The sequence below is a fragment of the Paenarthrobacter sp. RAF54_2 genome (genome assembly GCF_052113945.1).
Taxonomy (GTDB): domain Bacteria; phylum Actinomycetota; class Actinomycetes; order Actinomycetales; family Micrococcaceae; genus Arthrobacter.
Window position 1 is genome coordinate 57,672 of the sequence record NZ_JBFRDV010000018.1, and the last position, 57,671, is coordinate 115,342.

General features: G+C 61.9%; 51 protein-coding genes (2 of these 51 cut by a window edge). 9 read left to right on the forward strand and 42 right to left on the reverse strand.

The annotated features are described in order from the left end of the window. The 5 genes from AB4Y87_RS18100 to AB4Y87_RS18120 all read right to left on the reverse strand — a co-directional run. Positions 1-23, reverse strand: partial view of a DegV family protein gene (locus AB4Y87_RS18100; protein ID WP_442005682.1) — the 5' portion only. Its footprint begins 958 nt before the window's first position; only the first 23 of its 981 coding nucleotides appear in the window; its start codon is at positions 21-23; its stop codon lies off the left edge, out of view. Between the two features lie 72 nt (positions 24-95). Next, positions 96-2,624: a leucine--tRNA ligase gene (leuS, locus tag AB4Y87_RS18105; protein ID WP_442005683.1), complete on the reverse strand. Its 2,529-nt coding sequence runs from the start codon at positions 2,622-2,624 to the stop codon at positions 96-98. Between the two features lie 332 nt (positions 2,625-2,956). Then, on the reverse strand, positions 2,957-4,471 hold the full coding sequence (glpK, locus tag AB4Y87_RS18110) for a glycerol kinase GlpK (protein ID WP_442005684.1): 1,515 nt from the start codon (positions 4,469-4,471) through the stop codon (positions 2,957-2,959). 79 nt (positions 4,472-4,550) lie between these two features. After that, positions 4,551-5,303 carry an MIP/aquaporin family protein gene (locus AB4Y87_RS18115; RefSeq protein ID WP_442005685.1) on the reverse strand — a complete coding sequence of 251 codons (753 nt, stop codon included), beginning with the start codon at positions 5,301-5,303 and terminating at the stop codon, positions 4,551-4,553. A gap of 168 nt (positions 5,304-5,471) precedes the next feature. Then, positions 5,472-7,256 carry a glycerol-3-phosphate dehydrogenase/oxidase gene (locus AB4Y87_RS18120; RefSeq protein WP_442005686.1) on the reverse strand — a complete coding sequence of 595 codons (1,785 nt, stop codon included), beginning with the start codon at positions 7,254-7,256 and terminating at the stop codon, positions 5,472-5,474. A gap of 121 nt (positions 7,257-7,377) precedes the next feature. Between AB4Y87_RS18120 and AB4Y87_RS18125 the strand changes: the two genes are divergently transcribed. From AB4Y87_RS18125 to AB4Y87_RS18140, 4 genes are read left to right on the forward strand one after another with little or no spacing between them, the layout of a single operon-like run. Next, on the forward strand, positions 7,378-8,340 hold the full coding sequence (locus tag AB4Y87_RS18125) for a sugar-binding transcriptional regulator (protein WP_442005687.1): 963 nt from the start codon (positions 7,378-7,380) through the stop codon (positions 8,338-8,340). 34 nt (positions 8,341-8,374) lie between these two features. Further along, entirely contained in the window at positions 8,375-9,256 is an 882-nt protein-coding gene (locus AB4Y87_RS18130) for an aldo/keto reductase (protein WP_442005688.1), read from the forward strand. Between the two features lie 10 nt (positions 9,257-9,266). Next, entirely contained in the window at positions 9,267-10,211 is a 945-nt protein-coding gene (locus tag AB4Y87_RS18135; RefSeq protein WP_442005689.1) for an alpha/beta fold hydrolase, read from the forward strand. Continuing rightward, a complete protein-coding gene (locus AB4Y87_RS18140) occupies positions 10,208-11,314 on the forward strand; it encodes a glycosyltransferase family 4 protein (protein ID WP_442005690.1) in 1,107 nt (368 codons plus the stop codon). The genes AB4Y87_RS18135 and AB4Y87_RS18140 overlap by 4 nt, the downstream gene beginning before the upstream one ends. Here the strand turns inward: AB4Y87_RS18140 and AB4Y87_RS18145 are convergent. From AB4Y87_RS18145 to pyrR, 13 genes are all read right to left on the reverse strand, one after another. Next, positions 11,281-13,380: a primosomal protein N' gene (locus tag AB4Y87_RS18145; RefSeq protein ID WP_442005691.1), complete on the reverse strand. Its 2,100-nt coding sequence runs from the start codon at positions 13,378-13,380 to the stop codon at positions 11,281-11,283. The genes AB4Y87_RS18140 and AB4Y87_RS18145 overlap by 34 nt on opposite strands. A gap of 161 nt (positions 13,381-13,541) precedes the next feature. Next, positions 13,542-14,771 (reverse strand): methionine adenosyltransferase, encoded by a 1,230-nt coding sequence (gene metK, locus AB4Y87_RS18150; RefSeq protein WP_442005692.1) that lies wholly within the window; start codon positions 14,769-14,771, stop codon positions 13,542-13,544. An 88-nt stretch (positions 14,772-14,859) separates the two neighbouring features. Then, positions 14,860-16,119, reverse strand: a complete 1,260-nt coding sequence (gene coaBC, locus AB4Y87_RS18155; protein ID WP_442005693.1) for a bifunctional phosphopantothenoylcysteine decarboxylase/phosphopantothenate--cysteine ligase CoaBC — start codon at positions 16,117-16,119, stop codon at positions 14,860-14,862. Positions 16,120-16,146: 27 nt separating this feature from the next. After that, complete coding sequence (gene rpoZ / locus AB4Y87_RS18160) at positions 16,147-16,407, reverse strand: DNA-directed RNA polymerase subunit omega (RefSeq protein WP_442005694.1); 261 nt, start codon at positions 16,405-16,407, stop codon at positions 16,147-16,149. A 41-nt stretch (positions 16,408-16,448) separates the two neighbouring features. Beyond that, positions 16,449-17,021 carry a guanylate kinase gene (gene gmk / locus AB4Y87_RS18165; RefSeq protein ID WP_442005695.1) on the reverse strand — a complete coding sequence of 191 codons (573 nt, stop codon included), beginning with the start codon at positions 17,019-17,021 and terminating at the stop codon, positions 16,449-16,451. Between the two features lie 21 nt (positions 17,022-17,042). Continuing rightward, a complete protein-coding gene (gene mihF / locus AB4Y87_RS18170; RefSeq protein WP_216925571.1) occupies positions 17,043-17,369 on the reverse strand; it encodes an integration host factor, actinobacterial type in 327 nt (108 codons plus the stop codon). Between the two features lie 96 nt (positions 17,370-17,465). Beyond that, entirely contained in the window at positions 17,466-18,350 is an 885-nt protein-coding gene (gene pyrF, locus AB4Y87_RS18175; RefSeq protein ID WP_442005696.1) for an orotidine-5'-phosphate decarboxylase, read from the reverse strand. After that, positions 18,343-21,651: a carbamoyl-phosphate synthase large subunit gene (gene carB / locus AB4Y87_RS18180; RefSeq protein WP_442005697.1), complete on the reverse strand. Its 3,309-nt coding sequence runs from the start codon at positions 21,649-21,651 to the stop codon at positions 18,343-18,345. The genes pyrF and carB overlap by 8 nt, the downstream gene beginning before the upstream one ends. After that, positions 21,651-22,901 carry a glutamine-hydrolyzing carbamoyl-phosphate synthase small subunit gene (gene carA / locus AB4Y87_RS18185; RefSeq protein ID WP_442005698.1) on the reverse strand — a complete coding sequence of 417 codons (1,251 nt, stop codon included), beginning with the start codon at positions 22,899-22,901 and terminating at the stop codon, positions 21,651-21,653. The genes carB and carA overlap by 1 nt, the downstream gene beginning before the upstream one ends. Continuing rightward, complete coding sequence (locus AB4Y87_RS18190) at positions 22,882-23,403, reverse strand: PH-like domain-containing protein (protein ID WP_442005699.1); 522 nt, start codon at positions 23,401-23,403, stop codon at positions 22,882-22,884. Before AB4Y87_RS18190 ends, carA begins: the two co-directional genes overlap by 20 nt. Beyond that, positions 23,403-24,758, reverse strand: coding sequence for a dihydroorotase (locus AB4Y87_RS18195; RefSeq protein WP_442005700.1), 1,356 nt, complete (start codon positions 24,756-24,758; stop codon positions 23,403-23,405). The genes AB4Y87_RS18190 and AB4Y87_RS18195 overlap by 1 nt, the downstream gene beginning before the upstream one ends. Further along, positions 24,758-25,786 (reverse strand): aspartate carbamoyltransferase catalytic subunit, encoded by a 1,029-nt coding sequence (locus tag AB4Y87_RS18200; RefSeq protein WP_442005701.1) that lies wholly within the window; start codon positions 25,784-25,786, stop codon positions 24,758-24,760. Before AB4Y87_RS18200 ends, AB4Y87_RS18195 begins: the two co-directional genes overlap by 1 nt. Next, complete coding sequence (pyrR, locus tag AB4Y87_RS18205; protein WP_431115377.1) at positions 25,783-26,367, reverse strand: bifunctional pyr operon transcriptional regulator/uracil phosphoribosyltransferase PyrR; 585 nt, start codon at positions 26,365-26,367, stop codon at positions 25,783-25,785. Before pyrR ends, AB4Y87_RS18200 begins: the two co-directional genes overlap by 4 nt. A gap of 156 nt (positions 26,368-26,523) precedes the next feature. Between pyrR and AB4Y87_RS18210 the strand changes: the two genes are divergently transcribed. After that, entirely contained in the window at positions 26,524-27,777 is a 1,254-nt protein-coding gene (locus tag AB4Y87_RS18210) for a PrsW family glutamic-type intramembrane protease (RefSeq protein WP_442005702.1), read from the forward strand. A 63-nt stretch (positions 27,778-27,840) separates the two neighbouring features. On the opposite strand, the gene nusB is transcribed toward AB4Y87_RS18210, so the two are convergent. The 14 genes from nusB to AB4Y87_RS18280 form a co-directional block, all read right to left on the reverse strand. Beyond that, a complete protein-coding gene (nusB, locus tag AB4Y87_RS18215; protein ID WP_216925562.1) occupies positions 27,841-28,251 on the reverse strand; it encodes a transcription antitermination factor NusB in 411 nt (136 codons plus the stop codon). After that, positions 28,251-28,814, reverse strand: coding sequence for an elongation factor P (efp, locus tag AB4Y87_RS18220; RefSeq protein WP_011774957.1), 564 nt, complete (start codon positions 28,812-28,814; stop codon positions 28,251-28,253). Before efp ends, nusB begins: the two co-directional genes overlap by 1 nt. Before the next feature lie 167 nt (positions 28,815-28,981). Further along, positions 28,982-29,503, reverse strand: coding sequence for a tetratricopeptide repeat protein (locus tag AB4Y87_RS18225; protein ID WP_442005703.1), 522 nt, complete (start codon positions 29,501-29,503; stop codon positions 28,982-28,984). Then, on the reverse strand, positions 29,500-30,591 hold the full coding sequence (gene aroB, locus AB4Y87_RS18230; RefSeq protein WP_442005704.1) for a 3-dehydroquinate synthase: 1,092 nt from the start codon (positions 30,589-30,591) through the stop codon (positions 29,500-29,502). The genes AB4Y87_RS18225 and aroB overlap by 4 nt, the downstream gene beginning before the upstream one ends. Continuing rightward, entirely contained in the window at positions 30,588-31,142 is a 555-nt protein-coding gene (locus tag AB4Y87_RS18235; protein ID WP_442005731.1) for a shikimate kinase, read from the reverse strand. Before AB4Y87_RS18235 ends, aroB begins: the two co-directional genes overlap by 4 nt. A gap of 11 nt (positions 31,143-31,153) precedes the next feature. Further along, complete coding sequence (gene aroC, locus AB4Y87_RS18240) at positions 31,154-32,353, reverse strand: chorismate synthase (RefSeq protein WP_442005705.1); 1,200 nt, start codon at positions 32,351-32,353, stop codon at positions 31,154-31,156. A gap of 26 nt (positions 32,354-32,379) precedes the next feature. Further along, positions 32,380-33,234: a shikimate dehydrogenase gene (locus tag AB4Y87_RS18245; protein WP_442005732.1), complete on the reverse strand. Its 855-nt coding sequence runs from the start codon at positions 33,232-33,234 to the stop codon at positions 32,380-32,382. Further along, entirely contained in the window at positions 33,231-34,967 is a 1,737-nt protein-coding gene (gene mltG / locus AB4Y87_RS18250) for an endolytic transglycosylase MltG (RefSeq protein ID WP_442005706.1), read from the reverse strand. Before mltG ends, AB4Y87_RS18245 begins: the two co-directional genes overlap by 4 nt. Further along, positions 34,964-35,554 (reverse strand): Holliday junction resolvase RuvX, encoded by a 591-nt coding sequence (gene ruvX, locus AB4Y87_RS18255; protein ID WP_442005707.1) that lies wholly within the window; start codon positions 35,552-35,554, stop codon positions 34,964-34,966. The genes mltG and ruvX overlap by 4 nt, the downstream gene beginning before the upstream one ends. A gap of 2 nt (positions 35,555-35,556) precedes the next feature. Next, the gene (gene alaS / locus AB4Y87_RS18260; protein ID WP_442005708.1) at positions 35,557-38,235 is read right to left on the reverse strand and encodes an alanine--tRNA ligase; all 2,679 of its coding nucleotides are present in this window, start codon (positions 38,233-38,235) and stop codon (positions 35,557-35,559) included. 115 nt (positions 38,236-38,350) lie between these two features. Further along, positions 38,351-38,593, reverse strand: a complete 243-nt coding sequence (locus AB4Y87_RS18265; protein WP_442005709.1) for a DUF6167 family protein — start codon at positions 38,591-38,593, stop codon at positions 38,351-38,353. Positions 38,594-38,615: 22 nt separating this feature from the next. Beyond that, positions 38,616-38,990: a DUF948 domain-containing protein gene (locus AB4Y87_RS18270; protein ID WP_216925653.1), complete on the reverse strand. Its 375-nt coding sequence runs from the start codon at positions 38,988-38,990 to the stop codon at positions 38,616-38,618. A 135-nt stretch (positions 38,991-39,125) separates the two neighbouring features. Further along, positions 39,126-39,746, reverse strand: coding sequence for a 30S ribosomal protein S4 (gene rpsD, locus AB4Y87_RS18275; RefSeq protein WP_216925553.1), 621 nt, complete (start codon positions 39,744-39,746; stop codon positions 39,126-39,128). Between the two features lie 167 nt (positions 39,747-39,913). Next, the gene (locus AB4Y87_RS18280; RefSeq protein WP_442005710.1) at positions 39,914-41,410 is read right to left on the reverse strand and encodes a replication-associated recombination protein A; all 1,497 of its coding nucleotides are present in this window, start codon (positions 41,408-41,410) and stop codon (positions 39,914-39,916) included. Between the two features lie 41 nt (positions 41,411-41,451). On the opposite strand from AB4Y87_RS18280, the gene AB4Y87_RS18285 reads away from it, so the two are divergent. Further along, a complete protein-coding gene (locus AB4Y87_RS18285) occupies positions 41,452-42,132 on the forward strand; it encodes an acVLRF1 family peptidyl-tRNA hydrolase (protein ID WP_442005711.1) in 681 nt (226 codons plus the stop codon). 7 nt (positions 42,133-42,139) lie between these two features. On the opposite strand, the gene AB4Y87_RS18290 is transcribed toward AB4Y87_RS18285, so the two are convergent. The 3 genes from AB4Y87_RS18290 to hisS all read right to left on the reverse strand — a co-directional run bounded on the left by AB4Y87_RS18290 (position 42,140) and on the right by hisS (position 46,299). Further along, positions 42,140-42,976 carry a GNAT family N-acetyltransferase gene (locus AB4Y87_RS18290; RefSeq protein WP_442005712.1) on the reverse strand — a complete coding sequence of 279 codons (837 nt, stop codon included), beginning with the start codon at positions 42,974-42,976 and terminating at the stop codon, positions 42,140-42,142. Between the two features lie 68 nt (positions 42,977-43,044). Then, positions 43,045-44,838: an aspartate--tRNA ligase gene (gene aspS / locus AB4Y87_RS18295; RefSeq protein ID WP_442005713.1), complete on the reverse strand. Its 1,794-nt coding sequence runs from the start codon at positions 44,836-44,838 to the stop codon at positions 43,045-43,047. Positions 44,839-44,934: 96 nt separating this feature from the next. Then, positions 44,935-46,299: a histidine--tRNA ligase gene (hisS, locus tag AB4Y87_RS18300; RefSeq protein WP_442005714.1), complete on the reverse strand. Its 1,365-nt coding sequence runs from the start codon at positions 46,297-46,299 to the stop codon at positions 44,935-44,937. A gap of 207 nt (positions 46,300-46,506) precedes the next feature. Between hisS and AB4Y87_RS18305 the strand changes: the two genes are divergently transcribed. From AB4Y87_RS18305 to AB4Y87_RS18315, 3 genes are all read left to right on the forward strand, one after another. Further along, positions 46,507-47,301, forward strand: a complete 795-nt coding sequence (locus AB4Y87_RS18305) for a peptidylprolyl isomerase (protein WP_442005715.1) — start codon at positions 46,507-46,509, stop codon at positions 47,299-47,301. 66 nt (positions 47,302-47,367) lie between these two features. Further along, a complete protein-coding gene (locus tag AB4Y87_RS18310; protein WP_442005716.1) occupies positions 47,368-49,029 on the forward strand; it encodes a DUF349 domain-containing protein in 1,662 nt (553 codons plus the stop codon). 113 nt (positions 49,030-49,142) lie between these two features. After that, complete coding sequence (locus tag AB4Y87_RS18315) at positions 49,143-49,745, forward strand: hypothetical protein (protein ID WP_442005717.1); 603 nt, start codon at positions 49,143-49,145, stop codon at positions 49,743-49,745. On the opposite strand, the gene AB4Y87_RS18320 is transcribed toward AB4Y87_RS18315, so the two are convergent. From AB4Y87_RS18320 to ruvC, 7 genes are all read right to left on the reverse strand, one after another. Beyond that, on the reverse strand, positions 49,742-52,135 hold the full coding sequence (locus tag AB4Y87_RS18320; RefSeq protein WP_442005733.1) for a RelA/SpoT family protein: 2,394 nt from the start codon (positions 52,133-52,135) through the stop codon (positions 49,742-49,744). The genes AB4Y87_RS18315 and AB4Y87_RS18320 overlap by 4 nt on opposite strands. Positions 52,136-52,297: 162 nt before the next feature. After that, positions 52,298-53,287, reverse strand: coding sequence for a protein translocase subunit SecF (secF, locus tag AB4Y87_RS18325; protein ID WP_442005718.1), 990 nt, complete (start codon positions 53,285-53,287; stop codon positions 52,298-52,300). Further along, on the reverse strand, positions 53,287-55,038 hold the full coding sequence (gene secD / locus AB4Y87_RS18330) for a protein translocase subunit SecD (RefSeq protein WP_442005719.1): 1,752 nt from the start codon (positions 55,036-55,038) through the stop codon (positions 53,287-53,289). The genes secF and secD overlap by 1 nt, the downstream gene beginning before the upstream one ends. Before the next feature lie 113 nt (positions 55,039-55,151). Then, positions 55,152-55,532 carry a preprotein translocase subunit YajC gene (yajC, locus tag AB4Y87_RS18335; protein ID WP_442005734.1) on the reverse strand — a complete coding sequence of 127 codons (381 nt, stop codon included), beginning with the start codon at positions 55,530-55,532 and terminating at the stop codon, positions 55,152-55,154. A gap of 186 nt (positions 55,533-55,718) precedes the next feature. After that, the gene (gene ruvB, locus AB4Y87_RS18340) at positions 55,719-56,795 is read right to left on the reverse strand and encodes a Holliday junction branch migration DNA helicase RuvB (RefSeq protein WP_442005720.1); all 1,077 of its coding nucleotides are present in this window, start codon (positions 56,793-56,795) and stop codon (positions 55,719-55,721) included. Then, complete coding sequence (ruvA, locus tag AB4Y87_RS18345) at positions 56,788-57,432, reverse strand: Holliday junction branch migration protein RuvA (protein ID WP_442005721.1); 645 nt, start codon at positions 57,430-57,432, stop codon at positions 56,788-56,790. Before ruvA ends, ruvB begins: the two co-directional genes overlap by 8 nt. A 103-nt stretch (positions 57,433-57,535) precedes the next feature. Next, positions 57,536-57,671: the 3' portion of a crossover junction endodeoxyribonuclease RuvC gene (gene ruvC / locus AB4Y87_RS18350; RefSeq protein WP_442005722.1), read on the reverse strand. Its footprint extends 443 nt past the window's final position; 136 of the gene's 579 nt are visible here — the last part of the coding sequence; its start codon lies off the right edge, out of view — the gene reads right to left on this strand; its stop codon occupies positions 57,536-57,538.

Here is a 57,671-nt window from a genome sequence, read left to right on the forward strand (position 1 = left end):
GCAGGTGGTTCTCGCTCGGGCACGCAACCTCCAACAAAGGTGACCGGCCGCCGGCACAATGCCGGCGGCCGTAAAGTCCCTGTTAAGTGCCTCGTTTAGGCGGGGACGATGTTCACCAGTTTAGGCGCCCGGACGATCACGGTGCGGATGCCACGGCCATCCATGGCGCGCTGAACATTTTCGGACGAGAGTGCGAGTTCGCGGAGTTCGTCCTCGCTGATATCCGGCGATACTTCCAACCGGTCGCGGACCTTCCCCTGTACCTGAACAACGGCGGTGACGGTTTCCTGCACGAGCAGGGCGTCGTCGTGCTTCGGCCAGCCGGCATTGGCCACTGAGGCAGGATGTCCCAGCGTGTTCCAGAGATCCTCTGCCGTGTACGGAGCGAAAAGGCTCAGGATCACTGCAACGGCCTCGACGGCCTCACGCACGGCGGGGTCTGCTCCGCCTGCTCCGGAGTCGATGGTCTTTCGCGTCGCGTTGACCAACTCCATGAGGCGTGCCACCACGACATTGAACTTGTTGTTGTCCAGCARTTCAGCCGCATCCGCGATGGTCTTGTGGGTGACAGTTCGCAGGGCGCGGTCGCCGGTGGCAGGATCGACGCCGGGCTCGCTGCTGACGTCCTGGCCGAGGCGCCAGGCACGGGCCAGGAACTTCGCCGAGCCGGACGGCGAAACGTCAGCCCAGTCGACGTCGTCCTCCGGCGGGGAGGCGAAGACCATGGTCAGGCGTACGGCGTCCACGYCGAACTTGTCCAACTGCTCGCCAAGGTCCACGCCATTGCCGAGTGACTTGCTCATGGCCTTGCCACCGTTGAGGACCTGGCCCTGGTTGAGCAGCGCGCTAAAGGGCTCGCTTGCCTCAATCAGGCCGATGTCCTTGATGACCTTGGTGAAGAAGCGGGCATAGAGCAGGTGCAGGATCGCATGCTCGACGCCGCCCACGTATTGGCCGACGGGCATCCAATTGTTGATCTTTTCGGGATCAAAGGGACCTTCGGTGTAGTCCGGCGAAACGAAACGCAGGAAGTACCAGGACGAATCCACGAAAGTGTCCATGGTGTCGGTATCGCGCTGGGCTGCGCGGCCACAGTTGGGGCACTCCACATTGACCCATTCGACGGCGGCAGCCAGCGGGGAGGTCCCCTTCGGAGCCAGCGCCTCGCCACGGAGGTTCTCGGGCAGCTTCACGGGGAGTTGGTCGTCCGGGACGGGCACTTCACCACATTCGGCACAGTGGATGATCGGAATGGGCGTACCCCAGAAACGCTGGCGGCTCAACAGCCAGTCACGCAGGCGGAAGTTCACGAACTTTTCGCCGGTTCCCAGCTTCTCCAGAATGCCGATGGCAGCCGGGATGGCTTCGGACTTGGGCAGGCCATCCAGGTCGCCTGAGTTCTTGAGCGTTCCTTCGCCCGCGGTGGCAACCCCGGTCTCGGCGGGGTCTTCATCGCCGGTATCCAGTACGGCGCGAACGGGCAGGCCGAAAGCCTTGGCGAAATCGAGGTCGCGCTGGTCGTGCGCGGGAACGGCCATGATGGCTCCGGTGCCGTAGTCGGCCAGAACGTAATCGGCTGCCCACACAGGGAGCTTCTCACCGTTGAGCGGATTGATCGCGTAGCGTCCGGTAAACACACCGGTCTTCTCGCGTTCCGTGGACTGGCGCTCGATCTCGGAGAGGGCCTTGACCTTTTCCCGGTATGCCATGAGTTCGTCATGATGCTCGGGAGTGACGAGGTCAAGGGCCAAATGTGCATCGGCAGCAACAACGAAGAAGGTCGCGCCGTAGAGGGTGTCCGGACGCGTGGTGAAGACTGTGACTTCGCGCTCGGCCCTGTCCTGGGTAGCTTCAATGACAAAGCGGACATGGGCACCCTCGGAGCGGCCAATCCAGTTCCGCTGCATGGCCAGCACGCGCTCGGGCCAATGGCCCTGCAACTGGTCCATGTCCTCGAGCAGGCGGTCGGCATAGTCGGTGATCTTGAAGTACCACTGGTTCAGCGACTTCTTGGTGACGGGAGTGCCACAGCGTTCGCAGGCACCGTTAACGACTTGCTCGTTCGCGAGGACGGTGAGGTCCTTGGGACACCAGTTAACGGGCGAGTCCTTGCGGTACGCCAAGCCACGCTCGTAGAAGCGCTTGAACAGCCACTGGGTCCAACGGTAGTACTCGGGGTCGGACGTGTGCAGGCGCCGGGACCAGTCAGCCGAAATGGCGTAGCGCTTGAATGAAGCTGCCTGTGTGTCGATATTGGCGTAGGTCCACTCGCTGGGGTGGGCGTTGCGCTTGATCGCCGCGTTCTCAGCAGGTAGGCCAAAAGAGTCCCAGCCAATGGGGTGCAGGACGTCGAAGCCCTTCTGGCGCAGGTAACGTGCGACGACATCGCCCATGGCAAAGGCCTCGGCATGGCCCATGTGAAGGTCACCGGAGGGGTAGGGAAACATGTCCAGCACGTAGCGACGCTCCCGCGAACCGTCGTCAAGCGGGGTGAACACCTTGAGGTCTTCCCAGACCTGCGGCCACTTGGCTTCCATCGCGGCGAAGCTGTAGACGCCTTCTTCAGGCGCTCCAGCTGCGGCTGTCTGTGCTGTTCCGGTCTCTGTCTCCGGCTGAACGCTCACTGCTGCCCTCTTCTGTTCTTCGATGGCGGTTTTGCCTCCTGCTGCGCCCCAGGTAAGCCCCGGACACACAAAAGCCCCTCGACAATGGAGGGGCGGCCGCTCGGCAGTTGATGGCCGGGCGGCTAGCTAAGCAGAAGGATCGCACGCATAGATCTACAATAGCGCACGATCATCCTTCCACTCGCCGACAAATCATGGTTGGCGGCGCAGCGGCCGGCTTACAGAAGGCCGGCTTAATTGACGCCGTGCTGTTATGGGGGCCCGGGAGCGGCTTCGGGCGTCCGCGTAGCGGGCGGGGCCCCCATAACAGCTAAGGCGTCATGTCGCTGGCCTTACTTCACGTCTTCGTCGACCCAATCCATGGATTTGGTTACGGCCTTCTTCCAAAGCCGCAACTGGCGCTCCTGCTCCTCTGTGGGCAACTGCGGCTCCCAGCGCTTGTCCTCGCCCCAGTTGGCGCTGAGTTCGCCCAGGTCCTTCCAGAATCCAACAGCCAGGCCGGCGACGTATGCAGCGCCCAGGGCCGTGGTTTCAACCACTTTCGGGCGGACTACGGGTACGCCGAGGATGTCTGCCTGGAATTGCATGAGTGCCTCGTTGGCGACCATTCCGCCGTCGACCTTCAGTTCGGTGAGGGGAACGCCCGAGTCGGCGTTGACGGCGTCCAGTACCTCGCGGGTCTGGAACGCAGTGGCCTCGAGGGCAGCACGGGCAATGTGGCCCTTGTTGGCGAAGCGGGTGAGCCCCACAATGGCGCCACGCGCGTCAGCCCTCCAGTATGGAGCGAACAAGCCCGAGAAGGCGGGGACGATGTAGACGCCTCCGTTGTCCTGCACTGCGGCTGCCAGGTCTTCGACCTCCGGAGCGGAACTGATCATGCCGAGGTTGTCACGAAGCCACTGGATCAATGAGCCGGTGACGGCGATCGAGCCTTCAAGTGCGTAGTGCGGCTTGTTGTCGCCCAGCTTGTATCCCAGCGTGGTGAGCAGGCCGTTCTTCGAGTGGACGATCTCTTCGCCCGTGTTGAAGATCAGGAAGCAGCCGGTGCCGTAGGTGTTTTTCGCTTCGCCGGCCTGGAATGCTGCTTGGCCGAACGTTGCTGCCTGCTGATCGCCGAGAATGCCGGCCACCGGAGTTTCGCGCAGCAACTGGGAGGTGTGGACGTGTCCGTAGACCTCGGAGGAGGACTTGATGGCGGGCATCATGGAGGCCGGGACGCCGAAGACATCAAGGATTTCCTGGTCCCATTGCAGCGTCTCAAGGTCCATGAACAGAGTGCGGGACGCGTTGGTGACATCGGTGACGTGCACGCCGCCGTCGACTCCACCAGTCAGGTTCCAGAGAACCCAGGCGTCGGTGTTTCCAAACAACAGATCACCGGCTTCGGCGCGTTCGCGGGCGCCGTCGACGTTGTCCAGGATCCATTTGATCTTGGTCCCTGAGAAGTAGGTGGCCAGCGGGAGGCCAACCTTCTGCTTGAACCGTTCAGGTCCACCATCCTTGGCAAGCTCGTCCACAATCGGCTGGGTGCGCGTGTCCTGCCAGACGATGGCGTTGTAAACGGCCTCGCCCGTGTTCTTGTCCCAGACCACTGCGGTTTCGCGCTGGTTGGTAATACCGACGGCGGCGATGTCGTGCCGTGTCAGGTTCGCCTTGGACAGGGCGGAGGCAATGACCTCGCGGGTGTTGTTCCAGATCTCGGCGGGGTTGTGCTCAACCCAGCCTGCCTGCGGGAAGATCTGCTCGTGTTCCATCTGTCCCGTTGACACAATATTGCCCGTGTGGTCAAAGACGATGGCTCGGGAGCTGGTGGTGCCCTGGTCGATGGCGATGACGTATTGATTCATGGTGACGTCCTTGTCTCAGTGGTTTTATACGGTATGCGGATGAGTGTGAGTGATTTGTTCAGGACAGCGTGTCCATGAATCAGCCAGCGACTGAGGGCATGATGGCCGGCACCCAGAGGCCCACGAGGCCGGCAAGGGTACCGCCAACAAGGGGCCCGACGACCGGGATCCAGGAGTAGGCCCAGTCGCTGGAGCCCTTCCCCTTGATGGGGAGGATGGCGTGTGCGATGCGGGGACCCAGGTCACGTGCCGGGTTGATGGCGTAACCGGTCGGTCCACCGATGGAGACGCCGATACCGACCACCAGCAGCGCCACAGCCAACGGCCCAAGGCCCGAGGGGGTGCCGCCAAAAGTCAGGATGACGAAGACCAGGACGAACGTGCCAATGATTTCGGTGATGAGGTTCCACGGGGTTGACCGGATGGCAGGACCGGTGGAGAACGTTCCCAGTTTGTTGGCTGCCAGCGGCTCCTCATCAAAGTGCTGCTTGTAAGCGAGCCAGCAAACAACGGCGCCCAGGAATGCACCGAGCAGTTCGCCGCCGAAGTACGTCAATGTGGACGCGAAGTCGACGCTGACATCGGGCGCGTATTCCTTGCTTCCCTTCACAAGCAGGCCCAAGGTGACAGCGGGGTTCAGGTGCGCACCGGACTTTGCGGCCACGAAAACGCCCGCGAAGACCGCAATACCCCAGCCCCACGTCACCATCAAGAATCCACCGTTGTTGCCCTTGGTGCCTTTGAGCGCAACGTTGGCCACGACGCCACAACCCAACAGGGTCAGCATCATGGTTCCGAATACTTCGGAAAGGAAAACTATTCCAAGAGACATCTTTGACTCCTCATTTTTCTGTTGTCAGCCTCCTCGCGGGTTGAAAAGGCTGTTGGGACGGTTCCGTTTTCCGCAACCACCCCGGTGTAGTGGGCCCCAAGGGGCTCACCTACCCCGTTTTCCGTCCCCTCTGAGAAGGTGGACGGTCAGCATTTTGTGCAGTCGTCCTCAGGCTACGAGACTGTGGACGTCAACCTTGTGGAACCGCTGCAGGACTTCCTGGGCGTGGCGGATTTCAGCCTCACGGACAGCGGCATCCCAACCAAGTGGTTCAGCCAATGCCGCAGCAATTTCATTCAGCAACTCGCCGGTCACAAGCCCCCGGAACGCCAGGGACGTCCGTCGGATGAGTACATCCACGAGGTGCCCGATCTGCTCGTGCTCAGCCATGAAGGCCAACTCGCGAACACTGAGTTCCCGGGTGGAACGAAGGGGCGAGTCGTGTCCGGCGTTGAGGTAATCGATGACCGCCTCTGCCCGCGTTCCATACCGGGTCAGGAGCCCAGCCACGCGATCGGCGTCCAAGCCCGGCCCCATGTGCTTCTTGATCCACTCCTGCTCGCCTTGTTCCGTGGCAGGGAAGCCGGCGCCACCGCCGATGGCGAGTTTCGCCGTCGAAACTTTCCGTTCCTGACCCAGTTCGCGCAGGACGTCGTTGGTCATGTGTTCGGCAAGCGCCCGGAAGGTGGTCCATTTGCCACCTACCAAGCTGAGTACGACGGCGGCCTTACCGCCTGGCGTCGCCATGGCACCTTCGCCGGAGCGGACGCTGCGCTCGATCCTGTAGTCCCTTGAGACGAATCCCGGCTGGGTGGCGTCGTGACGCGGCAGGGGGCGGACCCCAGCGAAGCTGTACACGATCTGGCCACGATCCACTGTGATGCTCGGGAAGACGTGGCCGATCAGCTCGAAGAAGTAGTCGATTTCGGATTCTGTACAGACGGCGTCCTCTGACATGTCGGCGTCAACGTCCGTGGTGCCGACCAACACCCGGTCCCCCATGGGGTAAATAAGGACGATACGGCCGTCGGTGTGTTCGAAGAAGATCTCCCGGCCGTTGCAGGCGGCCAGCAGTTCAGGGTGGTCCAGCACGATGTGCGAACCTTTGGTGCCGCCCATGAACTGGCTGGCGGCTCCCATGGCCTGGTTGGTGAGGTCCACCCATGCGCCTGTGGTGTTGACGATGACGTCGGCCTGGAAGTCGAATTCCTTGCCGCTCAATTCATCGCGGAGCCGCACTCCATCGGTGCCCATGGAAATCAGTGAGACGTAGTTGCTGGCGCGGGCCGTCCCGCCAGGGAGGCCACCGCCGCTTCCGGCCTTCTCACCATCCTGAAGCACGTCCAGGGTGAGCCGTTCAGGGTTGTGGACCGACGCGTCAAAGTAGGTTGCCGCGTATTTGATTCCCGGGTGCAGCTTGGGTAGCTCCGCCAAAGCCTTGTCCTTGCCGCGGAACTGGTGCCGGGGGACGCTGCCGCCGTCACGGGAGAAGAAATCGTACATGCTCAAGCCGAGCTTGATGAGGAAGGCGCCGCGTTCGTTCGGTTTGCCCTGCTTGTGGGTGAGGAAGCGCATGGGCGCGGACAGGATTCCCGAGAAGGTGCTGAAGATAGGAATGGTGGTCTGCAGCGGCTTGACGTAGTGCGGGGCGATCCGAAGGAGACGGTTGCGCTCCACCACTGATTCCTGGACAAGGCGGAACTCACCGTTCTCCAGGTATCGAATGCCGCCATGGATCATGTGCGACGATGCACCGCTGGCTCCTTGGCAGTAGTCCCCACGCTCCACGAGCGCGACGTCAATGCCCTGCAGGGCGAGGTCCCGGAAGGTTCCTACGCCGTTGATACCGCCACCGATAATGAGTACTTTCGCCGAAGGCCGCTCCCGCAAGGCGGTTACAGATTCACGCCTGTGCGCATCAGAGGAGGTACCGGAAATCCTGTTGTGTCCCAAAACTGCTCCCTTGGGCTTGGTTTGTGCGCGGCGTTACGTTCGCTGCACCTTTCACCACTAATCTGGCGAAGGTGGAAAATGGAGTCAAGCTATTTGCACAAACGTGCAGTAAGGAAATGAGATGGGACGCTCACGTCACTCGGATGCCCTCCGGGCCGCACAAATGTATTACCTGCAGGACCTGACCATGGACGCGATCGCGCGGGAGCTCAGGACCTCTCGCTCCACCGTCTCCAGGCTGTTGTCTTCCGCCCGGGAAACAGGTCTGGTCCAGGTCCAGATCCGCAGCCCGTTTGACACCGCTCCCGAGTTGGAGAGCCAGATCCGCGACAAATTCAAAGTGGACGTCCACGTGGTGCCGGTGCTGGACACCTTGAACGAGGCGGAGACGCTGGACCGCGTTGCCATGCAGGCAGCGCGGACCATAGGACCCCTGGTGGATTCCAATGCCATCATTGGCATTGCCTGGGGTGCAACGCTAAGCGCTGTGAGCCGGCACCTGACCAGGAAGGTCACGCACGACACCATCGTTGTCCAACTCAACGGCGCCGGGAACATGCAAACAACCGGCATCACCTATGCGAGCGACATCATGCGGCGCTTTGGCAGCGCCTATGGAGCGCGGGTGGAACAATTTCCGGTGCCCGCGTTTTTTGATCACGCAGCGACCAAGACGGCCATGTGGAATGAGCGCAGCGTTCAACGCATCCTGGATCTGCAGGCGCGCATGAGCATCGCTATTTTCGGTGTTGGATCCGTAGATTCGGACTATCCAAGCCATGTGTACGCTGGCGGCTACCTCGACGAACGAGACCTCAACATGTTGGCTGCCGACGACGTAGTGGGCGACGTCGCCACGGTCTTCTTCCGCAGTGATGGATCATCTGACGGCATTACGCTGAACGAACGGTCCACGGGGCCAAGCCATGAACAGTTGCGGCAAGTACGGCGCCGGATTTGCGTCGTTTCCGGCGCCTCCAAAATCAACGGCCTGCAGGGCGCCTTGGCAGCCGGACTTGCCACGGACCTCATCCTTGATGAGGCCTCTGCGCGCCGCTTGGTGAGTTTCAATGGCCAGTCCTGAGGCATTCCGCCGCGGAATGGGTAGAGTCGTTGATATGAGATTCCCGGCCCGGTTGACCCTGAACAATGGCGTGATGATGGACCGCTTGGGATTCGGACTCTATAAGGTGCCCCCAAAAGAAGCTGAGGCTTTGGTGAGCACCGCCCTCGGCGAAGGCTATCGGCGGTTCGATACCGCGGCCATGTATCGCAATGAGGTAGGCGTAGGCCGTGCGATCGGTGGTGCAGTCGGCGACGCCAACGAGGCAAACCTCGCCACGGGTGGTTCGGGAGAATCAGTGCACGCCCTGACCCGTGAAGACGTCTTTGTCACCACCAAGGTCTGGAATGACGACCACGGCTACGACTCCACGCTTCGCGCTTTCGATTCATCCATGGCCAACCTCGGATTGGACTACGTGGACCTCTACCTCATCCACTGGCCATGTGCCGGCCGAGGCCTCTTCGTAGAGACCTATAAAGCCATGGAAACCCTTTACAGGGAAGGCAAAGTGCGGGCCATAGGAGTTTCGAATTTCCAGCCCGGGCACTTGGAAGAACTCATGCAGAAAGCCGAAGTGGTCCCAGCCGTTAATCAGATCGAGCTGCACCCTTGGCTTCAGCAGGCCAGGCTGCGGACACTGCACGAACAACTCGGGATCCGAACCGAAGCATGGAGTCCACTGGGTCGTGGACAGGTCCTGGCCGACCCCGCGATCGTGGACTTGGCTGAAAAGTACGGCAGGACCCCCGCCCAGATCATCATCCGGTGGCATCTCCAGCTTGGGAACCTCGTGATTCCGAAAGCCAGCTCCGCTGGTCGGATCAAAGAGAACTTTGCTGTTTTCGACTTCGAACTGGAGGCAGCAGACATGGACGGCATGGCCGCGCTTGAACGCCACCACCGCACGGGCTCGCACCCGGACAACGTGAATTAGGAACGGCCGAATGGAAAAAGTGGACACCGCGCACACCCCTGAAGGTGCAGATGCCCCGATTGAGTTCTTCAGCAAGTCCCTGCCGGGACGTACCGTTGCCTCCGACGTGGACGTCGATGGCAGCAAAGTAGCTTATTGGACATACGAACCCGTCAAACCCACGCAGGATACCCGCACGATTTTGGTCATTCACGGTTTTAGGGGTGACCACCATGGATTACTCCGTGTAGCGGACCTGCTTCCGGACATGCGGATTATCATGCCGGACCTCCCTGCGTTTGGCAGTTCAGATCCTTTCCGTGACGACGAACACACGGTTGAGCGTTACGGCCATTTCATCTCCGGTTTCATGGCCGCACTGGGCCTGGGCCCCAAGACCGTGCTGCTGGGCCACTCGTTTGGCTCCATCGTCGCGAGCCATTTTGCGGCCCGGAATCCCGGCGCCATTTATCCATTGATCCTGATCAACCCCATCGCCGCACCCGCTTTGGAGGGTCCCAAGGGGATCATGACCATGCTCGCGGTGTTTTACTACCAAGTGTCCGCCAAGCTTCCAAAGCGCCTCGGACTTGCCCTCCTGCGCAACCGCGCCATTGTCCGGGTCATGAGTATCACCATGGCCAAGACCAAGGACAAAGACCTGCGCCGCTTCATTCACGGCCAGCACGACGCCTACTTTAGCGCCTTCGCGGACCGAAGGAGCTTGCTCGAATCCTTCAAGGCATCCGTGTCGGGCACTGTGGCAGACGTCGCAGGGGAGTTACGCCTTCCCGTACTGCTTATAGCCGGCGAAAAAGACGAGATCGCCACCTTGCCCAACCAGCACAAACTGATGGAGCGCCTTCCCGAAGCCACGCTGGAAGTGATTCCCGACGTCGGGCATTTGATCCATTACGAGACGCCGGCCCCGGCTGCCGCAGCTATCCGCACCTTCCTGGAGGAACACCCCGCGTGAAAATTGTCATCGACGCCCGCTTCACCAGGACGGACCACCACGATGGCATCAGCCGGTACGGTTCAAGCCTCATTGCAGCAACATCCAAAATTGCGGATGTCACCATGCTCATCAATGACAAACGCCAACTCGCGTTGCTACCCGATGTGCCCTATGTGATGGTCAACAGCCCGCTGTCCCCACGTGAGCTGTTCGTTGCCGCCAAGGTCAATCCCTTGGGCGCGGATGTGGTGGTGTGCCCGATGCAGACCATGGGAACCCTGGGGCGGAAGTATGGCCTTATCCTGACGCTGCACGATCTCATCTATTACGAACACCCCGCTCCCCCGGGTTTCCTTCCGGCTCCGGTGCGCCTGCTCTGGAGGCTGTACCACAAGGCGTTCTGGCCGCAGCGCCTGCTGCTGAACCGGGCTGACGTGGTGGCTACCATCAGCAGGACCACAGAGGCTTTGATGGCGAAGTACACCTTGACCCGCCGCCCCGTCCGGATCGTTGGCAATGCCCCGCAGCCCGGCCAAACCCCCCGCGATCCTTCGGCCGGGTCGGACAAAACCCTGCTGTACATGGGTTCGTTCATGCCTTACAAGAACGTGGAAACCATGATTCGGGGAATGGCAGGCCTGCCCGATTACACACTGCACTTGCTCAGCCGGATTACGCCCCAGCGTCGGGCGGAACTGGAGGCCATGGTCCCCCACGGTGCAAGGGTCCAGTTCCACAACGGTGTAACAGACGCGGAATATGAAGAGCTTTTGACCAGGGCGACTGCACTCATCAGCTTGTCCCGGGCCGAGGGATATGGCTTGCCCCTGGTAGAGGCGATGTCACTGGGAACTCCTGTTATCGCCAGCGACATTCCAATTTTCCGGGAAGTGGGCGCCGATGCGGTCAGCTATGTTGACCCCGAATCGCCCTCGGAGTTCGCTGCGGCTGTCACTGCCTTGGGCGATGACAGATTGTGGCAAGAACGTTCCCGGAGGTCCGTGGAACGTGCTGGAGACTTCAACTGGGACGAATCCGCCCGGCAGTTGCTGGCTGCGGCAGAAGAGGTTGTGGCGCTTCGTAAGCGCTACAAGACGTCCACGCCGTCGAGCCGCAGCTGAACCGGGCCGGCTGTGCGCTTCGCCGCATTCGCTGCCTTGACGGCACGCATGGCACGGGTTGCGTCTGCGGCGTCTGCGTAAGGAATGAAGTAGAGGGTACGGACGTCTGCCTCAGCCTCGCTTCCAGGGGCTTGCGTACCACCGGAGAACAGCTGAAGTGGCGCCGGACCGGCGCTACGGAGCTTTGTACCTGATTTCAGCTTGACGCTTGCCTCGAAGGTACTGGAAAAAAGCGCGACGTCGGCCCTTGGCCCGGTCACTGAAGCTACCCGCACTGCCGGGGGAAGCTGGAGTTCCTTCCGGAGTGCCAGTTCACGCGACGCGTAGCCCGGTGCGTCCCAGCGCAGCAGGGCTCCGGTAGCGGTTGTGTCGTCTGCCGTGATGATGACCAAGCCACCTTGGTTGGAGGGTCTCACCAGGGACGCAGCGTTGAACCACCGCCGAACAGTGTCCTCACCGGCCCGCAGGTTTTCCCGGCGGAGCAATGAATTGCCATCCAGAAGCAACGCCGCTGCGTACCCTTGGGGAGCCACGGGTTCGGCGCCAACTGTAGCAACGACCAATGCCGGAGCATCAGGCACCGTTGCCTTGATGTTCTCCCCCGACGAGGTGATAACCGTTTTTCCAGGAAAAGCCCGCCCTAGTTCCTCCGCCGTTCGCACAGCTCCTGTCGCACTACGGCGCAGGTGGGTGCCGTTGCAATGGTTGCATCGCCACTGCGGCGCCGGCGTGGAACACCAGCGGCAAAGCGGCATGGCGGAACTGCTGGAGATGGCCAGCGGTCCTTGGCAGTTGTTGCAGCGGGCCAGTTCCCGGCACGTCTCGCAAGCCAAAGAGGGCGCGTAGCCAGCACGTGCAACCTGCACCAGCACAGGGCCATGTTCGAGGCCTTCCTTGGCCGCACGCCATGCTGCTCCGGGCAAACGTGCAATCCGGGCCAGGGGATCACGTTCCTGCTCAAAGCTGTCAGCTGTGTTCAGGACGCGCGGAACAGTGGAGCGAATGACCGTTCGCGGCGCCTCGATCGGCACAGCCCATTGCATTTCAACCAGGCGCTGGAGTTCAGTGCTGCGGCTGTGGGATGCCATCAGGCAGGCTGCGTTCTCCTGCTCGGCCCGCAGGAGCAGCACTTCGCGCGTGTGCGCATAGGGAGCCCGCTGATCGATGTGGAGGTCGTCACCGTCGTCCCAACAGACTACGAGGCCCAACTCCCGGACAGGCGCATAGGCGGCGGAACGTGTGCCGATAGCTACCTGCGCTTCGCCAGTCAGGATTCGGAGGAAACTTCTGTAGCGGGGAGTTTGACCGTCGTCAGCAGTCAGCCGTGCGACGTCACCCGCTGGCAGGACTTTGGCGAGGGCCGCCTCAAGCTGTTCGAGATCCCTGTAATCGGGGACGACCACCACGGCACCACGGCCGGAAGCCCGGACTGCCGCCACAGCCGAGGCAACCAGCGAAGGCCACCCGTCGGGGCCGAATCCCTGCAACGCCGTGAGGACAGCCTTGGGCGAGCCGCCAGCGGCCAGGTGATGGAGGTACGGGGCTCCGTTTGAGTAGGAACCCCAGGCATAGGCGTCCGGCGAATTTGGCGGAAGCTCCGATTCCCGTCCTGCATCTCCGGAGAGTAGCTCCTTCTCCACTTTGGCAACGCGCGGGGGAACAGCAGTACGCAGGACATCGCTCAAGGTTCCGGCGTAGCGAGCAGCTACCGTTCCAGCCAACTCAGCGATGTGGGGAGTCAGAACCGACAGCGTGGAGATTACTTTGTGAAGCGGGGTCAGCGGGTGGCCGGCGTCCGAAATATCGACGCGTTCCAGCACGAAGCCGTTAAGCTCCTGGCCGTTGAACTTCACTTTCACGCGGACTCCGGGAACAGCAGAATCAGCGAGGTCAGCGGGCACGCTGTAATCGAAGGGCCGATCCAGGTGTGGCAGGGAGGATTCCAGCACCACGCGGGCGACTGGATTCTCTGCCGCCAGCGGAGGTCCACTGACGGGAGCCTTGTCCGGGAATCCTTGAAGCAAAGAAGGTTGAAGCAGCGATGGCTGGGCTTCGTGTCCGGCCATACAACTTTCACCTCCAACTCAGTTGCGCGGACTTTCCACATGTGAACGCAGGATGCCCGCAGCGGGATCGACCCACTGCGGGCATCTCTCTGGCTCCAGCCAATCATGGGCCACCGACAAAGTTACAAACACGCCGCTGGCACAGGCGGATAAGCGGGAGATCAGGCGTTGAAGAATTCCTTCAGGTCCGCCACACGGTCCAGGCGCTCCCACGTGAAGTCGGGCTCGTCACGGCCGAAGTGGCCGTGAGCCGCCGTCTTGGTGTAAATGGGACGCTTGAGGTCCAAGGCGTCGATGATGGCCCGGGGACGGAGATCGAAGAGCTCGTTGATGGCCTCACCGATGCGGGCCGGGTCAACAGTTTCCGTGCCGAAGGTCTCTACGTACGTTCCCACCGGACGGGCCTGGCCAATGGCGTAGGCAATCTGGATCTCCGCGCGCTTGGCCAGACCTGCAGCTACCACGTTCTTGGCAACCCAGCGCATGGCGTAGGCAGCCGAACGATCTACCTTGGAAGGGTCCTTGCCGGAGAAGGCGCCTCCACCATGCCGGGAGAACCCGCCATAGGTATCGACAATAATCTTGCGACCAGTGAGACCAGCATCGCCAACCGGGCCGCCGATCACGAAGGCACCCGCCGGGTTCAGGATGTTGGCTACATGGGAGATGTCAAGGTTGGATGCGGCCAGAACAGGATCGATGACGTGGCTTGCGAGGTCGGCACGCAGTTGCTCCAGGCTCGCGTCTTCGGCGTGCTGGCTGGAAATCACTACCGTTTCAACCGAAACCGGGCGGTCGCCGTCGTACCCTACCGTGACCTGCGTCTTGCCATCCGGACGGAGGTACGCAAGTTCGCCGCTCTTGCGGACCTCGGTGAGGCGCTCCGACAAACGGTGGGCAAGCCAGATGGGCGTCGGCATGTAGGACGCAGTCTCATCGCTGGCGTAGCCGAACATGATGCCCTGATCGCCCGCACCTTGGAGATCGTAGTCGTCCTCTTGGCGGCCTTCACGTGCCTCAAGGGAGTTGAAGACGCCGCCGGCGATGTCGTTGGACTGCTGCCCGATGGACACCGAGACGCCACAGCGGGCACCGTCGAAACCGTTGGCGGAAGAATCGTAGCCAATGCCAAGAATGGTCTCGCGGACAATCTGCGGTATCTCGACGTAAGCGTCAGTGGTTACCTCACCGGCCACGTGGACCAGGCCGGTGGTGGCCATGGTCTCGACGGCAACGCGGGATTCAGGATCGGCAGCCAGGAGCCCATCCAGGATGGCATCGCTGATCTGATCGCAGATCTTGTCCGGGTGCCCTTCAGTGACCGACTCTGAAGTGAAGAGCCGGAGCTTGGATGGGGTGCCATGGTGTTCATGGTGCAGCGGTAAAGTCACTCGACCACCTTACTGTGTTGCGGGGCGGCGGCATCTGCCGTGTGTCCCTTTGCTAAGAATTGGGGGCGGAGGCTACCGCCGGTAGATGTTACGGAGCCGGAAAAACCCTGGCCAACTCGGCGCCTACCCGATCAATAACGGCCGCAGCGACGTCAGACTTGGATCCGGACGCCGACTGCGGTTCGGCACCATGGCCGGAAAGGATCACTACGGAGTTGTCGTCCTGGCCGAAGACGCGGCCAACCCCGACGTGGTTGACCACCAGGAGGTCGCAGCCCTTACGCTTGAGTTTCGCCGTGGCATGCTCCAGAACGTCGCCGTGGGCATCACCAGTCTCGGCGGCAAAACCTACGATCAGCTGCTGGCCACTCTCGGCGTTACGCCGTTCGACGAGCTCATGCAGGATGTCCGGGTTGCGAACCAGGCGCACCAAGGGCGCGTCCTCGCCGTCGACCTTTTTGATCTTGGTGTCCGAAACCTCTGCGGGACGGAAATCCGCTACAGCCGCAGCCATAATAACGACGTCGGAATCCACCGCCGCTTTCAGCGCTGCCTCACGCAGTTCCAAGGCTGATTCAACGCGGACGAGCTCGACGCCGGCAGGCGGCTCGACGTCCATGTGCGCGGCAAGGAAACGGACCGTGGCACCGGCGGCCAGCGCGGCCGCGGCCAGGGCCGCACCTTGTTTTCCTGACGAACGGTTACCCAGGAAACGCACCGGGTCCAACGCTTCCCTGGTACCACCAGCCGAAATCGTCACCGTTCGGCCCGCGAGGGAGGCATGTGTTGCCGGGACAGCCTTGGGTGAATCCGCCTCCGTGGTGGCCTCAGCCAACGCCATGGCGGCCGTGAAAATGGCCTCAGGTTCGGGCAAGCGGCCCGGACCGGAATCGGCACCGGTCAGGCGGCCGCTGGCAGGCTCCAGGACTGTGACGCCTCGACTCCGCAAGGTTTCCACGTTGGCCTGGGTTGCAGCATGCTGCCACATTTCCGTGTGCATCGCAGGAGCGAACAGCACAGGACCGTGAGCCATGAGGAGCGTGTTGGTCAGGAGGTCACCGGCCTGGCCTGTGGCTGCCTTTGCCAGGAGGTCCGCAGTGGCCGGTGCGACGACGATCAAGTCAGCCTCGTGGCCCAGACGGACATGGTTGACCTTCTCGACGTCGTCAAAGACGCTGTTGCTGACCGGGTTTCCGGAGAGTGCCTCCCACGTAGCAACACCGACGAAACGGGTTGCTGCTTCGGTGGGGATCACCGTCACGTGGTGACCGGCTTCAGTAAAAAGCCGGAGGAGCGATGCAACCTTGTAGGCTGCGATCCCTCCCCCGACTCCGAGGACTATGCGCACGTGACCTCCGTCAACAGGCAGTCTGTTTTATTCTGCGGGCTCGATCGGCGTGGAAACCAGGAGGCCTTCGTTGATCTCGCGGAGGGCGATCGACAATGACTTCTCGTTCAGCTTGGTGTCTACCAAGGGACCGACGTACTCGAAGAGGCCCTCGTGCAGCTGGGCGTAGTAGGCGTTGATCTGGCGGGCACGCTTGGCGCCGAAGATTACCAGGYCGTACTTGGAATCGGCAGCCTCAAGCAGCGAATCGATCGGCGGGTTGATGATGCCTTCAAGGTTCGTGGACACGAAATCTCCAAATTCTAGCGGGCCGACAAGTGCAAGCGCTTTTAGCGCTCGTGCGGGGTTAGCCCCATGAGTGAAACAAGCTCGTCCGCTGCCCGGCGAACGTCGTCATTAATGACGGTGTGGTCAAACTCCGGTTCAGCAGCAAGTTCCAGTTTAGCGGTTTCCAGCCTGCGCTGCTGTTCCTCGGCAGTTTCGGTGCCTCGACCCACAAGCCGGCGCACCATTTCTTCCCAGCTGGGCGGGGCCAGGAAGACGAACTTGGCCTCCGGCACAGCCGCTTTTACCTGGCGTGCGCCCTGAAGATCGATCTCGAGCAGTACCGATTTTCCCTCCGCAATGGCAGCATTCACAGTACTCCGGAGCGTGCCGTACCGGTTCTGGCCGTGGACCACGGCCCACTCCAGGAGTTCGCCATCAGCTACCAGCGAGTCAAACTCCTCGGCGGACTTGAAGAAGTAGTGAACCCCATCCTTCTCGCCTGGACGCGCAGCGCGGGTGGTGGCCGAGACGGAAAGCCAAACCTCTGGATAGTTGTCCCTGATGTAGGTGGATACGGTTCCCTTGCCAACAGCAGTTGGGCCTGCGAGGACAGTCAGTCCAGGTTTCTTGCTCACGGATTCCTTCGGGGAGATGCGTCAAACGCTTTGCTGGGTGTCCATAAAATCTACCAGCGCCCGGGCCTGGTGAATTCCCAACCCTCTGATGCGCCGGGATCCGGCGATGCCTATCTCCGCCATGATCCCGGCCGCACGCACAGGTCCTATGCCTGGCAGCGCTTCCAGCAACTCCACCACGCGCATGCGCGCAATGGCTTCATCCGTGGTGCCGGAAGAGATCAGCTCAGCAATGCTCACTTCGCCACGTTTGAGCCGCTCCTTGGCTGCGGCACGCACAGCCCGCGCCTTTGCAGCCTTATCCAAAGCATCGGAACGCTCCTGCGGTGTCAGCTCTTTCAAACCCACGGCCAAACCCCTGTCAGATCGGATTTGTGATTCACGTCACGCGAACTGATCCTGAACCTACCGGGAGGCGCCGTGTTCCGCAATGAGCTGCAGGCATCATTCCGCCCGTAGCCCGTCGAGTGTTTCCTGGGTAGCCGCCCGCAGCGCTGCCGTCGTCGGACCGGCTGCCAGGATGCCCCGGCTCGAGGTGGCCAGCACCGTGGGATAGGCGGCCCCGAAAGTGGACCGGAGATCCGCCGGAGTAGCACCCTGCGCACCCAGGCCAGGCGCCAGGATTGCTCCGCGGACCGGGCCAAGATCGATGTCCAGATCTTCGAGTGCAGAACCGATGGTGGCGCCCACAACAAGTCCCACTGAACCCAGGACGCCCGTGTAGCGCTTGTTCTCGGCTGCGGCGGCAGTGACTATCCCGCCGGCGACGGAATTGCTTCCGCCAACGTGCTGGACAGACTTTCCCTCCGGATTGGATGTCAATGCGAGCACAAACACTCCCCTGCCATTTTGCGCAGCAAGGTCCAGTGCCGGACGCAGGGATTCGAAGCCCAAGTATGGACTCAAGGTCACTGAATCTGCGGCCAGGGCCGAACCATCGCGCAGCCAGGCATCTGCGTAGGCGGCCATGGTGGAACCGATATCACCGCGCTTGGCATCTGCGATGCTCAGCACATCCGCCTCGGCAGCTGCGGCCAACGTCCGCTCCAGGACAGCCATGCCCGCCGAGCCGTGGCGTTCGTACAATGCCACTTGCGGCTTCACCGCGGCAGCGAGGGAAGCCACGGCCTCCACAACGCTGAGCGAGAAGCGCTCCAGCCCGGCGACGTCGTCGTTCAGTCCCCAGTCAGCCAGCAACTGGGGATGGGGATCGATTCCGACGCACAGCGGACCGCGGCTGGCCATTGCGGCAGCCAGCCGGGAGCCAAATGACTCCCGGTCCGGCTGCTGCGCGTCCTGGGCCTCGTGCCCAACAACAGAGTCAGGCATTGACGGCGGCCTGTGATGCGCTCAGGTTGGCTGCGTGCTCCTGAAGGCTGGTGACAGACCATTCGTAGGTGCGCAGTGCCTCAATTGCCTGCACGGCTGCGTTGAATTCAGCCACGGTGGTGATGCAGGGAATGCCGATGGATGTTGCCGCGGCACGGAGTTCGTAGCCGTCGCTGCGGGCTTCCCCGCCGGACGGGGTGTTGAAGACCATGTCGATCTCGCCGGCAATGACGAGGTCAGCGATGGTGCCTTCACCTTCGGCGCTGCTGCCCTCGGCCACCTTACGGACCGGAGTCGCCTGGATGCCGTTGCGGCGCAGAACGTCAGCCGTGCCTCCCGTGGAGACGATCTCGAAGCCAAGGTCCGAAAGGCGCTTGACGCCCATGATCACCGAGCGCTTGTCGCGGTTGGCTACCGAAACGAAGATCTTGCCTTCGGTGGGCAGCGCGTTGTTTGCGGCGGCCTGGCTCTTGGCGAATGCGGTATCGAAGTGCTTGTCGATACCCATGACTTCGCCCGTGGACCGCATTTCCGGCCCGAGCAGGGAGTCGACAACCTTGCCCTCCGGCGTACGGAAGCGGCTGAACGGCAGGACAGCTTCCTTGACGGCGACCGGAGCGTCCAGGGGCAAGGTGGAACCGTCACCGGTTTCCGGCAGCATCTTGTAGGCGGTGCGGAGCTGGTTGATGGTGACACCGGTACCGATCAGTGCGGCAGCCTTGGCCATCTGAACGCCAGTGGCCTTGGAAACGAACGGTACCGTACGCGAAGCACGCGGGTTCGCTTCAAGGACGTACAGGACGTCGGAGGCCAGCGCGAACTGGATGTTGATAAGGCCACGGACGCCCACGCCCTCAGCGATGGCCCGCGTTGCAGTGCGAACGCGCTCGATCACGTTGTTGCCAAGTGTGATCGGAGGAAGGACACAGGCCGAGTCTCCGGAGTGGATACCGGCCTCCTCGATGTGTTCCATGATGCCGCCGAGGTACATGTCGGTGCCGTCGAAGAGGGCATCGACATCGATTTCGACCGCGTCTTCCAGGAAGCGGTCAATCAGCACCGGGTGGTCCGTGGTGATTTCCGTGGCGTTGGCGATGTAGCGGGAGAGGTTTGCCTCATCGTAGACGATCTCCATGCCGCGGCCACCCAAGACATAGGACGGACGGACAAGCACGGGATAACCGATCTCGTCAGCGATCTTCTTGGCATCCTCGAAGGAAACGGCGGTCCCGTTCTTCGGGGAGGTCAGGCCCGCCTCGTCCAGGACGCGGGCGAAGGCGCCACGGTGCTCTGCGAGGTCAATCGCCTCAGGCGAGGTGCCCAGGATCGGTACGCCGGCGTCGGCGAGCTGCTGTGCGAGCTTCAGCGGGGTCTGGCCACCGAGCTGGACGAACACGCCCATGACGCCACCGGTGCGTTCCTCGGCCGCGATGACCTCAAGGACATCCTCAAGGGTCAGGGGCTCGAAGTAAAGGCGTGTGGAAACGTCGTAGTCCGTGGAAACGGTCTCGGGGTTGCAGTTGACCATGACGGTCTCGTAGCCGGCCTTGCGCAGCGCCATGGAGGCGTGGACGCAGGAGTAGTCGAACTCGATGCCCTGGCCAATGCGGTTGGGACCTGAGCCAAGGATGATGACGGAGGGCTTGGCGTGCAGGCCTACCTCATCTTCCTCGTCGTAGGACGAGTAGTGGTACGGGGTGTAAGCGGCAAACTCAGCGGCACAGGTGTCCACCGTCTTGTAGACCGGACGGATACCCAAGGCCTGGCGGACGCCGCGGACCACTGCCTCATTGTTGTGCGTCAAGGCACCGATCTGCTCGTCTGAGAAGCCGTGGCGCTTGGCGTTGCGCAGCATTTCCTCGGTGAGGACGCCGGCCTTGCGGATCTCCTGCGCGGTCTCGTTAAGGAGCTGCAGTTGGTCCAGGAACCAAGGATCGATCTTGGTGGCTTCGAAGAGGTCTTCCACCGTGGCGCCACCCAGGAGCGCGCGCTGCACCTGGTGCAGGCGGTCCGTCGTGGGACGCTTGGCCTTCTCGATGAGCTCGGCAACCTCGTACTCCGGCACGGAGCTGAAGTCCAGCTGCGAGCCCTTTTGCTCCAATGAGCGGAGGGCCTTCTGCAGGGCTTCGGTGAAGTTGCGGCCCATGGCCATGGCTTCGCCAACGGACTTCATGGTGGTGGTCAGCGTGTTGTCAGCTGCCGGGAACTTCTCAAAGGCGAAGCGCGGCACCTTGACCACAACGTAGTCCAACGTCGGTTCAAACGATGCCGGCGTCTTCTGGGTGATGTCATTCGGGATCTCGTCCAGGGTGTAACCAAGGGAGAGCTTGGTGGCGATCTTGGCAATGGCGAAGCCCGTTGCCTTGGAGGCCAGCGCGGATGAACGGGATACGCGCGGGTTCATCTCGATAACCACTACGCGTCCCGTAGCGGGGTCGATGGCGAACTGGATGTTGCAGCCACCGGTGTCCACGCCGACTTCGCGGATAACAGCGATGGAGACGTCCCGAAGCTTTTGGTACTCGCGGTCCGTGAGGGTCAGCGCCGGAGCAACCGTGATGGAGTCACCGGTGTGGACGCCTACGGGATCGAAGTTTTCGATGGAGCAAACAACAACGACGTTGTCGTTCTTGTCGCGCATCATCTCAAGCTCGTATTCCTTCCAGCCGAGAATGCTCTCTTCGAGCAGGACCTCGGTGGTGGGGCTGTACTGGAGGCCCTGGCCGACGATGCGGCGGAGGTCGTCCTCGTTGTAAGCCAAGCCTGAGCCCAAGCCACCCATGGTGAAGGACGGGCGGACCACCATGGGGTAGCCGAGGTCTTCGGCCGCAGCGAAGGCTTCGTCCATACTGTGAATGATGTGGCTGCGGGCCGACTCGGCGCCACAACGCTCAACGACGCCCTTGAACTTCTCGCGGTCTTCTCCGAGCTCAATGGCAGCAATGTTTGCGCCAATGAGTTCCACGTTGTACTTCTCCAGCACACCGTTCTTGTCCAACGCGATCGCAGTGTTCAGAGCCGTCTGGCCACCCAAGGTGGGCAGGATAGCGTCCGGACGTTCCTTGGCGATGATCTTCTCAACAACCTCGGGCGTGATGGGCTCGACGTAGGTGGCGTCGGCGAACTCGGGGTCCGTCATGATCGTGGCCGGGTTGGAGTTCACGAGGATGACGCGGAGGCCTTCCTCCTTGAGGACGCGGAGAGCCTGGGTACCGGAGTAGTCGAACTCGGCTGCCTGGCCGATGACGATGGGGCCGGAACCGATGACAAGGACGCTCTTGAGATCTGTACGCTTGGGCATTACTTCTTGTCCTCAGTCTTGGATTCGGTGGAGTTGGCGGCGCCCGCCGTGGCCGATTTTGTTTCGGCCATGAGGTCGATAAAGCGGTCGAAGAGGTACGCAGCATCGTGCGGGCCAGCCGCGGCTTCAGGGTGGTACTGGACCGAGAACGCGGGGATGTCGAGGCAGGCGAGGCCCTCAACGACGTCGTCATTCAAGGAGACGTGGCTGACTTCCACGCGGCCGTAACGCTCCTCGGGGGCGACCGTGGCACCGTTCAGCGGCGCGTCGACGGCGAAGCCATGGTTCTGAGACGTGATTTCAACCTTGCCGGTGCGGCGGTCCATTACCGGCTGGTTGATGCCGCGGTGGCCGTAGCGGAGCTTGTAGGTTCCAAAGCCGAGGGCACGGCCCAGGATCTGGTTGCCGAAGCAGATGCCGAAGTAGGGCAGTTTCTCGTCCAGCACCGAACGCAGGAGTGAGACCTGGTGGTCTGCGGTGGCAGGGTCACCGGGCCCGTTGGACATGAAGAAGCCGTCCGGGTTGACCGCGTTGACATCCTCCAGGGTGGACGTCGCCGGAAGGACATGCACACGCACGCCGCGCTCGGCGAAGCGAACCGGGGTCATTGCCTTGATGCCGAGGTCGACGGCGGCAATGGAGAACCTGGGCTCGCCTTCCCAACCGTGGTCCTTGGGTTCCACGATGTAAGCCTCGTCGATGGAGACCTCTTCAGCCAGCGCTGCGCCTTCCATCGGGGCGCTTGCCAGCACGGCGTCCAGGAGCTCCTTGTCCGATGCCTGTGCAGCCTCGCCGGAGAAGATGCCTGCGCGCATGGTCTTGTGCTCGCGAAGGTGGCGGGTGATGGCACGGGTATCGACGCCCTGGATGCCCACGATGCCTTGCTCTACAAGTTCATCATCAAGGCTTCGTTCAGAGCGCCAGTTGGAGGGGCGGCGCGCGGCGTCGCGAACGATATAGCCGGCCACCCAGATGCGGCGGGACTCAGCGTCTTCGCTGTTGACGCCTGTGTTGCCGATGTGGGGTGCTGTTTGCACCACGAGCTGGCGGGCGTAGGAGGGATCGGTGATGGTCTCCTGGTAGCCGGTCATTCCGGTGGCGAAGACGGCCTCACCGAGGGCCGTTCCCTGGGCGCCGTAGCTGCGGCCGCGGAACATGCGGCCGTCTTCGAGCACCAGTACTGCTGCTGAGGGGGTGGGTGTGGTGGCTGCTTTACTGTCCGTCACTTTGTTACTTTCCACTATCGGCATCTGCCTGAGGGGCTGCGGAGATCAATTCTTGGATGGCTTCGAGGAGGAGCTCTTTGTCGGCTGCGTGCCTGGTCCGGAATCCGGTATCCAGTTCCTTGCCGCCCAGCTTCCAGCTGATGACCAGGAGTCCGTCTTTCTCAACGAACTTCCCGGCCATTCCAGCGGTTTGGCGGCCTTCAGCCACCGCGGAGCGTGGGATAAATACGGGATTGGCGCCTGAGCGGTCGAACAGGATGCCTTCAGCGTGGATGCTCAATTCCGCGTTGGTGCGGATTCCAAGGCCGTGCACTGCGATCCGGTCCAGCCAGTCACCTGCCGTGGTGGTAGCAACGTACTGGCCCTCCGCTACGGCAGTGGCCGGCGTGAGTTGCTGCGGCACCTCCGGGAGGCGTTCGACGTCGGCTTGTCGCCTCAGCCGGTTCCGCCACCCCAGCCAGATCATCATCAGGACCAGGATGATCAACGGCACCGTGATGAGCACGGTGAGTGTCTGGTTGTTCATCAGCTACCGCTGACTGCCCCGGCGGCATCCGGGGTTGGGTAGTTTCCGGCGTACCGGTACGGGGTGTTGAGCTTGCCGTTGAGAACAGTGGGGTGGCCCTTGAAGAATGTTGCGACCACGGATCCGGGCAGCTCCTTGCCCTTGAACGGTGAATTGCGGCCCATGGTGGCCATCTTATGGGGGTCGACCGTCCAACGCGCAGCGGGGTCCACCAGAATGACGTTGGCGGGCTCGCCTTCCTCCAACGGCCGGCCCTGGTCCGCCACGCGGCCAATCACTGCCGGGGTGAAGGACGTGACACGGGCGAAGTCAGCCCAGGTCATGAGTCCGGTTTCGATCATGGTCTCCTGAACCACCGACAAGGCCGTTTCCAGGCCGGTCATGCCCATGGCTGCCTGCGCCCACTCGCATTCCTTGTGCTCGCTGGGGTGCGGGGCGTGGTCAGTGCCGACAACATCGATCGTGCCGTCAGCCAGGCCTTCACGCAGCGCCTGGACGTCGGCATCCGTACGCAGCGGCGGGTTGACCTTGTACACGGGATCGTAGCTGCGGACCAGTTCGTCGGTGAGGAGCAGGTGGTGGGGCGTGACCTCGGCGGTGACGTTGATTCCCCGGGCTTTGGCCCAGCGCACGATTTCAACAGATCCAGCGGTGGAGACGTGGCAAACGTGGAGGCGTGAACCCACATGCTGCGTGAGCAGGACGTCGCGGGCGATGATGCTCTCCTCGGCCACGGCCGGCCAACCGGCAAGTCCCAGCACCGCCGAGACGGCGCCTTCGTTCATCTGCGCCCCGGCGGTAAGGCGGGGTTCCTGCGCGTGCTGGGCCACCACGCCGTCGAACGCTTTGACGTACTCCAGCGCGCGGCGCATCAGCACGGGATCGTGCACACAAATGCCATCGTCGGAGAACATCCGCACCTGGGCGCGGGAATCCGCCATCGCGCCCAGTTCCGCAAGTTGTTCACCGGCAAGGCCAACCGTGACGGCACCCACGGGACGCACGTCCACCCAACCGGATGCGCGGCCGAGGCTGTGGACCTGTTCGACGACGCCCGCCGTGTCAGCAACGGGGTTGCTGTTGGCCATGGCGTGGACGGCGGTGAAGCCGCCCAGGGCTGCGGCACGAGTACCGGTCTCGACCGTTTCGGCATCCTCGCGGCCGGGTTCGCGCAAGTGCGTGTGGACGTCAACCATGCCGGGGAGGGCAACCAGGCCCGCCCCGTCGATCACTGTGGCGTCGTCGTCGTGGAGATCCTTGCCGCGGGCGGCGATGATGCCATCCCGGATCAACAGGTCTTCAACTTCGCCGCCGAGAATGGCGGCCCCGCGGATCAGGTACGTGTTCTCGGCCATCAGTTGCTCTCCTTGGTGGGCTGGCTTACAGCGTGGGTGGTGGCTGCCGTTGCAGCGGTTGCTTCGCGGGAATCCCCGGAGAGCAGCAGGTAAAGGGCGGCCATGCGCACTGAAACACCGTTCCGCACCTGTGCAAGCACTGTTGAGCGGGGTGAATCGGCGGCGGCCGAGGAAATTTCCAGGCCACGGTTCATGGGGCCGGGATGCATGATGATGGTGTCTTTCATGCCAAGGTCATCCAGTGCCCGAAGCCGGGCGTCGTCGAAGCCCCAGCGCCGTGAGTACTCACGGGTGGACGGGAAGAACGAGGCATGCATGCGCTCACCCTGGACTCGCAGCATCATCATCGCGTCGACGCCCGCTTCCAGCGTTTCGTCCAGGTTGTAGCTGACCTTGCAAGGCCAGTGCTCGACGCCGATCGGCAGCAGTGTGGGTGGCGCAACCAACGTGACCTCGGCACCCAGCGTGCGCAACAACCAGACGTTGGACCGGGCCACGCGGGAATGCAGGACATCTCCGACGATCGCCACACGCATGCCTCGAAGGTCCGCCCCCGTGGACTTCGTCCCGTTGAGCTGGGACCAGTGGCGGCGCATCGTGAACGCATCCAACAGCGCCTGCGTGGGGTGTTCGTGGGTGCCATCGCCTGCGTTGATCACTGCGGCGTCGATCCAGTCCGTGGCAGCAAGCCGGTGCGGAGCCCCCGAAGCCCAGTGACGGATGACAACCGCATCCGCGCCCATGGCGGCCAGCGTCTGCGCAGTGTCTTTGAGGGACTCGCCCTTGGACACGGAAGAGCCCTTGGCGGCGAAGTTGATGACATCGGCGGAAAGCCGCTTGGCTGCAGCCTCGAAGGAGATCCGGGTCCGGGTGGAGTCCTCGAAGAAGAGGTTCACTACCGTGCGACCCCGGAGTGCGGGGAGCTTCTTGACCTCGCGGTCCCCCACGGCCGACATTTCCTCGGCGGTGTCCAGGACCCGGATGGCGTCGAAAGCGCTGAGGTTCTCAGTGGAAAGGAGATGCTTCACTTGCCAGCCTCGATTACTACTTCGTTGACCGGCACGCCATCTACGGAGTCGATTTCCTCAAGGTGGACGCGGACTTTTTCCGCGGAGGAAGTGGGCAGGTTCTTGCCTACGTGGTCCGCGCGGATGGGAAGCTCACGGTGACCCCTGTCCACCAGGACTGCCAGGCGGACAATCCTGGGACGGCCAAGGTCCACCAGGGCATCCAGCGCTGCCCTGATGGTGCGGCCGGAATACAGGACGTCGTCGATGAGGACAACAACTTTGTTGTCGATGCCAGACAGTGGCAAGCGTGTGTGGTGGGGAGGCCTGGTGGGCTGGTGTGAAAGGTCGTCACGGAACATGGTGACGTCGAGTTGGCCGACGATCGTTTCCGCGTTGACACTGGGGTCAGCGGCAGCGATCTTGTTGGCGAGCCGCACGGCCAAGGGATAACCGCGGCTGGGAATGCCCAGGAGAACCAGATCTTGGGAGCCCTTGTTGGCTTCGAGGATCTCATGGGCGATACGAGTCAGCGCGCGATCGATGTCCGCTTGGTTGAGGACAACCCGCGACGGAACCTGCGCTGAAGTGACTTCAGTCATTTGCTCGTCTCCCCTTTCCCCGCCTCACGGGACGGAATTAAAAAAGGAATATTTGCCTTCCAAAACTACCACAGCGGGAAGTGGCCGCCTCACCGGGCGACGGACGAGGCGGTGAGTTAAAGCTCACAGTCAAGGCTGTGGAATAGGCTCTAGGCCATGAGCAGCAACCATCCTGGGCACCCCGGCGGACACCAACCCTACCCGCGGCCCTACCTGGAACCGGCAGCCAATCCAACGTGGATCGGGCGGGTACAGCCCGGAAACTACCAACCAGCCCCCGGGAACCCCGGCGACCTTCCCCAGCAGACCTGGGCGGCTCCACCGGCATCCCGGGGACGCCGGTCGCCGGGCACACTCCCCCTGCTCCTGGCGGGCGCCATATTAGTCCTCGGCAGCCTTCTCCTGGTGGTTCCGTTCCTGCTGGGCAATACAGGAATCGCCGGCTTCGTGATCGGGTTCATCGCCTCCCTGATCCCGTTGTCGGTAGTGCTGCTGACCGTGCGGCTCATTGACCGTTGGGAGCCGGAACCGAAAAGGCTGCTCTGGTTCGCTTTCACGTGGGGAGCCGCAGTTTCGATTGCCGGAACCCTGTTAATCCAGCCCCTCTTCGCCTTGGCAGCTCCTACCACCAGCGAAGAAGCATTCATATACTTCATGGCCACGGTCCAGGCTCCCATCGTGGAGGAATTCACCAAGTCGCTAGGCCTGTTGCTTCTCATCCTTGGTGCCCGGAAGTACTTCGATGGCCCCGTGGACGGTGTCGTCTTTGCTTTTACCATCGCCGCCGGCTTCGCCTTCACGGAGAACATCCTCTACTTTGGCCGTGAGATCGCGTCATCATCGGAGCCCGGCACGGACCTTGTCCGCATCTTCATCCTGCGTGGGGTTATGTCACCCTTCGCACATGCCATTTTCACGGGAACAACCGGCCTCATCATGGGATTCGCCGCCCGGAGGTGGCACTCCGGCTATGCAGTCCTGGCCTTCGTCATCGGCCTCCTGCCGGCCATGTTCCTGCACAACAGGTGGAACAGCATGGGCCAGGACTTCCTGCTGGACTACTTCGTGGTGCAGGTGCCAATCTTCCTGATAGCGGCCCTCGGCATCATTTTCCTGCGCATTGCCGAAGGCAAACTCACCCGCCAGCGGCTCCTCGAATATGCCAGGGCCGGATGGTTTACGCCTGCCGAAGTTGAAATGCTGGCAACATCCCAAGGAAGACGACATGCCCTTCGGTGGGCGGCTTCCAGTGGTCGCGCCGCACAGATGCGCGCATTCATCAAGGGTGCCACGGCCTTGGCGTTCACGCGCCAACGCATCCTCAGCGGCCGCGATGTGCTCCTTCATCAGCAGGATGAACTTGACCATCTTCGTGCGATTCCAGCGCTTCGGGCGGCTGTGCTGCACTAGGAGCTTGAGCACGCTTAAAGAGAAGGACCCGCATCCTGAATGGATGCGGGTCCGGCGGTGCACTTAGGCGAGAAGCGACGGCTTGAGCTTCTGGAGCCGGCCAAGCAAGCCGTTGATGAAGGCCGGTGATTCGTCCGTGGACATCGTCTTGGCGAGGGCCACAGCTTCGCTGACAGCCACTCCGTCCGGGACTTCGTCGTTGTAGAGGAGTTCCCAAGCGCCAATGCGGAGGATGATGCGGTCTACCGAAGGCATCCGCTCCAGTGTCCAGCCCTGGGCATAGGTCTGCAGGAACTCATCGATGGTTGGCTGCATGGAGACGACACCCTCAACGATTTCCATCGTGTAAGGATTGATGACGAGATCCGTCTTCTCCCGACGCGCCTTGAGCGCGTCAAAAGCCGAAACGGAGCGCTGCTCCGCCTCGAAAAGTACTTCAAGTGCCCTGCTACGGGCTTTACCGCGTGCGCTCACTAGTCGTTGACCCGGCCCAGGTAGCTGCCGTCGCGGGTATCAACCTTGACTTTGGTACCCTGCTCCACGAACAGCGGAACCTGGATTTCGTAGCCGGTTTCCACGGTCGCAGGCTTGGTGCCTGCCGAGGAGCGGTCGCCCTGGAGGCCGGGCTCGGTGTAGGTGATTTCGAGAACGACGCTCGGCGGCAACTCGATGTACAGCGGCGTGCCTTCGTGGATGGCGATGTTCACCATCTGGTTCTCAAGCATGAAGTTTGTGGCGTCGCCGACCGTGGCGCCGGAAACGGTGATTTGGTCGTAGTCCTGGGTGTCCATGAAGACGAAGTCTTCGCCATCCTGGTACAGGTACTGGTAGTCACGGCGGTCAACCGTAGCGGTCTCGATCTTCAGTCCGGCGTTGAAGGTCTTGTCAACCACCTTGCCGGACATGACATTGCGCATCTTGGTGCGAACGAAAGCGCCACCCTTGCCCGGCTTGACGTGCTGGAACTCAATGATGTTCCAGAGCTGGCCCTCGAGCTTCAGTACGGTTCCGTTCTTGATGTCGTTTGTGGTTGCCACTCGTATCCTCTGGTTTCTCTCACTGGTTCTAGCTACGGTTTCTAGCTTCCAGCCGGGTATGCCAGCCAGCACCCCAAAAGGCGTGCCAGCGCGTATTTATCAAAAATCCAAGAACCATTCTACCGTCAAATGCACAGTGGCTTGCCTACGGGTGGTTTCGCCCGGGATCAGGACGCGAGTTCCAGCACATCCCTGGCCCGCTGGAGGGCCACCGCAGAGGAGTAGATCAGTGCGGCATCGGCAGCCTTGGCAACCCTTAGGTCCAGTGCCTTGGCGAACTCCTCGGATGCTGCCAGCGCATTTCCGCTGACGAAATATGCCCGGCCTAAATACTGGTGGACGATCGCTTCCTTGGAAGTACCTTGGACTTCCTGCAGCAGCTGGCGGAACAGTTGGATGGCACGATCCAGGCGATTGGTGGCCCGGTGGACTTCGGCTTCAAAAATCCGCAATCGGAAGGATTCCGGGTCCTTGTAGCGTGCCTCAGCGAGCAGTTCCGCCGCTTCCTTGGGCTGGTTTTCCAGCAGCAGCGCCATGATCCGGTCCGCAGGGTCTTCCGAAGCCGCCAACGCAGACTCCAGTGCGTCTTCGTTGACGATGACGGGCAGCAAAGTATCGGGGTTCGTGCGGACGCCCGGGAATCCGCCGGTTGGCCAGTCGCTGACGCCTTCTCTGAGGGCGGTCATCATGAAGCAATCTCCTGGTAAGCGGCAAACAACAGGGAGGTGTCCGGGACGTCCAGAATGCCGGGCTTGGCTACGCCATCCAGGACAACAAAGCGCAGGAGGTCCCCACGGGACTTCTTATCGCGCCGCATTCCGTCCAGCAGGCCTTGCCAGCGGTCCTTGCGGTAGGTGATAGGGAGGCCAAGGCTCTCAAGGATGGTGCGGTGCCGATCGGCGTCGGCGTCCGAGAGACGTCCAACGCTCCGGGCCAATTCCGCAGCGAACATCATGCCTACCGACACGGCCGCGCCATGGCGCCACGAATAGCGCTCCACGAGTTCAATGGCATGGCCAAGGGTGTGTCCATAATTCAGGATCTCGCGCAGCCCGGATTCCTTGAGGTCCTGGGAGACGACGTTGGCTTTGACCGCAATGGCACGCTCGATGAGTTCACGGACAACGTCCGATTCCGGGTCCATCACTGCGTCCGTGTTCTTTTCAATGAGGTCAAGGATCGCGGGATCGGCGATGAAGCCGCACTTGATGACCTCTGCCATTCCAGAAATCAGCTCGTTCCTGGGCAACGTCTTCAGTGTGTCCAGATCCGCCAGAACAGCCGCGGGAGGATGGAATGATCCCACCAGGTTCTTGCCTTCGGCAGTGTTGATACCTGTTTTGCCGCCAACTGAGGCATCCACCATGCCCAACAGGCTGGTGGGCATGTGGATGACTTTGACTCCGCGAAGCCACGTGGCAGCAACGAATCCGGCGAGGTCGGTCACCGCGCCGCCACCTACGGCCACGATGGCGTCCGAGCGCGTGAAGTCGTTCTGACCCAGTACCTGCCAGCAGAAAGCGGCAACCTGTATGTGCTTGCCTTCTTCGGCATCCGGGATCTCCGCCGTTAGTGCGGTGAAGCCAGCAGATTCGAGCTCATCGCGGACGGTGTCGCCGGTCAGGCGAAGAGCGCGTGGGTGAATGACAAGCACGCGTCGAACCCGCTCGCCAAGTTTGGCGGGAAGCGATTGCAGGAGGCCACGGCCCACCACGACGTCGTAGTTCTCAGCGGTTGATTGGCCGGTCACCTTGATGACAGTTGCTTCGTTGCTCACTTTTCAACTTCCTCTTTCAAGGCTGCATGCTGGCGCAGCCGCTCCTCCAGGTGGAGGCCGATTTCAGCCACGGATCCTGAACGGACGTCCAGGACGATGTCTGCAAGACGCTCATATACAGGACGCCTGGTGGCAAACAGGGCCTCCCAACGGGACATTGCGTCGCCCTGCAGCAGGGGCCTTCCAGTATTTCGCGCGATCCTGTCCGCAACGGTGGAGGCATCGCATTCCAGGTAGACCACGGTGCACTCCCCCAGCAATTGCTGGGTTCCCGAGTCCAGAACGGCTCCGCCACCCAGCGAAATCACCGCGGGCTGTTGCTTGGCGGCCTCGATGGCCTTCGCCACTGCCCGGGCCTCAATTTCACGGAAGGCGTGTTCTCCCCGACCAGCGAAGATGTCCGCGATGCTGCCGTGCGCGGCAACGACAACCGCATCCGTATCCACAAAAGGAACGCCGAGCTGCTGGGCAAGTTGCTGGCCGATCGCAGACTTGCCAACTGCCATAGGGCCCACCAGGACAACGGGACGGCCAGCGCAGCCGCCCTGGATCGTGCGGCCCACTACCGGCCGACCGAGTCCAGGGTTGCCGGGATGTTGTCCAGGTAGCTCTGCAGGTTACGCATGGTCTCGGCAACAGAATCACCGCCGAATTTTTCGGCAATGGCTTCTGCGAGGACAAGAGCCACCATCGCCTCTGCTACTACGCCCGCTGCTGGAACTGCACAGACGTCCGAACGCTGGTGGTGCGCCTTGGCTGGCTCGCCGGTGCTGACGTCAATGGTGCGGAGTGCGCGGGGAACCGTGGCAATTGGCTTCATGGCGGCCCGGACGCGCAGGACTTCGCCAATGCTCATGCCACCCTCAATGCCGCCGGCGCGGTTGGTCTGACGAATGATTTTGCCGTTCTCATCCTTAAGGATTTCGTCATGCGCTGCGGAACCGCGGCGGGCAGCGGTGAGGAAGCCGTCACCGACCTCTACGCCCTTGATGGCCTGAATACCCATTAGCGCTGCGGCGAGACGCGAATCGAGGCGACGGTCCCAGTGGACGTAGCTGCCCAATCCAGGGGGAAGTCCGTAGGCAAGGACCTCAACTACGCCTCCAAGGGTCTCGCCTTCCTTGTGGGCGGCATCCACCTCGGCGACCATCGCGTCCGAAGTCTCACGGTCAAAGCAGCGCAGGGGATCGGCGTCAAGGGCGATGACGTCCTTGGGCAGAGGCAACGCTTTGCCTTCAGGAACGGTGACGCTGGCGATGGAAACGGTGTGGCTGACCAACTCCACGCCCAGTTGCTTCAGGAACTGGGCGGCAACGGTACCGAGCGCAACACGGGTGGCGGTCTCGCGCGCACTGGCGCGCTCAAGGACCGGACGGGCTTCGTCAAAGCCGTACTTCTGCATCCCGGTGAAATCGGCGTGCCCAGGGCGCGGGCGGGTCAGCGGGGCATTGCGGGCTTGGTCGGCAAGGACTTCAGGGTCCACTGGATCAGCAGACATGATCTGCTCCCACTTTGGCCATTCGGTGTTGCCCACCTGAATGGCAACGGGACCACCCTGGGTGATGCCGTGACGTACGCCACCGAGGATGGTGACTTCATCCTGCTCAAACTTCATGCGGGCGCCACGTCCATAGCCCAGGCGACGACGCGCCAAAGCATCACGGATTTGCCCGCTGGTGAGTTCAACACCGGCGGGCACGCCTTCAACAATTCCGATCAGAGCCGGACCATGGGATTCACCGGCAGTCAACCAACGCAACATATAACCAATCCTGCCATGTAAGGCCTCTAGAACACTCGCCGGGGAAGCCCAACTGAGTCGCACATCACATCTATGACGGAGGCGTCAACGTCACAGCCACTGAACTGTCGGATCTGCTCTGCTGCTTGGTACATCAGCATTTCGAGCCCCGGAACCACCGCTCCCCCATGTGCGTGCCAAACCTCGGCGAGGCGGCTCGGCCAAGGGTCATATGCGACGTCAAGCAAAACACCCGCCGCCGTTCCCGGCAGGGCAGAGAGTTCCTCCGCCAGGGCATCGGCCGCACGCGGTGGAAAGGTGGAGATGACCAGCCCGGAGGAAGCAACGGCCGTAGCCGCCTCGGTGAGGGGGCGGAGACGCAGGGAAATCCCGACGGCGGCAGCGGCGGCTTGCGCGTCGAGGGCACGTGCGGTGTCCCGCACGAAAACGTCGACATGATCGGCACCGAGCTCGCGCACAGCAGCAATCGCGGCTGCCGAGGTACCTCCACCGCCAAGAACAGCAGCATGCGGCGTCGAAGCGATTCCCGCGTAACGAACTGCTTCCACGATGCCTTCGACATCAGTGTTGTAGCCGATCCGGCGAACCGATCCGGCGTCGTTCTCGAAGACGACCGTGTTGATAACACCCAGGTGGGCGCCAGCACCACGAACCTCATCGACTTCCCTGACCATGGCCGATTTCAAGGGCATGGTTACCGAAAGCCCGCACCACGATGCGTCCCCGCGGAGGGAGTCCATGAACGCCGGAAGCCTGTCAACCGTCAGGTCGATTGCCGAGTATTCGATGTCCACACCGAGCTTGGCATAGGCAGCGGTGTGCATCGCCGGGGATTTCGAATGTGAGATCGGATGCCCGAGGACCGCGGCGCGACGACTCACACGCACCGTCCGGCGTTTGCCTGGCACCAGGCGTTGTACTGCTCAACGTAAGTGCTGTGTTCGGCCAGCGTCTTGGAGAACTTGGTCTCCTTGGTGTCCAGGTTGATGGTCACCCAATACAGGTAATCGTTTTGCGTCGGCTTAGCCGCTGCATCGATTGCCGTCTTGCCCGGGGAACCAATCGGGCCTGCGGGAAGCCCTGGATTTGCGTAGGTGTTGTAGGTGTTGGACTTGTCAGCCTTCTCTTCGTCCGTGAGGTGGAAGGACTTCTTGCCCAGACCATAAGTGACCGTGGCGTCTGACTGGATGAGCCCGTTGGTCTCCGTGTTGTTGGGCTTAAGGCGGTTATAAATCGCGCCGGCGACATTTCCGTAGTCGGCCTGGCCGCCCTCCGCCTGGACGATGCTGGCGATGGTTACGGTGTCGTACTGCTTGGCCGGATCCGTAATTCCTTGGGCCTTGAGCTCATCAAGGGTGCTGGAGACCAGCTTCTGGATGATGTCCTTACCCGATGTGCCCAGTGGGAAGCGGTACTCTCCGGGAGCCAGGAAACCCTCCAGGTTCTTGGCCTTTGCAGGCACCCCGAATTGTCCCGGTGCCTGGTTGAAGCCATTGAGCTGGGCCATGGGAATACCCGAGCCCTTGGAGATTGCCTCCAACGACTCGGTGATCCGCAGGCCTGCACTCAAGGCGAAGTAGATCACCTTGGAAGCGTCCTTGTTGACGAGGACCGCAACGGCGTCGGAGTTTTTCATCTCGGTACGGAAGGTGAATTCCCCGGGCGAGAGTTCCCCGCCCTCGGTCACGAATTCCTTGACGAAGGAATCGGCGTCTGCCACGACGTGATTTTCCACCAGGGCTGTTGCCACCGCCTTGGGGCCGGCGCCTTCCGGCACCGTAATGCTGACGGAGCCTGTCCCGGGACCGGGGTAATCAGTGACTTTATCCATGCCAAGGAGGGGCTTGAGGAATTGAGCCCCGATCGCGATGGCAGCAACAAAGACTCCCAGCGTAATCAGCAAAGCAAGGACACGACGGCGACGCCGCGCCTTCTTGGCCGCAGCTTTGGACGACGCCGTAACTTCTACTGGAGCGATGAGGTGGTGGTGCTCGTCATGAACCTCTCCATGAAGATCGTCATGAAGCTCCATGTGCCCTTCATGGGCCTCGTAATCGTACTCGGGCGCATGCTCTGCAAACGCATGATCGTCCACGTGGACAGAGCCTTCGTGGACTGAGCCTTCGTGGACACCGTAATGGTGGACCTCGTTGGCATGACCGGCATAGACATGTGCAACGGCTGGGACCGGAAGGGCATCGTTATGGTGCTCCTCTTCCGGAAGTGCAGGATCCACGTGCTCACTGGGAGATGGCGTCGCAATTGCCGGTGCTGCCTCCGGAACGGGCGGTAAGGCCTCCGGAACAGGAGGAGTTACGACTGTCTGCACGGGTTCAGGCGCAACCGGTTCAGGCGCCACAGGTTCAGGCGCAACGGGTTGAGCTGCAACGGGTTCAGGCGCAGCAATTGGCTTGGGAACCGCGGGAATGGGGCGCGGCAGTTCAGGCTCAACATCCGCCGAAGGCGCTGCTTCCCCCGGGGTCGCTTCAGGAACGGGTACGACGTTCTGGTTCTGCGTGGCGAGGAATCGTTCCCGCGCCCGCAGTTCCTTGCGGGTCAGCGGCATGCCGCCGCCGGCGGTTCCGCTGGAGGGGTCGTTGTTGACCGGGCTCACAGTTGCAGTCCCCTCGTAGAAGAATCTGGTTCAGGGCCGGAGGAAGCCTGCAGCGTTGGGGCACTGCTGGACGTGTTGGACTGCGCCGGTGCTTTTACGCGGCGGCCAACGTCCGTTCCTCTGGCTTTTTGCATGTCGATCGCGTGCTGAAGTATTCCAGCAGCGGCAACCTGATCAACCACTTTACGGTGGTTCTTGCTGCTCATGCCAGCTTCGTGCAGGTTCCGGTGCGCCGTAACAGTGGAAAGACGCTCATCTACGAGGTTCACGGGAACCTCCAAACCGGCGCGGGCAAGCTCGCCCACCAGCAGTTCGGCGTACTCCGTTGCCATCTGCGCGGAGCTTCGTTCCTCGCCCTTCATGGTCTTTGGAAGGCCCACGAAAATCTGCACGGCCCGCATCTCCGCAGCCTGTTTAGCCACCACGCGAACATCGGAGTTCTTCTTGGCGTCGCGGCTCACTGTCTTGAAGGGCGTGGCCAGGATTTCGTCGGGGTCGCAAATGGCCAGCCCAACCCTGACGGTGCCGACGTCTACCCCCAGCTTGATGCCTTGGGGGTAGACGCCGCTGTTCGTACTGGAATTCACCGTTAACGCTTGGCTATCGCATCCACCACCGCTGTGAGGGCCTCAGAGACCTTCCCAGCGTCGGTGCCGCCACCTTGCGCGACATCGTCCTTGCCACCGCCGCCACCACCGAGGATGCCCGCGGCAAGACGCACCAACGCTCCGGCCTTCACACCGGCTTCACGGGCGGCTTCATTCGTGGCAATCAAAATGACGGGGCGATCATTGCTGACACCGGCAACTGCCACAGTGGCGGCTTCGGAGCCCAGACGGTTGCGGAGGTCCAGGGCAAGGTTCCGAAGATCGTCTGCTCCACCTACCTGGCCGGCATCGTGGGCCACAACCCGCACACCCGCGGCGTCCTTGGCGGTACCCATCAGGTTGGCGGCTGCTGCAGCCAACTGCTCCTTGCGAAGGCGGTCGAGTTCCTTCTCCGTTGCCTTCAACTTGTTCAAGGTACTGGAGATGCGGTCTGCGAGCTGGCCGGAGGGAACCTTCAGCAGTTCTGTGAGTTCCGTAACAAGTGCACGCTCGGCGGCCAGGTGGCGGAAAGCGTCCAAGCCCACGAAGGCCTCCACACGGCGGTTTCCCGAACCGACGGACTGCTCACCCAACAGGGAAAGGCTGCCAATAAGGGAAGTATTGGACACGTGAGTGCCACCACAAAGCTCGCGGGACCAAGCGCCGTCGATCTCCACCACACGTACTTCACTGCCGTAGTTCTCGCCGAACAGTGCCATGGCGCCCAGCGCCTTGGCTTCGGCCAATCCCATGACCTTGGTGTCCACGCGATAGTTGTTCCGGATGGCGATGTTGGAAACCTCTTCAATTTCCGATCGAGTGGCGGGACTCAGGCCCTCGCCCCAGGCGAAGTCGAAGCGGAGGTAGCCGGCCTTGTTGTAGGAACCACGTTGGGTAGCTTCCGGGCCCAGGATCTGATGCAGCGCGGCATGCACAATGTGCGTTCCAGTGTGCGCCTGCTCAGCTGCGTGGCGCCGTTCACGGTCGACGGCGGCGCGCACCAGGGCATCGGTGGCGATCTCGCCTTCCCGGACGATCGCCTTATGGACGCTGAGGCCCTTGACCGGGCGCTGGACATCCAGGACCTCGACGACGAATCCGTCGCCGGTGATCAGGCCGGTATCGGCCGACTGTCCACCGGCTTCTGCATAGAATGGCGTCTCGTTGAGGACCAGTTCGATTTCCTCGCCCGTGGAGGCGTGTGCCACCCGCTGACCGGCGCTGAGGATGCCGCGAACCTTGGACTCGCCATCAAGCTCGTCATAACCGGTGAAGGTGGTCTCACCCTGACCCAGCATTTCCTGGTAAGCGCTGAGGTCGGCGTGGCCGCCCTTCTTGCCTTTGGCATCGGCCTGTGCGCGCTGACGCTGTTCGAGCATGAGCGAGCGGAAGCCGGCTTCGTCAACCTTCAGGCCGGCTTCTTCAGCCATTTCCAAAGTGAGGTCAATGGGGAAGCCATAGGTGTCGTGCAGTGCGAAGGCGTCGGCGCCGGACAAGGGAACTCCGGCAGCCTTTGATTCGGCCACTGCATCCTCAAGGCGTGCTGTACCCGAAGCAATGGTGCGCAGGAATGCCTTTTCTTCGGCATAAGCGATACGGCTGATGCGGGCAAAGTCTGTCTCCACTACCGGGTAGACACCCTTCATGGCGTCGCGGGAAGCGGGAAGAAGGTCCGGCAGGCAGGCCCTTTCAACTCCGAGCAGGCGCATCGCACGGACTGCCCTGCGGATCAACCGGCGCAGGACATAACCGCGGCCCTCGTTGGACGGTGCCACGCCATCGGCAATGAGCATCAGGGCCGAACGGATGTGGTCAGCAACGACGCGCATGCGCACGTCATCAGTGTGGTGGGGGTCCTCAGCTGATTCTGCAGAGGTGTATTCACGACCGGACAGCTCAGCCGCCTTGTCAATGACAGGACGAACCTGATCGGTCTCATACATGTTCTCAACACCCTGGAGGATCATCGCAAGACGTTCCATGCCCAGGCCGGTGTCAATGTTCTTGTTCGGGAGTTCGCCCACGATGTCGAAGTCCACCTTGGAACGGACATTCTCGATCTGGTACTGCATGAACACGAGGTTCCAGATTTCGATGTAACGGGTCTCGTCAGCGAGGGGGCCGCCTTCGATGCCGTAAGCGGGGCCACGGTCATAGTAGATCTCGGAACATGGACCAGCCGGGCCTGGCTGGCCGGTGTGCCAGTAGTTGTCCGATTTGCCCATGCGCTGGATCCGCTCGGCCGGGATAGCGGTGTTCTTCAGCCACAATTCCTTGGCTTCGTCGTCTTCTTCATAGACGGTCACCCAGATGCGTTCGGCCGGAAGCCCGTAGCCGCCGTCGTCAACGCTCTTGGTGAGCAGCTCGAAGGCGAACTTGATCGCATCTTCCTTGAAGTAGTCACCAAAGGAGAAGTTGCCGCACATCTGGAAAAACGTGCCGTGGCGCGCTGTCTTACCGACTTCCTCGATGTCGCCGGTGCGAATGCACTTCTGGACGCTGGTGGCACGCTGGTAGGGAGGCTCTTCGCGCGCGGTCAGATAGGGAATGAACGGGACCATGCCGGCCACAGTGAAGAGAAGTGACGGGTCGCTTGAAACGAGCGACGCGGAGGGAACGGCGGTGTGGCCCTTGCTGACAAAAAAGTCCACCCAGCGCTTGGTGATCTCCTGCGACTTCATTAGCTGATTACTTACCCTTCTCAATTCACTGCACACGGTGTGCGCGGAAGCGGCCGTTGCCCTTCCGCAGCTTTCCATTCTGCCCTGTTGCGGGCGCGGGAGCGAACCGGGTTCGCTAGCGCCGGCCGGCGTCGGTGTTGTTATCCGTACCGCCAATGCCCAGCGCGGACCGCAAGTCCTCTTCGCGTTCGTGCATGCCTGAGCGCACCGCGTCCGCGAAATCGAACATGCCATCAGCCAGGCGGCCAACCGCACGGTTCAGGCCGTCCGGGCCAATGGCGGCCTGGGCCTCGGTGACTTTGCGGAAGGCGATAATGCCAATGGCCACGCCAATGCCCATCCAAACGATTCTTTTCATGTGTTCCTGGTCTCCAATTGGTTCAGCGGCTGCGGCGGCCGGAGGATGGAGCGCGTCGGCCGGCGAAGGCCGAACGGACACCATAGCTGAAGGCTGCAACCTTAATCAGTGGTGAACCAACTGTGGCAGCCACCAGGGAGGACAGCGCGGAAATGTTCGCCGATGCGTCGGAGACGTTCGAGGCGATGCCGTCCACTTTTTTCAGTTGCTGGTTGGTAGTGGAAACGGTTGCCGTTACTTCATCCATGAGGGGCGTCGCCCCGTCACTGATGGACCGGATGGTTGTGCGCACTTCGTCAAAGACGCCGCCGAGCTTCAAGATAGGCACGGCCAACAGCAGGACCAGGAGTGCGAAGACTCCCGCTGCGATCAGGCCGGCGATGTCGCCACCAGACATAGAATTCATCTCCTAGATTGTTGCGCTGCCCGGCACTGGCCGGAATCCGGCTTCGGCCAAGGCCTCCCCAGTACCTTATACAAAAAGAAAGCCCGCGGCGTGTGCCACGGGCTTCCTTGTATGCGCTGCTTGAATTTAGCGGGCGTAGAATTCGACGACGAGCTGCTCTTCGCAGATCACGGGGACCTCGGAGCGCTTCGGGCGGCGAACCAGGCGGGCCTGCAGGGCGTCGAGCTTGACGTCCAGGTATGCCGGCACATTGTTCAGGGCGTGCGCACCAGCAGCTGCGACCTGGAACGGAGCCATGACCTCGGAGCGGCTGTGGACGTGGATGAGCTGGCCTTCGCCAACGCGGAAGGACGGGCGGTCCACGCGGATGCCGTCAACCATGATGTGGCGGTGCACAACGAGCTGGCGGGCCTGGGCGATGGTGCGGGCGAAGCCTGCACGCAGTACCAGGGCGTCCAAACGCATTTCGAGCAGCTCAACCAGGTTTTCACCGGTGAGGCCCTTGGTGCGGCGTGCTTCTTCGAAGGCACGCGTCATCTGGGCTTCGCGGATGCCGTACTGGGCGCGCAGACGCTGCTTTTCGCGCAGACGAACGGCGTAGTCGGAGTCCTGCTTCTTGCGTGCACGGCCGTGCTCACCGGGGCCGTACGGGCGGCGCTCCATGTACTTGGCGGCCTTGGGGGTAAGAGCAATGCCGAGTGCACGCGAAAGGCGTGCGGTACGGCGAGCACGAGTGTTGTTAGCCACTTGTGTCCTTCCAAATTACTGCGGTGTGTCAGTGTTACTGGCCTCCATCAGGGAGAGCATCGGCCAACCGCTGCCTTTTGCTACTGGCCCACGGCACAACTCCATTGAAGGAATCTTCAAAGGGATTGGGCGTCGGGTCATGCCAGACAAGCAACCATCCTACCACGCTACTGTCCCCGGATGATCTTCCGGAGCCGTTCCAGCCGGGCGGCTATATCGCGTTCGGCGCCGTTGCTGGTTGGCTCATAGTAGTCCTTCCCCACCAGGTCATCCGGTGGATACTGCTGCGTTGCCACCCCATGCGGTTCGTCATGCGCGTACTTGTAGCTCTTGCCGTGTCCCAATTGTTTGGCACCTGGATAGTGCGCATCGCGCAGATGCATGGGGATACCGCCGCCGAAACCCGCACGGACGTCGGCAATCGCCTTGTTCAGGCCCATGTACGCTGCGTTCGACTTGGGTGCGGTGGCGAGGTGCACTACAGCCTCGGCCAGGACAATCCGGCCCTCCGGCATCCCGATCAACTGGACGGCCTGGGCCGCTGCCACAGCTGTTTGCAAAGCCGTGGGATCCGCCATGCCGATGTCTTCAGCGGCGGAGATGACGATGCGCCGTGCCACGAACCTTGGGTCCTCCCCCGCCTCCAGCATCCGCGCGAGATAGTGAAGGGAGGCATCAACGTCCGAGCCCCTGATGGACTTAATGAACGCACTGGCGACGTCGTAGTGCTGGTCGCCAGCCCGGTCATAACGGACAGCAGCGGCGTCCAAAGCACGCTCAGTATGCCTGAGTTCCACCAGCACCGGAGCGTCCGGGGCGCCGTCGCCGGCAAGTCCGGGTTCGCCGTCGTCTGTGACATTGGTCCCGTCGGTTTCGACTTCCCCTTCGTCGACGGTTGAGACGGCATCCTTGTCTCCGAACGCGACGCCGGCCGCAGCTTCCAAGGCAGTCAGGGCCCTTCGGGCGTCACCTCCGGAGAGCCGCACCAAATGATCCAAAGCCTCAGGGCTGAGTTCCACGCGGCCGGCAAGGCCACGGGCATCGGCAACAGCCCGCTGTAGCAGCCCGGCAATATCGTCATCCGTCAGCGGCTTCAACGTCAGCAGAAGTGAGCGGGACAGCAGGGGCGATACCACCGAGAAAGACGGGTTCTCGGTGGTGGCCGCCACCAGGACCACCCACCGGTTTTCAACGCCAGGCAACAGCGCGTCCTGCTGCGCCTTGTTGAAACGGTGGATTTCATCAAGGAACAGGACGGTGGTCTTCTTGTACAGGTCCCGCGCGGTCAAAGCCTCATCCATCACCCGCCGAACGTCTTTCACACCAGCAGTAATGGCGGACAGTTCCACGAACTTCCGCCCCGGCCCGCGGGCAATGACATGCGCCAGCGTGGTCTTCCCGGTGCCCGGAGGCCCCCACAGAATGACGGAGCTCGGCCCGGCCGGCCCCGCAGCTTCTGCACCGGCGGCGAGCTGCCGAAGTGGGGAACCGTGACCCAGCAGATGCTGTTGGCCCACCACGTCATCCAGGGTCCGGGGCCGCATCCGAACTGCGAGGGGGCTCCGCTGGGACGCCATCCATCCGGCGTCGGAGGCTCCTCCGGCGGCAGGCAGATCCTCCGACTCGTCGTCGTTGTTTGCACCGGCACCAAAGAGATCTTCCACATGGATAGGCTACTCATAGTTCCAACAAAGGAGACATCGACGTGGACCGCCGCGCATCCGCCCCGCAACAACGGCAGCCGAAGGCCTCCAGACGCACGGCCCTTGTCCCCGCGTCACGGCTGTCCGGTTGGGTGGATCGGTTCGCCCAGAGCCATGGCGCACTCATTGAAGAGACCAGCGACGGCGGGATCCTCCTCCGCGCCGCTGACGGGGCTTCTGCCCTCCTCAAGGCACCGTGGCCGGTCGATGGACGTCCAGGCCGCGGCGCCACTGACATCGAGCGGCTTGCCGCTCTTGCAGGCCAGGAACGTGGCCTTGGTATCCTGCTGGTGCGTCGGGGCGGTTTCGCCGTGGCTGTGGCGAGCGGCAGCAAGGTCCTGGAATCCAAAAGCGGTAACCGCTACGTTCAGTCCAGAACGGCTGCAGGTGGCCAATCCCAACAACGGTATGCCCGGCGCCGCTCCAACCAGGCTGACGCCTTGGTGGACTCCGCCGCGGAACACGCCGCACGTATTTTTGCCAGCCACCGTGTTGAGTACCTTGTTCCCGGCGGGGATAGAGCTTTAGTGGACCTGGTCCTGGCACAGCCCTCCATGCGGGCCCTGGCCAGCCGAAGCCAACTTGCCTTCCTGGATATACAGGAACCCAAAACTGCTGCGCTTGCAAAAGCTGCTTCGGACGCTTGTTCCATCCGGATCCTGGTGACTGATCCACCAGCGTAAATGATCCTCAGCAGCCTCCAGGCGCCCGCCTCAAAGGAGCCTGCCGATAGAGATAACTCCCTTGTTCCACGAACCCGGCCCGCGAATACAACGCCTGGGCACCGCGGTTGGAAGCAGTAACCAACAGCCAAAAACCCTGGAGATTGCGGGCCGCTCCCTCATCCAGTAGAGCTGCCAGCACCATCGTCCCGTATCCCCGCCTCCGGTGGGTGGCCGAGGTCGCCATGGCGTAGAGGCCTCCCCAGCCGTCCACCAGGGCGAGGCGTCCGACGGCGGCCGGTCCGCCGTCGTCGTCCCTCACCAGTGCGTACACAGACTCGCATCCGGTAAGAATGGCGCGGGCAACCTCCAGTTCCGCCTGGCCACCACGCCCATCCACGGACCACCACAAGCGAAGCCATTCATCGGTGGGCGCGTCCGAGAGTTCTACCCTCTGGGGCCGGTCATCCAAGGTTTCCAAGGCGTCCATGCCCCGGACCATAATCAGGGTTTCCGACTGCCTGGTGAAGCGTTGCCCGTCCAGGACGGCGTTAAGGCCTGCACTGGCGTTATGACCTGCACTACGGGAGTCATCGAATATCTGGAAAATGAGCGGGAGACGCCGCTGCCTGTACCAGGCTGACGCCGAGCTGACTGACCGCTCCAGGTCCGGACTGCTTCCCAGCTCCGGCGTGTCGGCCAGCATCCCCTGCAGGTTCCTCGGCCACACGGAGTTCGCCCTCTGCGTGACCCCACCGGATGCACGGAGCACCCACTCCCCCGCGTTTCCCACGTCAAAGGCTTCGCGCTCTACGGCGGGCCACGCCTTATCCATGAGGGTTTCCAAGAATGCTTGTTCCAACATCGCGGCACCTTTCATGTGCAGGAACACCAAAGGCTCCCCACATCAGTGGGGAGCCTTTGGCTACCGTCTTATTCGGACTCGGTCTCCGGCTTGGCCGCAGGCTTGGTTTCCGGCTTGAAGTCCACGCCGGCTTCCTTTCGCTGCTGTGCCGTAATGGGAGCAGGAGCGGCGGTCAGCGGGTCAAAGCCGTTGCCGGTCTTCGGGAAGGCAATGACGTCGCGGATGGACTCGACACCGGCGAGCAAAGCCACGACGCGGTCCCATCCAAGCGCGATGCCACCGTGCGGCGGGGCACCGTACTTGAAGCCCTCCAAGAGGAAGCCAAACTTGGTCTCGGCGTCTTCCTTGTCCAGTCCCATGAGCTGGAAGACGCGTTCCTGGACTTCACGTTCGTGGATACGGATGGAGCCGCCACCGATTTCGTTGCCGTTGCACACGATGTCGTACGCGTAGGAAAGTGCAGACTCAGGATCCTTGTCAAAGGTGTCAAGGAACTCGGGCTTGGGAGAGGTGAAGGCGTGGTGCACAGCTGTCCACTGGCCAGCGCCAACAGCAACGTCACCGGAGGCAACTGCTGCAGAAGCGGGCTCGAACATCGGAGCGTCCACGATCCATACGAAGGCCCAGTCTTTGGGATCAATCAGGCCGGTGCGGTGGCCAATTTCAACACGTGCAGCGCCAAGGAGGGCCCGTGATGCGGACTTCTCGCCAGCGGCGAAGAATATGCAGTCGCCCGGCTTGGCACCAACAGCATCGGCCAGGCCGGCACGTTCTTCGTCGGTGAGGTTCTTGGCCACGGGGCCAGCGAGTTCGCCATCTTCCTTGTAAAGAACGTAGGCCAGCCCCTTTGCGCCACGCTGCTTGGCCCATTCCTGCCAGGCATCCAGGGCACGGCGCGCCTGGGAAGCGCCCCCGGGCATAACGACCGCGCCAACGTAAGGTGCCTTGAAGACTCCGAAGTTGGTGTCCTTGAAGAACTCAGTCAGCTCGGTGAGCTCCAGGCCGAAGCGCAGGTCCGGCTTGTCGGAACCGTACTTTGCCATGGCGTCCAGGTACGTCATGCGTCGGATCGGGGTGGGRACCTCGACGTCGATCAGTTGCCACAGGGCCTTCACGATTGCTTCGCCAAGCTCGATGACATCGTCCTGGTCAACGAAGCTGGCCTCGATGTCCAGCTGGGTGAACTCCGGCTGGCGGTCCGCGCGGAAGTCTTCGTCACGGTAGCAGCGGGCGATCTGGTAGTACTTTTCGAATCCGCCCACCTGGAGCAGCTGCTTGAAAAGCTGCGGCGACTGCGGGAGCGCGTACCAGGAACCCGGGGCAAGCCGGGCGGGGACGACGAAGTCGCGGGCGCCTTCCGGCGTCGAACGCGTCAACGTGGGTGTCTCAATCTCGACGTAGCCGCGCTGGTGCAGCAACTCGCGGGCGATACGGTTTGCCTCGGAGCGGAGGCGGAGGTTGCGTGCAGGACCAGGGCGGCGAAGGTCAAGGTAGCGGTGCTTAAGGCGCGCTTCTTCGCCAACTTCCACATGCTCGTCGATCTGGAACGGCAGGGGTTCCGAGGTGTTGAGGATGATGACTTTGTCCGCCATGACCTCGATCTCGCCCGTAGCCAGCGCGGGGTTCTCATTGCCTTCAGGACGCTTGCTAACGGTGCCCGTTACCTGCAGGACGTATTCGTTCCGCAGGCCGTGGAAGACCTCTTCTTCACGGACAACCACCTGGGCGACACCGGAAGCGTCACGAAGGTCAACGAATGCAACGCCACCGTGATCACGGCGGCGGCCCACCCAGCCGGCCAGGGTAACGGTTTGTCCAATGTGCTCGGAGCGAAGTGATCCGAGGTCATGTGTGCGCAGCACAGCATTCCTTTCAGCATGAATTTTCAAGGGATCATTGCAAAGACGATCCCGTCCGAGTTTACCCGCCCCGGCCGCGGCTGAATCACCTGGCCTGGATCAGGCGGTGATGACCCGGACGTGCAGATCTTCCTCCGACGGCGACCAGCTGGCCGGGTCCGCGTCCACCTGCGCGCCGGACCGGATGTCCTTGACCTGGTGCTTGCCGTCATCGTCGGTGAACCAAACAAAAGGAATTCCCCGACGATCCGCGAACTTGATCTGCTTGCCGAACTTTTCTGCCTTCGCAGCAACTTCAGTAGCAATACCGCGGCCGCGAAGCTGTGCAGCGACGTCCTGGGCCGCGGACCAACTGTCGTCGTTATTCAAAGCGACCAGGACAGCGGTCGGCACCGCGCGGGTAGCCGTGGCGAGTTCCTGGCTCAGGATCCGCGAGACAAGGCGGGTGACGCCGATGGACAAGCCGACGCCGGGGAACTTCCGGTTACCCTTGCTGGCCAGGGCGTCGTACCGTCCGCCGGAACAAATCGAACCCAGTTGTTCATGGCCCACCAGGACAGTTTCGACGACGGTGCCCGTGTAGTAGTCCAGTCCACGGGCGATGCTGAGGTCAGCGACCACCTTGCCGGGTGCGCGCTGGACCGCAGCCTCAATGACCTGCTGGAGCTCGCTCAATCCTTCCTCGAGAAGGTCATCAGTCACCCCCAGGGCACGTACCTGGTCCACGAACGAGGTGTCCTCCGTGCGGATGGTAGCAAGCTTGAGCGCCAGTGCCGCCTGCTCATCCGAGGCGCCAAGCTCGCTCTTGAGCAGCTCAGCGACTTTGCCTTCGCCAATCTTTTCCAGTTTGTCGATGCTCCGCAGGACTCCGGCCGTATCAGTCAAGCCAATACCGCGGTAGAAGCCTTCAGCCAGCTTGCGGTTGTTGATCCGGAGGCGGAAGTCCGGAATCGGGAGGGCGCTCAGCGCCTCGGCGATGACCAACGCGATTTCGACGTCGTAGCGGAACGGCAACTCGCCATCGCCCACCACATCTATGTCTGCTTGGGTGAATTCGCGGGCGCGGCCTTCCTGCGGACGCTCGCCACGCCAGACCTTCTGGATCTGGTATCGGCGGAAGGGAAAGGCAAGATAACCCGCGTTCTCCACGACGTAGCGGGCGAAGGGAACAGTGAGGTCGAAGTGCAGGGCAAGCGCATTCGGATCGGCTTTGTCTGCCTTGTCCGTGGTGGTTGACCTGGAAGCTTCGTCTTCGTCGTCCTGCAGGCGGCTCAGCCCATAGACCTCTTTATCGATCTCGCCTTTACGCAGCAACTGGCCGACCGTTTCAACAGCACGCGTCTCAATGGAGGAGAAACCGTGCAGTTCGAACGTTTTCCGGAGCGTGTCCAGCACATGGAGCTCCACCAACCGCTCCTGGGGAAGCCACTCGGGGAATCCGGACAGGGAGGCGGTACGTGCCATGGTGGATAAATCTCCTCGAAGAAAGCTGACTCAGGAATGAGCACCGCAGCTTTAAAGGCCTTTTCGGCGATTATGGGGCGGGCGTCCAGCCGGTCATGCATAAACTATGTGCGGCAGCCAGTTTATGCTTTCCGCGCGTGCACATCTAATGCAGCATGCCCGGTCCCTGCAGGCGGCCGGCGAACGTGGACACAATCAGGAGGACTCTTGGCAACAAGGTCGCGGGATGACCGCGAAGCGAGACGCCGCATCCGGCAGATGGAAGCCAAGCGTGCCCTGCGGCAGGAACAGGGCAAGCGGCGCAAACGCGACAATACTGTTGCCATCGGCGCGGGCGCTGCCGCTGTGATCCTTGCGGTGGTGCTGCAACTGACAGTTTTCAGTTCCAACCCCACCGAGGCAGAGTTCGCCGCCGCAGAAGCCGGACTGAACTCCCCTTCGGCCTCACCTTCGGCATCCAACAGCGCAGACATACCCAGCCCGGACACCGCAGCCGGTAAAACCTTCACCGGGGAGCTTGCATTGAACAGCGGCGTTGTAGGAGTGGAACTGAACGGAACTGCTGCTCCCCAGGCGGCCGCCGTCATCAAGTCCCTCACCGATGCCGGCTACTACAACGGAGCCTTGTGCCACCGGCTTACAACCTCTGAGACGTTCGGCCTGCTGCAGTGCGGCGCCAAGTCCGAAGACGGCGCAGACGATCCCAACTACCGCTGGGGTCCGCTGGAGAACACACCAACGGACAACACATACCCGGCTGGAACAATCGCCATTGCCCGCTCGGGAAACAACGCCTACGGCAACGGTCATCAGTTCTTCATTGTGTATAAGGACACCACAATTCCTGCGGACACGGCCGGTGGTTACACAGTGGTGGGCAAGGTCACCAGTGGCTTGGATGTGGTCACGAAAATCGCTGCAGCAGGCCTGAAACCGGGCGAAAACGCGACCGACGGCGCCCCTGTGGCACCTGTCACGATAGACTCGTTTTCTCTGAAGTAACCAGCCTTTGGCCCCGGTCCGGGGTGCAGTACCTTAGCAGTCCCTCCAAGCGAAAGACTTTTAGCGGTGACAGACAGTCAGAAATCCGACGAAACAGCAGTAGTGGCCAACCAAGACGCAGTCGAGGCAAACAGCCCGAACGGCACTGAGGCAGCACCTGCGGCTGAACAAACCCCCGCCGTTGCGGCCGACGAAACACCGGCAGCAACCGAAGCCCCTGCCGCAACCGAAGCCACTGCCGCAACCGAAGCCACTGCCGCTGCAGAACCGCCTGCGGCAGAAGAAACGCTTGCAGAAGCAGCTGAAGTGGCACCCGCAGTGGAGGAAGCACCAGTGGCTGCGGCGGCACCGGCACCCGCAGCGGAGGAAAGCAAGCCTGCCGATTCGCGGCCCACCCCTTCCCCTGCTGCCTTCGCCGCGCGCCCCAAGGCGCCTGCCGCCGTCGTTCCGGCTGCACCCGCAGTGTCGGCCGCCTCGCTTGCTGAGGCAGCCAAGTGGGGGCGCGCCGAAGGCGATGGCCACGTATTCCTCACTTTGGATGGCGAAGAGATTGCCGTAGGCCAGTACCCGGGTGTTAGCCCTGACGAAGCCCTGGGCTACTTCGCCCGGAAGTTCGACGACGTCATTGCCCAGATAGTCCTGCTGGAACACCGCGTGGAATCCAAAGCCCCGGCAACGGATATGCAGAAGACGGTAACCCACCTCCGCGAACAGCTCGCAGAGCGCAATATGGTGGGCGATATCCGTTCGGCCGAAGCACGCCTGGACACGCTGTCCGAGCAGATCGCCGAGCTGGAAAGGTCCGAGAAAGCAGCACATGAGGCCGTCCGCGCAAATGAGCTTGCCGCGCGAGAAGCCATTGTGGCGGAGGCGGAGAGCATCGCCGGCCAGGATCCTGCCCAGATCCAATGGAAGACGTCCAGTGCGCGAATGAACGAACTTTTCGAGACCTGGAAGGCTGCGCAGAAGAGCGGGGTCCGTCTTGGCCGGAGCAATGAAGACGCACTCTGGAAGCGCTTCCGCTCGGCACGCACTGTCTTCGATCGCCACCGCCGCGCGTACTTCTCGCAGCTGGACAGCAACAACTCTGCGGCCAAGGTGGCCAAGGAAGCATTGATCGCAGAGGCTGAGGCGCTTTCCTCTTCCACTGACTGGGGTTACGCCGCCGGGGAGTACCGCAGGCTCATGGATCAGTGGAAGGCCACCCCACGCGCCAGCCGCAAGGATGACGACGCGCTCTGGGGCCGTTTCCGCGCCGCGCAGGATGTGTTCTTCAGCAACCGGCAGGCTGCAAACGAGCAGATCGACCAGGAGTACACGGCCAACCTTGCAGTGAAGGAGCAGTTGGTAGCTGAGGCGCAGGCGCTGCTGCCGATCAACGATCTCAACGCAACGAAGAAGGCCCTGCAGTCCATTCGTGATCGCTGGGAAGATGCCGGTAAGGTCCCCAGGGCGGACATGGGCCGCATCGAGGCCGGTCTTCGCAAGGTGGAGGACGCAGTCCGCGAGGCCGAGGAGGAGAAGTGGCGCCGGAGCAATCCGGAGACCAAGGCCCGCACCAACAGCGCTTTGTCCCAGCTTGAGTCCGCTATTGCCGGGCTCAAGGAGGATCTGGAGAAGGCTGAAAAAGCCGGAGACCAGCGCCGCATCAAGGCTGCGCGTGAAGCTCTTGAAGCACGTCAGGCGTGGCTGGACCAGATCCAGCGTTCAGCGAGCGACCTCGCCTGACCCAGCTTTGGGTTCATGGTGAGCCCACGTTTGCCTGCAGGCCCTGTACCGGTTATCCACATGCCCGGTACGGGGCCTGTACTGTTGCGGTCAGGACACGGAATGATCAATGAATGGTCCCACCCGTCACAGCCCCGCACCTGCTGGAGCCCGTTCTTCCCGAGCTCTATGCACCCAGCCGCATCTTCACCTGGCCTGAATTGCAAAGCATGGCGCTGGATGGCATCCTGCTTCCCTTATACGGGAGGAGCTACGCGTCGCCCGGGATTGCAGTCACGCCCCGCCTCAGGGCCCGTGCAGCTGCCCTGACTGTCCCGGACCGGATGCGGACCAAGGTGGTGGCGGGCAGGCTTACTGCGGCGTGGATCTACGGATGCGCCGGCCCTCCAGAGCGGTTATCACTCCTGGTGGATGCCAAGCATCGTATCTCCAGTGTGCGCAGTGCCCGGGGATGCAACCTCCATGAGGTCCGGCTCGGCCAGCTGGACGTTGTAAGCCTAGGTGGCATGCTGGTGAGCAGCCCCTTGAGAACAGCCGCGGACATCGCACTGCACGTCGAGTCGGATCAGGCCCTGCCGGCACTGCGGCGACTCCTGGACCACCCGGAGCTCGGCATCAGGCTACGTTTGCTTACCCTTGCCGTGGAGGCAGCGCCACGGGTTCCCCACAAGAAGCGTGCGCTCGCTACGCTGGCACGGCTCTTGTCCCCGAACTAGCTCCTGCGTCTGTTACCCGTGGTGCGGTAAACGTCGAAGACCCCGTCAATACGCCGCACCGCGCTGAGGACATGGTGCAAATACTTTGGGTCACCCATTTCGAAGGCAAACTTGGAGATCGCCACCCTGTCGCTGGAAGTGTGCACCGAAGCGGCAAGGATGTTGACATGGTTTTCAGACAGGACTCGCGTGACATCGGACAAGAGTGACTTCCTGTCCAGGGCTTCCACCTGAATCTCAACGAGGAAGACACTGGACTGTGTTGGTGCCCACTCGACCTCAACGATCCTGTCCGGCTGGTCGCGCAACCCGGAGACGTTGGTGCAATCGGTCCTATGGACCGAGACGCCAGAACCGCGGGTGACAAATCCAAGGATCGGGTCAGGGGGCACAGGGGTACAGCACCGGGCAAGTTTGACCCAGACGTCTCCCACGCCGCGGACAATGACACCGGAATCGGAAAACTTGGATTTGGCAACCTGCGTGGGGATGCTGACCTCGTCAAGGTCCTCATCCGGGGTCTCGTGCCCACCAAGATGCTCTACGAGCTTCTCCATGACGGACTGGGCAGAGGTGTGGCCGTCACCCACTCCTGCGTACAGCCCGGAGATGTCAACGTAGTGGAAGTCCTCGGCCACGGCAGACAGAGCATCGTGCGTCATGAGCCGCTGCAGTGGGAGGTTTTGCTTTCGCATGGCCCGCGTCAGCATGTCCTTGCCGCGGTCAATCGCTTCCTCGCGGCGTTCCTTGGTGAACCACTGGCGGATCTTGTTCCGGGCCCTTGCCGACTTTACGAAGTGCTGCCAGTCCTGGCTTGGACCTGCACCCTCCGCCTTTGAGGTGAAGATCTCGACCCAGTCGCCATGGTTCAGCTCGCTGTTCAGCGGCACAAGCTTGCCGTTGACGCGTGCTCCGATGGTCCGATGGCCGACTTCCGTGTGAACCGCGTACGCAAAGTCAACGGGCGTCGATCCAGCAGGCAAGGCCATGACTTCACCCTTGGGCGTGAAGACAAAGACTTCCCGTGCATTGATCTCGTACCGCAGGGAATCGAGAAATTCGCCCGGATCCGAGGTTTCCTGCTGCCAGTCCACCAACGACCGCAGCCAACCCATATCGCCGTCGCGTGGGCTGCCAGGACCCACGGCGGTGCGGTTCGGCTGGTCCTTGTACTTCCAGTGGGCTGCGACGCCATACTCAGCCCGGCGGTGCATCTCATGGGTGCGGATCTGGATTTCCACGGGCTTTCCACCCGGGCCGATCACCGTGGTGTGAAGGGACTGGTACATGTTGAACTTCGGCATGGCGATGTAGTCTTTGAACCGCCCTGGAAGTGGGTTCCATCGCGAGTGCAAGGTACCGAGTGCCGCGTAACAATCCCTCACCGAGTCAACCAGGACGCGAACGCCCATGAGGTCGTTGATGTCGTCAAAGTCCTTATCGCGGACGATCATCTTCTGATAAATCGAGTAGTAGTGCTTCGGCCGGCCGGTAATGGTCGCCTTGATCCGCGCAGTCCGAAGATCATCGGCAATCTGGTTGCGGATAACACTGAGGCTCTTCTCGCGTTCGGGGGTGCGGTCCCCCACCATGCGGACGATTTCTTCGTACACCTTGGGGTAGAGCGCCGCGAAGGACAGATCCTCCAACTCCCATTTAATGGTGTTCATACCCAGGCGGTGCGCCAGGGGAGCGAAGATCTCCAGCGTTTCCCGGGCCTTGCGGGACGAGGATTCTGCAGAAACGAACCGCCATGTACGAGCATTGTGGAGCCGGTCGGCAAGTTTGATCATCAGGACCCTGATGTCCTTGGCCATGGCTACGACCATCTTGCGGACTGTCTCCGACTGGGCTGCTTCGCCGAAGCTGACCTTGTCCAGTTTGGTCACGCCGTCCACGAGCATGGCCACTTCCGGGCCGAAGTCGCGGGTGAGGTCATTCAGGGTGTAGGGGGTATCCTCCACCGTGTCGTGGAGCAACGCGGCGGCCAGGGTGGTTCCTGTCATTCCCAGCTCAGCAAGGATGGTAGCTACTGCCACCGGGTGGGTGATGTACGGATCACCACTCTTGCGCTTCTGCCCCTGGTGACTGCGCTCTGCAACCGCGAATGCGCGCTGAATGAGGTCGAAATCTTCTTTGGGGTTGTTGGCCCGCACTGTTCGAAGGAGCGGTTCCAGAATCGGCGAGTACGGCGCTACGCCCCGGCCGGTCAATCGCGCAAGCCGGGAACGCGTGCGCTCCCGCCTACCTGGAAAGGTAGGACGCACGCCGGGAGTATCGACTGGAACCGTACCAGCAGTCCGTCCAGCCACGCTTGTTGCCGGAACCGTCACACCGTGGTGACTGTCCTCCCCGCCCGTCGGTGGTGCCGACGTCGCACGTTCTTCCACAGAAGTACCCCTCACGACCTATTTAATTCTTCCAGTCTATTCCCGCAGGCGAATGCTTCCGCAACCGGACAGCACATGACGCAGGCGCCGGCAAGTCAAAGAGAAAGGACCCCGCTGTAAAGCGGGGTCCTGCTCAAGGACGTAATGCCTGGTGGAAATAGTCTAAACAGTGGCCTCGGCCCGGCGGTGGGCCACTTTCTTGGCTTGCTTCACGAGGTCCGGCTCGCCCTGGCGCAGCCAGGCATAGAGCGGTGCCGCAATGAAGATCGTCGCTGCCGTTCCGATGAGGATTCCGACGAACAACGCCAGGGAAAGATCCCGCAGCGTTCCAGCGCCCAACAGTCCGGCCCCGATGAAGAGAATTGCTGCAACCGGAAGGACGGCAACCATCATGGTGTTGATGGAGCGGACCAGGGTTTGGTTGACCGCAAGGTTGACCTCTTCACCGAAAGTCCGGCGCGTAGAGGTGGAAATGTCCGCCGTGTTCTCGCGGATCTTGTCGAAGACGACCACGGTGTCATACAGCGAATAGCTCAGGACAGTCAGGAATCCGATGATGGCCGACGGCGTCACCTCGAAATCACTCAGGGCGTAGACGCCCGCTGTGGTGAACATCGTGACGAGCATGCCCACCAAGGCAGAGAGTGACATCTTCCAGGTCCGGAAATACAGAGCCATGAGGACAGCAGCGAGGCCGACGAACACCACCAGCCCAATAAGTGCCTGGCGTGTGACGTCCTGACCCCACGTGGGACCAACAAAGTTTGATGTCACCTCGTTGTCCGTTACACCGTAAGCGGTGGTCAGGCCTTCTTTGATGCGGTTGGTCTCGTCATCGGTCAGCTGGTCCGTCTGAATCCGCATGGTGTTGCCCGCCACGTTCGCAACGCGGGGAATGGCACCGGATACGACGTCATGGACAGCCTTTTCGCCCAGGCCGGCATCGGTGGTCTTCACGTTGGAAACGGTGAACTCCGAGCCGCCGCGGAACTCGATGCCGAGGTTGAAGCCGCCCTTCAAGACCGGGATCAGGATGGAGAGGGCCACAGCGACCGCAGCAATGATGAACCAGATCTTCTTGGAATCAACAAAGTTATAGGAGCGCTTGCCCGTGTAAAGCTCGTTGCCGAAGGTTGCGAAGCTCGTAGTCACTACTTCTCCTCCTTGGTGCCGTTGGAGGGACCGGTCAACTGGCCCTTCTCGGCAAGGCGCCGTTCGGCGATGGTCATGCGGCGTTCTGCTTCGGCTGCTGCACCCGTATTACGTGCACGGACAACGGCCGGTTTCTCAGCAGGTGTGCGGAGACGTCCAGCTCCCCGATACAACGGGATAGCTCCCAGACGGTCAGGTGACAGGCCGGAGAATCTGTGGCCTTCGCCAAAGAACCTTGTGCGGGCAAGGACCTGCAGCATCGGATGCGTAAACATGAACACCACGATGAGGTCAGCGACAGCCGTGAGGCCAAGGGTGAAAGCGAAGCCACGGACATTGCCCACAGCCACGAAATAAAGGACCAAGGCTGCCAGCAAGTTCACTGCCTTGGAGGCCAGCACAGTCCGCTTGGCACGCTTCCAGCCATTCTCGACGGCGGATACAAGCCCGCGGCCTTCACGAAGTTCATCGCGGATTCGTTCGAAGTACACAATGAACGAGTCGGCCGTCTGTCCGATGGCCACGATCAGGCCGGCAACACCTGCCAGGGACAGGCGATAGTTTTCAGTCCAACCCAGAATGGCGATGGCGAGGTAGGTCAAGCCACCGGCGACTACCAGGGAAGCGATGGTGACAAAGCCAAGGGCCCGGTACTGGAAGAGCGAGTACACAACTACCAACAACAGGCCGATGAGGCCGGCAAGCAGGCCGAGCCGGAGCTGATCGCCACCGAGCGTGGCAGAGATCTGTTCCTGGGACTGGATCTCGAAGGAGATCGGCAAAGCGCCGTAGCGGAGCTGGTCGGACAGTGCTTTTGCGGAGGCCTGGGTGAAGTTGCCCGTGATCTGCGGTTTTCCATCGGTGATGACTGCAAGCGACCTCGGTGCAGAGATGACCTTGTCATCAAGGACGATGGCGAATTGTGCCTTGGGGTCGTTGCCGCCCTGGGCAAGGGACGCGGTGTAGAACTGGTTCAACCGCTCCGTGACTTCCTTGAACTTGGCAGTTGCCTCGGAGTTGAACGTGATGTTCACGCCCCAGGAGTTGGTCACCGATCCCTGTGCACCTTGGACCTGCGAGAAGGAGGAGGAACTGATGTCCTGGCCTTTGACCTCGACCGGACCAAGGATGTACTTGATGGCCGGAGTCTTGTCCGTTGCCGGTTCACACGTCACCAGCGGCTTGGCCGGATCAGAACGCTCCCGCTTCTCAGTGGAAGGGTTGACGCAGTCCAGCGCCTCGAATTCCTTGTAGATCTCAGGAGTCACCCAGTTGGTATCGCTCGCGTTGGTGGGTTCCGCGGTGGGCTTGGGCAGCTTGTCATCCGGCGTACGGGATTCGACAGGGATGGCCGCAGGATCGGCCGCAGCGATCACCGGGCGGAAGTTCATGTCCGCCGATGCCTGGATGAGGTCACGGGTTTCCTTGGACGGAGTTCCCGGGAGGCTCACCACCACGTTCCGCCCCGACTGGGTGCTGATCTCGGCTTCGGCAACACCGGAGCCGTCCACACGCTGCCGGATGATGGCCACTGCCTGGTTGAGCTGTTCCTCAGTGATATCGCTGGAACCCTCTACGCGGGGGGCCAGAATCATCTGGGTGCCGCCCTCGAGGTCCAAGGCAAGTTTGGGAGCCCAGCTCGCATGGCCGGAAATGACTCCGCCACCCAGCACAGCGGTGAGTACAACGAATATTGCTCCAAGCCAAGTCAGCACCCTGCGGGCTGAGTTTTTGGGGCCGGTCCGTGCCATTATCGATCTTCCTTTTATCGCCGGACAGCCGCCGGCGGACGCTGGTAAGCGTCAGCCGGCGGCTTCCGCTGCCGTAGAAGTGTCCTTGCGCGGTGTTGCCGCGACTGACGGTGCTAGTTGTCCTTCTTGTCCTCGTTGTTGAGGCGCGCGATGGTTTCGTCCGGCGTTTCAGTCGCAGCGGGGGTCTCATCGGCAACGGTCAACGAAGAAGCGTCGTCCGGAACAACAGGGGCTTCCTCTTCAGCCTTTTCGACCACCTTGGTGACGGCCTGGCGGTGAACCGTAGCTTCGTTTCCGGGAGACAGCTCGATAACGACCTTGTTCTCAGCTTCATCGATGGACACGATGCGTCCGAAAAGACCGAAGCTGGTCATGACATCGACGCCCGGAGCGAACTTGGACTGCATCGCAGCCTGCTGCTGCTGGGTCTTCTTGTTGCGGCGGAACATCATGAAGACAAAGAGTCCAAGCATGACGAACAGCAATATGGTCATTGGATCCACAGGGAAGTTCCGTTCTTTACTTACGTTTTGGTTCACGGCAACGTCCCCGGCAGATCCTGCGGCCACGGGACGAAACCCGCATAGCAACGCGCTTCACCGCGAAGCGGGCGCATGGATCAAGGACTCGAACGTGCCGAGCGTCATACCAGTCTAGTGGGAAAAGCTGAATACAGCGTGTTAACCGATGGTATCTACGCTTTCAGCATGGTTTTCATCCTCGTCAAACAACGCTAGGGTCTCCTGACCGAATACGCCCGCAGGCACAGCATAACCAAGGTGTGTCCAGGCTGATGCCATGGCGATGCGCCCACGAGGTGTCCGCCCAAGCAGTCCTTCGCGCACCAGGAATGGCTCAGCCACGGTCTCCACCGTTTCGGGTTCTTCACCCACGGCAATGGCCAAGGTGGACAAGCCAACAGGGCCACCATTGAACTTGGTAATGAGGGCTTCGAGAACGGACCGGTCCAGCCTGTCCAAGCCACGCTCGTCTACTTCGTACATATCCAAGGCAGCTGACGCCGACCGGGCATCGATTTGCTCAATGCCATGAACGAGGGCCCAGTCACGGACACGGCGCAGGAGTCGGTTGGCTATACGTGGTGTTCCCCGGGAGCGACCGGCGATCTCGGTGAAACCTGCAGAGTTTACCTTCAGGTCAAGAAGCCCGGCAGAGCGGCGGAGGACAAGTTCGAGTTCGGCCACCGAATAGAACTCGAGGTGCCCGGTGAAACCGAATCGGTCCCTCAAGGGGCCCGGAAGAAGTCCTGCACGGGTGGTGGCGCCTACCAGGGTGAAAGGCGGGAGCTCCAAAGGAATTGCAGTTGCGCCTGCTCCCTTGCCAACCACGATGTCCACGCGGAAGTCCTCCATGGCCATGTACAGCATTTCTTCTGCGGGCCTGGACATGCGGTGGATTTCGTCAAGGAACAGGACCTCCCCCTCCGAGAGCGAGGAAAGGATGGCGGCGAGATCCCCGGCGTGCTGGATGGCCGGTCCGCTGCTGATACGCAGCGGCGCGTTCATCTCCGCTGCAATGATCATGGCAAGTGTGGTCTTACCGAGTCCTGGAGGTCCGGACATCAGCACGTGGTCGGCGCTGCGGCCACGCATTTTCGAGGCCTCAAGGACCAAGGCAAGTTGCTTGCGGACCCGATGCTGTCCTACGAAGTCGTGCAGGTTCTTGGGTCGGAGAGCAGCCTCAATGACCCGCTCTTCCGGTTCCTCTCCCCCGCTGACGAGTGACTGCTCAGCCACGGCTGCCTACGCGGTTGCCGGCGCGGGCCCCGTCCTGGCCAAGCCAGCGCAGCGTAGCCCGAAGTATTTGGGCCACGTTACCGTCGTCGACAAGCTCGGGGGAATCGGCCATGGCTTTATCGATGCTGCCGGCGGCGTCCTTCTCGGACCAGCCCAGACTGGTCATGGCAGCCACTACCTGGGGCTTCCATTCCACGGTAGCGATCACCGCAGGTGTTGTTCCTGTGCCCGTGCCGTGCGGGACCAACTTCCCGGCCAGCTCGAGGACAATACGGCCGGCCACCTTTGGCCCAATGCCGGGCACCTTGGTGAATGCCTTGCTGTCACCGGTGTGAGCCGCCACCCGGATGGCTTCCGGTTCGTGCACGGCAAGTACGGCCAGAGCCAGCCGCGGCCCGACGCCGCTCACGCTCAGCAGGACATCGAAAACCTCGCGTTCATCATCATCGGCGAAGCCGAACAACGTGAGGGAATCCTCACGGACGATCATGGAGGTGAAGAGCTTCGCCTCGGCACCTACTTTTAGGTGGCTCAAGGTCTGGGGTGTAGCGAAAACGCTCATTCCCGCACCGTTGAGGTCGATCACGGCGGTCGACAAGCCAACGTGGGCAACTGTTCCACGGAGAAAACTGATCAAGACCCGGCTCCTGAGGTACTGCCTGCTCGGCTCCCATGGATCCATGGCGCCAAGCGGACTATCCGAACATATCTACGAATACCCTAGCAAGGGGTACCGACAATCACCGCGCACGGCGCGCTTTCGCTTCGGCTTCCGCCCAGGCCCGCTGAGCCGGGGTGAGGGAACCCGTGCCCGTGTTCCCGCCGATTCCACCCATGCCGCTCCCTGCCCGCCAAGCATGCGTCAGGGCCAGAGCG

Coding starts and splice junctions, on each gene's coding strand:
- glpK (WP_442005684.1), bottom strand. CDS start 4,471: ATGAATCAATACGTCATCGCCATCGACCAGGGCACCACCAGCTCCCGA.
- AB4Y87_RS18115 (WP_442005685.1), bottom strand. CDS start 5,303: ATGTCTCTTGGAATAGTTTTCCTTTCCGAAGTATTCGGAACCATGATG.
- AB4Y87_RS18125 (WP_442005687.1), top strand. CDS start 7,378: ATGGGACGCTCACGTCACTCGGATGCCCTCCGGGCCGCACAAATGTAT.
- AB4Y87_RS18130 (WP_442005688.1), top strand. CDS start 8,375: ATGAGATTCCCGGCCCGGTTGACCCTGAACAATGGCGTGATGATGGAC.
- AB4Y87_RS18135 (WP_442005689.1), top strand. CDS start 9,267: ATGGAAAAAGTGGACACCGCGCACACCCCTGAAGGTGCAGATGCCCCG.
- AB4Y87_RS18145 (WP_442005691.1), bottom strand. CDS start 13,380: ATGGCCGGACACGAAGCCCAGCCATCGCTGCTTCAACCTTCTTTGCTT.
- pyrF (WP_442005696.1), bottom strand. CDS start 18,350: ATGCCTGACTCTGTTGTTGGGCACGAGGCCCAGGACGCGCAGCAGCCG.
- carB (WP_442005697.1), bottom strand. CDS start 21,651: ATGCCCAAGCGTACAGATCTCAAGAGCGTCCTTGTCATCGGTTCCGGC.
- carA (WP_442005698.1), bottom strand. CDS start 22,901: ATGCCGATAGTGGAAAGTAACAAAGTGACGGACAGTAAAGCAGCCACC.
- AB4Y87_RS18190 (WP_442005699.1), bottom strand. CDS start 23,403: ATGAACAACCAGACACTCACCGTGCTCATCACGGTGCCGTTGATCATC.
- AB4Y87_RS18195 (WP_442005700.1), bottom strand. CDS start 24,758: ATGGCCGAGAACACGTACCTGATCCGCGGGGCCGCCATTCTCGGCGGC.
- pyrR (WP_431115377.1), bottom strand. CDS start 26,367: ATGACTGAAGTCACTTCAGCGCAGGTTCCGTCGCGGGTTGTCCTCAAC.
- AB4Y87_RS18210 (WP_442005702.1), top strand. CDS start 26,524: ATGAGCAGCAACCATCCTGGGCACCCCGGCGGACACCAACCCTACCCG.
- AB4Y87_RS18225 (WP_442005703.1), bottom strand. CDS start 29,503: ATGATGACCGCCCTCAGAGAAGGCGTCAGCGACTGGCCAACCGGCGGA.
- aroC (WP_442005705.1), bottom strand. CDS start 32,353: ATGTTGCGTTGGTTGACTGCCGGTGAATCCCATGGTCCGGCTCTGATC.
- alaS (WP_442005708.1), bottom strand. CDS start 38,235: ATGAAGTCGCAGGAGATCACCAAGCGCTGGGTGGACTTTTTTGTCAGC.
- AB4Y87_RS18265 (WP_442005709.1), bottom strand. CDS start 38,593: ATGAAAAGAATCGTTTGGATGGGCATTGGCGTGGCCATTGGCATTATC.
- AB4Y87_RS18270 (WP_216925653.1), bottom strand. CDS start 38,990: ATGTCTGGTGGCGACATCGCCGGCCTGATCGCAGCGGGAGTCTTCGCA.
- AB4Y87_RS18290 (WP_442005712.1), bottom strand. CDS start 42,976: ATGTTGGAACAAGCATTCTTGGAAACCCTCATGGATAAGGCGTGGCCC.
- hisS (WP_442005714.1), bottom strand. CDS start 46,299: ATGGCACGTACCGCCTCCCTGTCCGGATTCCCCGAGTGGCTTCCCCAG.
- AB4Y87_RS18315 (WP_442005717.1), top strand. CDS start 49,143: ATGGTCCCACCCGTCACAGCCCCGCACCTGCTGGAGCCCGTTCTTCCC.
- secD (WP_442005719.1), bottom strand. CDS start 55,038: ATGGCACGGACCGGCCCCAAAAACTCAGCCCGCAGGGTGCTGACTTGG.
- yajC (WP_442005734.1), bottom strand. CDS start 55,532: ATGACCATATTGCTGTTCGTCATGCTTGGACTCTTTGTCTTCATGATG.